The sequence below is a fragment of the Aeromonas sp. EU05-FHT14A05 genome (assembly GCF_058791175.1).
On the sequence record NZ_JBYTDH010000002.1, the window covers coordinates 401,698 to 447,808 of the forward strand.

A 46,111-nucleotide genomic window follows, 5' to 3' on the forward strand; every position below is an offset into this window, starting at 1 on the left:
GAGCCAGCGGGTGCATCTGTTTGCCGATACCCTGCGCGGCAACCTCAAGCTGGCCGCCCCCGACGCCAGCGACGAGCGGCTGATCGAAGTCCTCACCCAGGTGGGTCTCGCCACCCTGCTGGCAGGGGAAGATGAAGAGGCCGAGAGCGGACTGGACGCCTGGCTCGGGGATGGCGGCCGCCCCCTCTCCGGCGGCGAGCGCCGCCGCATCGGCATCGCCCGCGCCCTGCTGCACGACGCCCCGCTCTGGCTGCTCGATGAGCCGACCGAAGGCCTCGACAGCCAGACCGAGCGGGAGATCATGGCCCTGCTGCTCAAGCTGGGGGCAAGGCGCTCCCTGCTGCTCATCTCCCACCGCCTGCTGGGGCTGGAGCAGATGGACAGGGTGGCCCTGATGGAAGAGGGCAAGATCCGCCTCTGCGCCCCGCACCACGAGTTGCTGGCAGATGACTACTACCGCAGCCTGCACCAGCGGCTGGCTCCCGCCTGATGAAAGCCAATGAACAAGGGGCAGGGATCTGCCCCTTGTCTTGTGGAGAGTGCCAGGATCCCCGTCACACCTCGCCTCCCGGGCGAAAAATGGGGCTGGTCGCAGGCAGCGACTGACCCCTATAATGGCCCCCTCACTGTTCAACAAGACCTCGACATGAAACGCCTGATCCTGATGATGCCCCTGATTGCCTCCGGTTGTGCCGACTTCGCCTTCAACAGCAATCTGGACAAGGAAAACTTCGACGAGTATTTCAAGCCGGGCGGCGTCCGGATCTATGAGCAGAACCAGCTCGCCGACCTCAACTACCTCTACCTCGGCACAGTCGAGGGTGAGTCCTGCCAGGCCGACGCCAATCAGGCGGTGCCCAATGCCGGCGAGGCCCGCACCCTGGCCCGCCGCCGCGTGGCCGACATGGGCGGCAACGGCGTCAGCTTCGACAAGTGCGCCGAGTTCAGCGACGTGCCGGGCTGCCTGAAGCAGGTGATCTGCTACGGCCAGGCGCTGAAAGTGGCCGAAGAGAAGTAAGGTCTCGACATGGCCCTCGCCATCGTCCGCCTTGGCAGCCCCCGCCTCCCCGATGAGGGGCTGCGCATCGGCACTGTGCGCCGCCCGCCTCGCGGCGTGCCCAAGAGCGATTTTGCCAGCCAGGATTGGTACGACGTCTGGTTCCCCAACCTGGCCCCCAGCGCCGAGACCATGAAGCTCGGTCAGGCCGCCGAGACCCCGGCCCAGTGGGCCGCCTTCTGCAAGCAGTACAAGGCCGAGATGGCGAGCCCCGCTGCCCGCCACGATCTGGCGCTGCTGGCGGCCCTCTCCCACACCACCAACCTGTCAGTGGGCTGCTACTGCGAGCAGGAGTCCCGCTGCCATCGCGCCATCCTGCGCGAGTTGCTGATCGCCGCTGGCGCCGCCATGCGCACCGAGTAGCGGCGCTCACACCAGACAGAAAAGGGCATCTCTCGATGCCCTTTTGCTTTGCTGCGGCACTTGCCGGCCACGCTACCGGACAAGCTGACGCAGCCGCGTCTCCTGCTTGGCTGTGATGCCGGCGGCCACCGCAGCGTCCGGCGCGCCGGCCAGCCACTCGGCCACATCCGCCACCGTCTCCTCCAGCGGCCGGAAGTTCAGGCCCTGCACGATGGCGGCCTCGGCGCTGATGCTGCCATAGCCGGCATACTCGGCCTGGGTGTTGGGCAACAGGGTCGGATAGCTCTGCCAGGGCTCCACCCCGGCGGCCAGCAGAGCGGGCCAGGGCGCCCATTCGGGCACGATGGGAGTGACGGGGGCCAGCCTGGCAGCTAGGCGATCTACCCAGTCGTTCAGCGCGATACCGGGCTTGACCAGATTGAAGATACCGCCCAATTGCTGCTCGGCGGCCCGCAGCACGAACTCGGCGCAGTCGCGCACGTCCAGGTATTGCAGCCTGTCCTGCCCCTCCCCCGGCAGCAGCCAGGGTCCTCCTTGCTGCACCCGTTGCACCCACCAGGCCAGGCGACCGGTCGGGTCGAAGGGGCCGCACAGCACGCCGGGGCGCAGTATGCAGAGCCGCTCCCCCCAGCGGGCCCGATACTCGGCCTCGCACAAGACCTTGAGCGGACCGTAGCCGCTGGCTGACTCGCCGGGGGCCACCTGGTGCAGCGGCGCCGACTCGTCCATCTCGGGCCGGGCGAAGTCCCGATAGACGCTGATGGTGGAGATGAAGATGAGCCGCTCGCAGCGCCCGAGCAGGGCTGTCGAGAGGCTGGCCGCCTGCGCTGGGTCATAGCAACAGGTGTCGATGGCCAGATCCCAGTGCAGTCCCTCCCCCAGCAAGGGCTCCAGGCTCTGATCCCTGTCTCCCTGCAGCTGGGTCAGCTCGCGCCAGTCAGGGTGCTGGCGGTGACCCCGATTGAACAGCGTCACCTCATGACCCCAATCCAGGGCCAGCGAGCTGAGGTGGCGGCCCAAAAAGCCGGTGCCGCCGATAATAAGCAGTTTCATCCCTGTCTCTCCTGTGCGCCGCGGTGCCATGACCCCGGCCAATCCCTGTTCTTCCCCCACCCTACGCAAGTTGACGCCAGGGCACAGCCTCGGATGCCGCGCTCTGCGACCGGGATCACAGGGGCCCACGACTGTGGCTACGCCTGCGTTTTCGGTCCGCCTGTGCTACATTGCCGGGGTTTTCAGCCAGGATCCGCCATGAAGTTCGACATCGACACCCTAGGGATCATCCGCTCTCCCTACAAGGAGAAGTTCGCCATCCCCCGCCAGCCCGGCCTGGTCAAATCGGCCCGTGCCCGCCTGGAGCTGCTGCCTCCCTACGATCAGCCGGACGTGCTGCGCGGCATAGAGCAGTTTTCCCACCTCTGGCTCAGCTTCGTGTTTCACCAGACCATGGCCCAGGGCTGGCACCCGACGGTGCGTCCGCCGCGCCTCGGCGGCAACGAGCGGGTCGGGGTCTTTGCCACCCGCTCCACCTTCCGCCCCAATCCCCTCGGCCTCTCCGTGGTCGAGCTGCACGGGGTGGGCCGCGAGCGGGGCAAGCTGTGGCTCGACCTCGGCGCCGTGGATCTGCTGGACGGCACCCCTGTGGTCGACATCAAACCCTACATTCCCTATGCCGACAGCCTGCCCCAGGCCCGGGGTGGCTTCGCCCCCGAGGCCCCCACTCCGCCGCTGGCGGTGAGCTTCAGCCCAGAGGCGGAGCAGCAGCTCATGCCCTGGCTCAAGACCCACCCCGAGCTGCGCCAGCTGGTGAGCGAGGTGCTGGCCCAGGATCCCCGTCCCGCCTACAAGAAGGGCAAGCCGGACGACAAGGAGTACGGGGTCAGGCTGTTCGAGCTCAATGTGCGTTTTCGCATCCGCGAGCCAGACTGCCTGGTGTCGGCCATAGAGCCCGCCTGATCCTCTCCTCGCCAGCCCAGGCCCATAAAAAAACCACCCGCTCGGGTGGTTTTTTGCTGCCGCCGCCGGATGGCGGCACTCAGCGACGCTGCAACAGCAGGCTGCCGATGGAGTAACCGGCGCCGAAGGAGCAGAGCACCCCGCGGGCCCCGCTCGGCAAGTCCTGGTTGAACAGGTGGAAGGCGATGACGGAGCCCGCCGAGCTGGTGTTGCCGTAGCTGTCCAGGATCACCGGTGCCTCCTGCTGGCTGGCGTCGTGGCCCAGCAGCTTGCGGCCGATGAACTGGTTCATGGTGAGGTTGGCCTGATGGAGCCAGAGGCGGTTCAGCTCCCCCGCCTGCCAGCCCTGCTCCCCCAGCTGTTCCTCTATCTGTGTGCACACCAGGGGCAACACCTCCTTGAACACCTTGCGCCCCTGCTGGCGGAACAGCTTGTCATCCCCATAGCGGGTGCGCGGGCTGAAGCGGTTCAGGAAGCCGAAGTTGTTGCGGATGTTGTTGGAGTACTGGGTCACCAGCTTGCTGGCCACCAGTTGCCAGGGGTTGGCCACCTTGCAATCTTCTTCCCGCTCCAGCAGCACGGCGGTGCAGGCGTCGCCGAAGATAAAGTGGCTGTCCCTGTCGCGGAAATTGAGATGCCCAGAGCAGATCTCGGGATTCACCACCAGGGCCAGTCTGGCGGTGCCGACCGCCAGCAGATCCGCCGCCGTCTTGATGCCGAAGGTGGCGGAGGAGCAGGCCACGTTCATGTCGAACGCCATGCCGCTCGCTCCCAGATAGTGCTGCAGCTCGATGGCCAGCGCCGGGTAGGGGCGCGGCATGTTGGAGGCCGCCACTATGACCAGATCTATCTCCCCCGGCTCGCGGCCAGCGGCGATCAGCGCCTGCTCGGCAGCGGCCACCGCCATCTCCACCATGATGGAGGGCTGGTCATCGGGGCGCTCCGCCAGCAGGGGCTGCATGATGTCCGGATCCAGCACCCCCTCCCTGCTCACCAGATAGCGGCTCTTGATGCCGGACGCCTTCTCGATGAACTCGCAGCTCGAATGCTGCTTGGCGGGCAGTTGGCCCGCATCGATGGCGGAGGCATTCTCCTCGTTGTAGAGATCCACATACTGGTTGAAGGCCGCCACCAGCTCTTCATTGCTGACGGCAAAGGGCGGGGTATAGAGGCCTGAGCCACTGATTACGATAGAGGTCATCTTTGCTCCTGGCCGGGTGCAATCCCGGCTTGTCTGTTTTTTAGGGTTCAGAGGGTCACAGCTGATCGATCGCTCTGGCGAGACCAGCCAGGGTCAGCGGGTGCATGCGCCCGCCAATCACGTCATTCATCAGCCTGATGGAGGGGTGCCAGAGCCACTCCTGCCTGGGGACAGGGTTGATCCACACCAGCCGGGGGAAGTGGTGCTGCAGTCGCTCCAGCCACACCTGGCCGGGCTCCTCGTTCCACTGCTCCACGCTGCCACCGGGCCAGGTGATCTCGTAGGGACCCATCTTGGCGTCCCCCACCAGGATCACCCGATAGTCGCTGCCGTAGGTGCGCAGCAAGCTCAGGGTGTCGACACGCTCCTGGGCGCGGCGGTTGTTGTCCTGCCAGACGATGTCATAGAGGCAGTTGTGAAAATAGAAGAACACCAGGTGCTTGAACTCGTGGCGCAGGGCACTGAAGAGACGCTGCACCTCGGCCACGTGGGCATCCATGGAGCCCCCCACATCGAAGAACACCAGCAGTTTGACCCCGTTGTGGCGCTCGGGTCTGAGCTTCACATCGAGCCAGCCCTGGCGGGCCGTGCTCTGGATGGTGTCGTCGAGATCCAGCTCCGAGGGATTGCCCTTGCGCACCCAGCGCCTGAGCTTGCGCAGGGCCAGCTGGATGGCCCGCTGGCCGAGCGGCGAGTCGTCGCTGAAGTTGCGATAGTGGCGCGCCTCCCACACCTTGGTTGCCTTGCCATGCCGGCCCTCGCCTCCCATGCGGATCCCCTCGGGGTGGAAGCCGCCATGGCCGAACGGACTGCTGCCCCCGGTGCCCACCCACTTGTTGCCGCCGGCGTGGCGCGCCTTCTGTTCGCGCAGGCGCTGGTTGAGTGTCTCCAGCAGCTTGTCGAGCCCGCCAAGGGATCCGAGCAAGGCTTCCTCCTCAGAGCTCAGCAGCCGCTCGAACTCCTGGCGCAGCCAGTCGTCCGGCAGCGTCTCGGGCAGCAAGGGGATGGCCTCCAGCCCCTGGTAGTACTCGGCGAAGGCGCGATCGAAGCGATCATAGTGAGCCTCGTCCTTCACCAGCAGGCTACGGGACAAGCGATAGAAGTCGTCCATGTCCACGCTGGCGAGTCCGGCCGCCAGGGCCCCGTGGAGATCCAGCAGCTCGCGCAGGCTGCAGGGCAGCTTGTGACGGCGTAGGTGAAGGAAGAAGTCGATCAGCATTCAGCCGCCGCGACGCGCCAGGAAGGCGAGCTTCTCGAAGAGGTGCAAGTCCTGCTCCGTCTTGAGCAGGGCGCCGTAGAGAGCGGGAACCAGCTTGCCAGGCTCCCGGCTGCGCAGCGCCTCGGGGGCGATGTCATCGGCCAGCAGCAGGCGGATCCAGTCCAGCAGCTCGGAGGTGGAGGGCTTCTTGCGCAGCCCCTCCACGTTACGCAGCTCGAAGAAGAGATCCATCGCCTCGCCGAGCAGGCTCTCCTTGAGGTCGGGATGGTGCAGCTGGACTATGGCCTGCATCTCGGCCTTGTCGGGGAAGCGGATGTAATGGAAGAAGCAGCGGCGCAGGAAGGCGTCCGGCAACTCTTTCTCGTTGTTGGAGGTGATGATGACCACGGGACGCTGGCGTGCCTTGACGCGCTCCCCTGTCTCATAGACGTCGAACTCCATTCGATCCAGCTCCAGCAACAGATCGTTGGGAAACTCGATGTCCGCCTTGTCGATTTCGTCGATGAGCAGCACCGGCCTCTGCGAGGCAGCGAAGGCCTGCCACAGCTTGCCACGGCGGATGTAGTGATTGATGTCCCCGACCCGCGGATCCCCGAGCTGGGAGTCCCGCAGCCGGGCCACCGCATCATACTCATAGAGCCCCTGCTGGGCCCTGGTGGTGGACTTGATATGCCAGCTGATGAGGTCGGCACCGAGCGACTCGGCCACCGCCTCCGCCAGCACCGTCTTGCCGGTGCCCGGCTCACCTTTTATCAGCAGCGGCTTCTCCAGCACGATGGCGGCATTGACGGCCATACTCAGTGACATTGATGCGAGATAGCGATCGCTTCCTGCAAATCCCATGAGATCCATTCCTTTGGTCGCAGGAGAACCCCGGGGTCCTTCAGCGAGAGAGAATAAGTTCTATATGTTGTAATAACATATTGTTATAACGATTCGTCACTTCTCATTCAGAAACCACAGGGTAATCTTGTTTCATCGCCTTAACAAACACAGGGATAGCACCATGAGCAAAATTTTTGAGGACAACAGCCAGACCATAGGCAACACCCCGCTGGTTCGTCTCAACCGTGTTACCAAGGGCCGCGTGCTGGCCAAGATCGAGAGCCGCAACCCGAGCTTCAGCGTCAAGTGCCGGATCGGCGCCAATCTCATCTGGGATGCCGAGAAACGCGGCGTGCTGACCAAGGGCAAGGAGATCATCGAGCCTACCAGCGGTAACACGGGCATTGCCCTGGCGTTCGTGGCTGCGGCCCGTGGCTATCCCATCACCCTGACCATGCCTGCCACCATGAGCCTGGAGCGCCGCAAGCTGCTCAAGGCGCTCGGTGCCAACCTGGTGCTGACCGAAGGGCCGCTGGGCATGAAGGGCGCCATCGCCAAGGCCAACGAGATCCTGGAATCCGAGCCGGGCAAGTATGTGCTGCTGCAGCAGTTCGAAAACCCCGCCAACCCCGAGATCCATGAGCAGACCACTGGCCCCGAGATCTGGGACGCCACCGACGGCGAGGTGGATGTGTTTGTGGCAGGCGTCGGCACCGGCGGCACCATCACAGGGGTCTCCCGCTACATCAAGCAGACCAAGGGCAAGGCCATCGTCTCCGTGGCGGTCGAACCCTCCGAGTCCCCCGTCATCAGCCAGAAACTGGCGGGTGAAGAGATCAAGCCCGGTCCCCACAAGATCCAGGGCATAGGCGCCGGTTTCATTCCGGGCAACCTGGACCTGACCCTGCTGGATCGCGTCGAACAGGTGAGCAGCGAGGAGTCCATCGAGATGGCTCGCCGCCTGATGGAAGAGGAAGGCATTCTGGCTGGGATCAGCTCAGGCGCCGCCGTGGTGGCTGCCGCCCGTCTGGCCGAGCTGCCGGAGTTCGAGGGCAAGACCATAGTCGTCGTGCTGCCGAGCGCCGCCGAGCGCTATCTCTCCAGCGCCCTCTTCGCCGGCGTGTTCAGCGAGCAGGAACTGCAGCAGTAATTGATCGTCTTACATCAAAACAACGGCGCCCCTGGGGCGCCGTTTTCATTATGCGCTAAACTCAGTAGCCATCAGTGTCAGTCGACCCCTTATTTTTTGGGGTAAAATAACAAACTTGGGTCTGACAAAAAAAGCAGACATTCTGTGATAAATCTCATATCCTGTGCCGCGTCACGAGGTGTTTACCGGCTAGGTATCACAAGGTAACAAAGTGTTATTTTTCGTTATAAATTAATTTCAGGCCAGTCCTGACGCGGCTTGCAGCCCGATAACAAAAAAGACTTAGCCTGGACGCCGAATACTGCACAGAAAATTGACCTGGATTAAACCATTGCAGGTCTGATTTCGTTACTTTACAACATATCCATACTGACACGGTGAGACAGGAAGCCTCATTAGCGACCATCTCTCCACACAATATCAATAATATGGGGTGAAACCATGTACGAGAAGTCTGTTGTTATTACTGCTGAAAACGGCCTGCACACCCGTCCCGCAGCTCAGTTCGTGAAAGAAGCCAAAGAATTCCAAAGCGAGATCACTGTGGTCTCCGGTGGCAAATCCGCCAGCGCCAAGAGCCTGTTCAAGCTGCAGACCCTGGGCCTGACCAAAGGCACCAACGTGACCATCCAGGCCGACGGCCCGGACGCTCAGAAAGCCGTTGAGAAGCTGGTTGCCCTGATGGACGAGCTGGAGTAATCCAGCTTTACTCCTCCCCCACAGTCGTTTTAATAGGAAGGATTATGATATCTGGCATTCTTGCGTCCCCCGGTATCGCATTCGGTAAGGCGCTTCTTCTGAAAGAAGATGAAATCGTTATCAATCAGGGCAAGATTTCTGCTGACCAGATTGACGTCGAGATCAACCGCTTCCTCGAAGCCCGCACCAAGTCAGCAGCACAGCTGGAAGCCATCAAAGAGATGGCCGGTCGTACCTTCGGTGAAGAAAAAGAGGCCATCTTCGAAGGCCACATCATGCTGCTCGAAGATGAGGAGCTGGAAGGGGATATCAGATCCTTCATCAAAGACAACAAGGCGTCCGCCGACAAAGCCATCTATGAGGTGATCGAACAGTACGCCAAGATGATGGCCGAGCTGGACGACCCTTACTTGCGCGAGCGCGCCACCGACTTCCGTGACATCGGTACCCGTCTGGTGAAGAACGTGCTGGGCATCGCCGTTGTCAACCTGAGCACCATAGACGAAGAGGTCATCCTGGTCGCCAAAGACCTGACACCGTCCGAAACCGCTCAGATCAACCTGAAATACGTGCTGGGTTTTGTTACCGACATCGGTGGCCGTACCTCTCACACCTCCATCATGGCCCGCTCCCTGGAGCTGCCGGCCATCGTGGGCACCAACGACATCACTGCGCGCGTCAACAACGGTGACATGCTGGTACTGGATGGCATCAACAACCAGATCATCATCAACCCGACCGCCGAGCAGCTGGCTGAAGCCAAGAAATTCCAGGCCCAGTTCCAGGCCGAGAAGGACGAACTGGCCAAGCTGAAAGACCTGCCCGCCATCACCCTGGATGGTCATCAGGTCGAAGTCTGCGCCAACATAGGTACCGTCAAGGATACCGAGGGTGCCATCCGCAATGGCGCCGAAGGCGTGGGTCTGTACCGCACCGAGTTCCTGTTCATGGATCGTGATGCGCTGCCGACCGAAGAGGAGCAGTTCAAGGCCTACAAAGAAGTGGCAGAGGCCATGCCGGATCAGCCGATCATCGTCCGCACCATGGACATCGGCGGCGACAAAGAACTGCCCTACATGAATTTCCCGAAAGAGATGAACCCCTTCCTGGGCTGGCGTGCAGTGCGTATTTTCTTCGATCGCGAAGACATCATGCACGCCCAGCTGAAGGCCATACTGCGCGCCTCTGCCTTCGGCAAACTGCGCATCATGTTCCCGATGATCATCTCCGTCGAAGAGTTCCGCAGCCTCAAGGCAACCGTGGAACAGCTGAAGGCCGAACTGCGTGCCGACGGCAAAGCCTTTGATGAATCCATCGAAGTGGGTATCATGATCGAGACCCCGGCTGCTGCCGTGATGGCTCATCATCTGGCCAAGGAAGTGGATTTCTTCAGTATCGGTACCAATGACCTGACCCAGTACACCCTGGCCGTCGATCGTGGTAACGAGATGATTTCCGCCATGTACAACCCGCTGTCACCCTCCGTCCTGACCCTGATCAAGATGGTAATCGACGCTTCCCATGACAATGGCAAGTGGACCGGTATGTGCGGTGAACTGGCTGGTGACGAACGCGCCACCCTGCTGCTGCTGGGTATGGGTCTGGATGAGTTCTCCATGAGCGCCATCTCTGTACCGCGTATCAAGAAGCTTATCCGCAACACCAACTTCGAAGATGTGAAGGCAATGGCAGACCAGGCACTGAGCTATGCGACCGCCGCCGAAATCGAAGCCTGTGTAGATAACTTTATTAAGCAGAAGGCAGTCTGCTAAGATCGGCTGCAAACAGCGACAATCATCTCTAGGAGCTTTTACTATGGGTCTGTTTGATAAACTGAAGAAACTGGTCTCCGATGACAGTTCTGACACCGGCGGCATCGAAATCTTTGCTCCGCTGTCTGGCGAAATCGTGCCGATCGAAGATGTGCCTGACGTTGTCTTCGCCGAGAAGATCGTTGGTGACGGCATCGCCATCAAGCCGGCTGGCAACAAGATGGTTGCACCGTGCGACGGCACCATCGGCAAGATCTTCGAGACCAACCACGCGTTCTCTCTGGAATCCGACTCTGGTATCGAGCTGTTCGTTCACTTCGGTATCGACACCGTCGAACTGAAAGGCGAAGGCTTCACCCGCATCGCCCAGGAAGGTCAGAAGGTCAAGCGCGGTGATACCATCATCGAGTTCGATCTGGCCGTACTGGAAGCCAAGGCGAAGTCCACCCTGACTCCGGTCGTCATCTCCAACATGGACGAGATCAAAGAGCTGATCAAGATGACTGGCGCCGTGACCGTGGGCGAGACCCCGGTTATCCGCATCAAGAAATAATGCGCCGCTGGCTGGTGCCAGCTGCCGCAACAAAAAACCGAAGCCCCGGGCTTCGGTTTTTTTATGGGCGGCGCTCACCCCTCTCCCAACAAAAGGCCCCGGTGACAGGGGCCTTTTGTTATGGACGCACATCATCCTCAGGGCAATACCACCCGGCTCTCCCCCCCGCCGAGGGCCTCGACCCTTATTTGCACGCCGATCCGCTCCACCAGAGTCTGAACATGGGAGATGACCCCGATCTGGCGGCCCGCCGCCTGCAGGGAGTCCAGGCTGGAGAGCGCCAGATCCAGGCTGTCCGGATCCAGGGTGCCAAACCCCTCGTCGATGAACAGCGACTCGACCTGGGTCTGGCGGGAGGAGAGGCTGGAGAGTGCCAGCGCCAGGGCCAGCGACACCAGGAAGCTCTCGCCGCCGGAGAGGGAGTCCACAGACCGCACCTCGTCCCCCATGTCCAGATCCACCACCTGCAGCGCCAGATCCGTGCCGGGCACCCGTTCCAGCCGATAGCGCGGCGACAGCTCGCCAAGCTGGGCGTTGGCCTCCAACAATAGACGTTCGAGCGTGAGGCTCTGGGCGAAGGTGCGTAGCTTGGCGCCGCTGGCGGAGCCGATAAGCTCGGACAACTGCAGCCAGTGATCCGCCACCGCCTGCTGAGCGGCCAAGGCCTCCTGCAGGCTGCCCGCCTTCAGTGCCGCTGCCTCGGCCTGGGCCAGGGTGCTCTTGCATTGGAACAGCTGCTCTTCCAGCTCGCGGCAATGGGCCTCGCAGGCCCCCAGACGCTCGGCAAGGGCCTCGGCCGTGAGGGCGGTCAGATCCCCATGATGCTCCCGATAGCGCGCCAGCTTGGCCTCCTCCTGGGCCAGCGCCCGCTGACGCTCGGTCAACCGGGTGCGAGCCTCTGCCAGGGCATCGTCCAGGCGCTGCAAGGCGCTGCGGCGAGCCCTGAGCTCATCCGGCGTGATCGCCAGCAGTCGACGCAGATCATATTCGGCGATGCCGAGGGTGCCGGCATGGGCCGCCCAGCGCCCCAGCGCCTCGCGACGACGACGGCTGCTCACCTGCTTGTCCTGCTCGAGATGGGCCAGCCTGGCCTTGAGCTCGGTCTGCTTCTCCCGGGCGACCCGCAGCGCCGTCACCGCCTCCTCGAGCTGGCTGGCCGCCAGTTGCAGCCGCTGCTGCCACTCCTGCTCGACCAGGGCGATGGATCGGCCTTCGAGGCAGGCCTCCCGGCTGGCGAGCAGCCCCTGACGCTGCTGCTCATGCTCCTTGTAGTCGCGCTCCAGCTTGTGCAGCAGCTCGTTCTGGCTCTGCACCCGCGCCTCCTGGGCGCTCAGGGCCGGGGTCAGAGTGGCCAGCTCACCGCCCAGCTGCTCCCACTCACTCTGTCCGTGCAGATACGCCTCGCAGGTCTGCTGCCACTCCTGCCATTGCCGGCTGCCAAGCCACTGGCGCCAGGGCTCGGCCCCCATCTGTTCATCGAGGCGGGCCTCACCCTGTGCCAGGCGCTGACGCAAGGATGCCTCCTGTTCGGCCAGTGCCTTCAGCTCGGCCTCCCACTCAACCTTCTGCCGCTCCGCCTCCTGCCATTGCTGCTCAAACTGCTGATGGCGGGCGGTCAGCTGGCTCAGCTGCTGGCGCACGGCCTGCAACTGCTGCTGGCCGAACTGGGCCTCACGCAGTTGCTGCTGGCTCTGGGCCAGCCCATGCTCCAGAGTCTGGCCACGGCCAAGCAGGGTACTCATCAGCTCGCTCCACTTGGTCAGGGAATCGGCTTGATTCTGATTCAGTGGCAACGGATGGCCCAGCAACTTGGCACCGCCGAGCTGCTGCCAACGCAAGGTCAGTTGTTCGGCGCGGGCATCCAGCTCCGGCAGATGCTGGCGGCGCGCCGCCAGCTGGCGTGCCAGCTCCTGGCGTTCGCTCTCGCACTGGATGTATTGATGATTGAGTCGCTCCCACTCGAGCTCGAGGCTGCGGGATCGATCCGCCAGCTGACCCAGAATGCCCGCCACCTGCGGCTGGCTCTGACTGTAGGGGTGCTCCTCGGCGCCGCAGAGGGGACAAGGTTCACCATCGTTCAGGATGTGGCGATACTGCTCGAAACTGGCGATGGCACGAGACTGCTCCAGCGCGTGGCGCGCCTCGTCTCGCTGCAGGGCGAGCCGCTCTCGGGCCGGCGCCAGCTCGCCGCCGAGCGTGGTCAGCCGGCTCAGGGCCTGCTCCAGCTGGGCGATCTCCTGCTGCAAACGGCCATGCTGCTCGCCGTGATTGCGACCATAATCAGCCAGCTCCAACAACTGATGCAGCTGGCCCAGCTGTTCGGTCTGCTGCTGCCACTGCTCCTGCGCCTTGGCAAGGCGGATCTCCCACTGCTGCTCCTGCAACTCGTGCTGCTGTTGCTGCAATCGCGCCTGCTCCTGCTGCCAGTCGTCGCGCTCCTGCTGTCCCTGCGCCAGCCGGCTGACAAGATCCCGCAGGGCATGGCCCTTGTGCTCGCGGCTTTGCAGCACGCGCTGCAACTGCTCTCTGTCCGCCGCCCAGTCCTGGATCGCCGCGAGCAAAGGCTGCCACTGACGTGCCAGCGGGGCCAGGGCCTTGCGCTCCTCGAGCCAGAGAGCCCACTGCTGACGGCGCACCGTCAGGGCCTCGACCCGGCTCGCCTGCTGCTGCCACTCCTGCTGCAGCGCCTGTTGCAGGGCGCGTGCCTGGGTCCCCTGCTGCCGGGTCTCCTGCAACTGCTGGCTCTTCTCCTTGAGCCGGGTATCGAGCTCCTGCGCCCGCTTGAGCTCGGGTTGCAGGGCGCCCCACTCCCGCTCTGCGGCAATCTTGTCGGCCAGCAGCTGCTGCTCGCGCAGCGCGGCCTGCTGCAACACGGGTTCAACCTGCTCCAGCTGGGACGCAAGCTGGCCTATCTGCTGCTCCTGCTGCTGCACCTCCAGGGTGAGGCGGGCAAGTTCGTCGTGATCGGCGCGGGCCACCTGGGCCTGCTCGGCGCGGGCAAACTCTTCCCGCCCGGGCGCCGCCTCGCCGTGGGCCGCCTCGGCGGCGGCCAGCGCCTCCTGCCCCTCCCGGCAGGCCTGCAACTGGGCGGCAATCCGTCCGTTGAGATCCCGCAAGTCCTGCAACAGCTGACGCTGCTGCTGCTCATGCTTGAGGCTGGTAGAGAGACTCAGCTGCTGGGCGACCCAGTGCTCGCGTGTCTCGTCATCCATCAGGGCCACGTCGCCGAGCCGCTGCTGTATGGTCGCCAGCGCCTGCTGCTCGGCCCGCGCCCGCTCATGGGTCTGGATGGAGATGGCGGAGTAGAGCTCGGTGCCCGTCATCCGCTCGAGCAGGGCGGAGCGCTCATCGGCGCTCGACTTGAGGAAGGCGGCGAACTCCCCTTGGGGCAGGATGACGGCGCGGCGGAACTGCTCCCAGGAGAGGCCCACCAGCTCGTCGATGCGATCCTGCAGCTCCCGCTTGCTGCCACTGAACACCTGCCCCGACTCGACGTCGGTCAGGCTGCGCTCCTGGGCCTGGAAGCGTCCCTCCGAGCGATTGCGGGCACGGCGCACCGCCCAGCGCGCCAGCCAGATGCGGCCGTCGCAGCCGCGAAACTGCACCTCGGCATAGCCACTGGCGTGGCCACGGCTCAAGATGCCGCGCACGTCGTTGGCCTTGAGCTTCTCTTCGTCATCCGCCCTGCCCACTTCGGCCACATGCTTGCGATTGGCGATAAAGCGCGGCATCTCGTCATAGAGGGCGAGGCAGATGGCGTCGAGCAAGGTGCTCTTGCCCGCACCTGTATTGCCGGTGATGGCAAAGAGCCCGGCGGCGCCCAGCGCCCCCTTGGTGAAGTCGATGGTGAAAGCCCCGGTCAGGCTGGCCAGGTTCTCCCCTGCCAGAGACAAGATTTTCATGAATGGCACTCCTTCATCCGCATCTCTTTATGCTCAGGGTGGCTTGTTCCCGCCTGGCTCTCACCGGAGCGCAACAAGATTTTCATGGGTTGGACTCCTTCACCTGCTCCAGGATCTCTTCAAACGACGCCACCAACTCGGCCGCTGGCTCCCCCTCGAACTGCCGCTGATAGCAGAGGCGGAACACCTCCGTGGGAGCGAGCTCATCCAGCCTGCGCCGCTCGCGTCCATCGGCCAGCCCCGCCCCCGAGCCCTGATACTGGGTGCTGATGCGGGCCAGACGCACCGGCTTGCCCGCCATGGCCGCCAGAATGCGCTCGCGGATGCGCGCTTCGGGTTTGGGCAGCAGCAGCCGTACCTCGAGGAAGGGCTGCGCCTCCTGGGGACACTCGGGCAGGGAGAGCGCCTCTATGGCGTTCAGCGCCTCCTCGAGTGTGCCCTGGGGCAGGCGGATCATCTCCACCGCACGGGGCACGGGGATCCGCTCCAGCCCCGCCAGCTTGCCCCCCTCAAACGTCACCTCCAGCACCTGATGGTTGTAGTTGGCCTCGGCCAGCGACAGCGGCAGCGGCGAGCCGCTATAGTGCACCCCCTCGGCCGGGCTCTGGGCCAGATGGAGGTGGCCAAGGGCCGTGTAGTCGGCGGCGGCGAAGATGTCGGCAGGCAGGGCGTGCTGGTTGCCCCCCAGCACCCGCCGCTCGGAGAGCTCCGAGAGTTGGCCCGCCGCCAGGTAGGCGTGGCCCATGGCGATAAGGGCCTGGCCGGGCTCGCAGCGCGCGCGGCCTTGCGTCAGCACGTCCTGATAGATCTGGCGAACCCCCTCGATCAGCCGATCCTGCCCCTCCTCGAGCGGCTCCACCCGCAGATCGCTGCTGCGAAGAAAAGGCACGGCGGCGCACCAGGCGGCCACCTTGCCCTCCCTGTCTTGCAGCGGCACCAGCAGGCGATCGGTGTCGAGCCTGCCCTCCCCGTCCCGGCTGATGCTGCCCACCAGATGCAGGTCGAAGGCCCGCAACAGTTCGTGGGGGGCGTCCAGCTTGGAGGGGGAGTCGTGGTTGCCACCGATCAGCACCATGTTGAGGCGGGGCATCTCGGCGCGCAGCCTGGCCAGGAAGCGATAGAGCTGCTGCCAGGCGCTGGCGGGAGGATTGGCGGTATCGAACAGATCCCCTGCAACCAGCAGGGCGTCGATCTGCCGCGTCTTGATGGTGTCGGTCAGCCAGTCGAGAAAGGCATCGTGTTCGAAGCGGCGCTCATGGCCATGGAGTTGATGGCCAAGGTGCCAGTCGGCTGTGTGCAGGATCTTCATGAAAAACGGCTCGAAAGATAAGAGGGGAGGTGCCAGTGGTACCCGATGAGGACAAGATGAGGATACGCCCCTCTTTTTTCAAGCAAAACAGGCCGCTGACGTCAGATTCAGACGGGCTGGCAATGCATCTCATACTGGGGATGGCCGGTCAGGGGATCCGAGACTTCATTCCCGATCCTGAATCCGTGGCGGCGATAGAAACGCACCGCCGGCTCGTTTTCCACGAAGACCCGGGTATGGAGCGCGCCCCCCTGCTGCTTGGCCTCCTGCAGCAAGGCATGGCCGACCCCGCGCCCCTGGCGGTCGGGTCGCACGAAGAGGGCGGCCAGGTAGTCATCCACCAGGGCCATGAAGCCGAGCAGCTCGCCGCGCTCCTCGAACACCCAGATGCGGGCATGGTCGAGGTAGCGGGTACGCAGCTCCTCCTGTGCCTGCCACCAGCAGGAAGCGTCAACGAAATCGTGGGCCTGCAAGGATGCCAGCAGCCAGATCTCGACGATCTCTTCCATGTCTTCCGGCCGGCTCGCTCTCAACATATTCGCATCCTTGTTAACAATTTGAACACTCGCAGTCTAGGGGAGTTCGATGACGAGACGGGCAGTCAAGATGAGGCCATGTGAAGTCGATCGCCCTTTATTTAGCGAGAATGATTGGCTGATCACAAAGCGCCTCTCTAGTACAATGCCCGCCGGACAATCTATGAGACCGAGGACGCCATGTGGTTTAAAAACCTGCAGATTTATCGCTTTACCCGCCCCTTTGACCTGACCGTGGATCAGCTGGAAACCCAGCTCGAGGCCTGTGCCTTCACCCCGTGCGGCAGTCAGGACATCTCCCGGTTCGGGTGGGTCAAGCCCCTCGGTAAATTCGGCTCCACCCTGACCCATTCAGCCTCCGGTCACATCCTGCTCTGCGCCCGCAAGGAAGAGAAGATGCTGCCGGGTACAGTAGTCAAGGAGATGCTGGCGGAGAAGGTGGAAGCGATCGAATTCGAGCAGGGCCGCGCCCTCAAGAAGAAGGAGAAGGAGGCGCTGAAGGAGGAGATCATGCATACCCTGCTGCCCCGCGCCTTCAGCCGCACCAGCCAGACCTTCGCCTGGATCAATCCGGCCGACAACCTGATGGTGGTGGACGCAGGCTCCGCCAAGAAGGCGGACGATCTGCTGGCGCTGCTGCGCAAGAGCATAGGCACCCTGCCGGTGGTGCCGGTGGCCCTCAAGAACCCGCCCGAGATCACCATGACCGAGTGGCTCAACGAGGGTAATCTGCCCGCCAGCTTCACCCTGGAAGACGAGGCCGAGCTGCGCAGTGCCATGGAGCACGGCGGCATCATCCGCTGCAAGCAGCAGGATCTGATGAGCGAGGAGATCAAGAATCACCTGGCCAACGACAAGCTGGTGACCAAGCTGGCCCTGAACTGGGGCGAGACCCTGAGCTTCGTGCTGGGGGACGATCTCTCCATCAAGCGCCTCAAGTTCAGCGAGGAGCTGCGCGAGCAGAACGACGACGTCACCAGCGAGGATCCCGCCGCCCGTCTGGATGCGGACTTCGCCCTGGTGACCGCCGAGCTGGCCCAGTTCATCCCGGCGCTGTTTGCCGCCCTGGGTGGCGAAGAGCAGTCCCTCTGAGTTGTCCCCTGCCTGTAAAAAAACCGCCTGATGGCGGTTTTTTTATTCCGGGCGGCCCCGCCGACGCGCAGGAACACCGCCCTCATAGCGCGCCGCGGGCCTGCAACAGCCGGTGCAGCCGCTCGGCCAGGGCGCCATATCCCTGCGAGTTCAAGTGCACGGCGTCGGACTTGAGCCCGGGAGTGCGCAGCAGCTCGCCAAGGCTGTCGTTGTCCAGCACCAGCCCGTACTGCTCTGCCAGCTCCCCGTACAGGGGGGCGCCGTCGGCAAACAGGGACTTGCGAGGCACGGCCACCAGCAGCACCTGGGCACCGCTGCCCTGCACCGCCTCTATCATGGCGGCGAGATTGGCCTTGAGCGCCCCCTCCCCGCTGCCGTGCAGTATGTCGTTGCCTCCCTCCAGCAGTATGACCAGAGCGGGCCTGTGCTCGGCCAGCAACCCGGGCAGGCGGGCCCGCCCGGCACGGCTCAACTCCCCCGAGACCCCGCCATTGATGACGGGGTGACCGCTCAGGCTCGCCAGTACGCTGGGGTAGCTCTGGGCCGGGTTGACCCCGCGCCCCTCGGTCAGGCTGTCTCCAAATGCCAATATGGTCTCCCCCGCTGCCAGGGGTCTGAACCCTGGCTCCCCGCAGGCGGCCAGCAGCAGGCAGAGCAGCCCCGTCACGCAACGTCTCACCAGACTCTCCTTATGCATCCTGGGCTCCTCCTTGATATTTTTGTAACCATATGAGTATAAAGACAATCTTTCAATCGGGCTCCAACTGTGCCACATTTCGACGGGTGTACAAGAAACCGACAAGGAGCCTGTCATGTCCCTCAAACCCCTCGCCCTGCTGGTCGCCTTCGGCCTGCTCACCGGCTGCGCCCCCCAGAGTGCCTTTCATTATGTCCCCCCTCCCCAGACACTGATCGCCCCGGAGGCGGCCAGCGGCTGGACCGACAAGCCGGGCTGGCAGGGGCGCGACTTCATGGTGGCCGCGGCCAACCCGCTGGCGGTGGATGCGGGCTACCAGATCGTCAAGGCGGGAGGCAGCGCCGTCGATGCGGCCATCGCCGTCCAGCTGGTACTGACCCTGGTGGAGCCGCAATCCTCCGGGATCGGCGGCGGCTCCCTCATGCTGGTGTGGGATGGCAAGCAGGTGGCGGCCGTGGATGGCCGTGAGACGGCACCGGCGGCGGCCACGGATCAGCTGTTCATGAAGGATGGCAAGCCGATGGCGTTCTACGACGGCGTGGTGGGCGGTCGCTCGGTCGGCGCCCCCGGCACGGTGCGCGCCCTGGCCCTGGCCCACGAGCGCTATGGCAAGCTGCCCTGGGCCAGCCTGTTCGAGCCCGCCATAACCCTGGCAGAGCAGGGCTTTGTGATAAGCCCACGCCTGGCCACCCTGCTCGCCAAGGATCCCTATCTGGCCAAAGACCCCGAGGCCAGGGCCTACTTCTATCAGGCGGACGGAAGCCCCAAGGCGGCGGGCACCCGCCTCACCAACCCGGCACTGGCCGGGGTACTCAGGACGCTGGCACGGGACGGTGCCGATGCCTTCTATCGAGGGCCCATCGCCGAGGCCATGGTGGCCAAGGTGCACGCCCATCCCACCAACCCCGGGGTGCTGAGCGCCGCGGATCTCGCCAGCTACAGCGCCAGGCTGCGGGACGGCCTCTGCTTTGACTATCGCCAGAGCGAGGTGTGCGGCTTCCCGACCCCCTCCTCTGGCACCCTGGCCCTCGGCCAGATCTTCGGCATGCTGGAGAGCCGGGACATGGCAGCGCTCAAACCCGTGCCCGGGCCGGACGGCCGGCTGGCCGCCTCGAGCGAGGCAATCCACCTTTACAGCGAGGCGGCGCGGCTCGCCTTCGCCGATCGCAACCAGTACGTGGCCGACGGCGACTTCGTCGTCGTGCCGGTGCGCGGCATGCTGGACAAGGGCTATCTCGCCGAGCGGGGTCGACTCATCGGCGCCAGGTCCATGGGCGTCGCCCAACCGGGCACCCCGCCGCGGGCGCTGGCCCGTGGCCAGGATGCCACTCCCGAGCTGCCCTCCACCAGCCACGTCTCCATCGTGGATGGAGACGGCATGGCGGTCTCCATGACCAGCTCCATCGAGGACGGCTTCGGCTCCCGGCTGATGGTCAACGGCTACCTGCTCAACAACCAGCTCACCGACTTCTCCTTCACCTCGGTGGATGCCGCCGGCCTGCCGGTGGCCAACCGGGTGGAGCCGGGCAAGCGCCCGCGATCCTCCATGTCGCCCCTGCTGGTGTTCGACAAGCAGAGCAAGCAGCTGGAGATGAGCCTGGGCTCCCCGGGTGGCTCGGCCATCATCAACTACGTGGGCAAGACGCTGCTCGGCACCCAGGACTGGGGGCTGAACCTGCAGCAGGCCATCAACCTGCCCAACTTCGGCAGCCGAAACGGCCCCACCGAGCTGGAGCAAGGGCGCACGCCCGAGGCCGTTATCCAGGGGCTCAAGGCCAGGGGTCACGAAATCGTGCTCAGCGAGCAGACCTCGGGCTTGCAGGGGGTGGAGCGCAATGCCGGCGGCTGGTTTGGCGCCGCAGACCCGAGGCGGGAGGGGGTTGCCAGGGGCGAGTGATCCCCTGGCGCGCATCAACGGAGGCGGCCCGGAGGCCGCCTCAATCATCTGGGCTCCCCGGCGAGCCAAAAACCCATCAAGGATTGATTACTCCTGCCAATATTTACCGGGAAAGACTTTTTAATCACCCATAAAACAATGTTTTATATGAGCTTGAAGTCAAATTAGATCTGAAACTTGGATAAGTGTTGCTCGAGCAGTAAAAATACATTATTTTTCAATGGAAACGGCATCTGTTGTCCCCAAGATATTGTGCTTGATGCGGCCAACTTCTGTCTCTTTCGCCCCCTGCTCATTGACAGCTGCCCTCTTCGCCTCCTGGTGATCTGGTAGCCCCTGACTGCCATTAGCGAGGTGACGACATGGACCATTCACTCCCCCTGATAACAACCCTGGTTGGCGGCTTCGTGCTCGCCTATCTCTTTGGCATGCTGGCTCAACGCCTGCGCATCTCCCCCATGGTGGGTTATCTGGCGGCCGGGGTCGTGTGCGGCCCATTCACCCCCGGCTATGTAGCCGATTTGAGACTCGCCCCCGAATTGGCGGAGATCGGCGTCATTCTGTTGATGTTTGGCGTCGGCCTGCACTTCTCCCTGAAAGATCTACTCTCGGTCAAACACATCGCCATCCCGGGCGCCATAGTGCAGATCACCCTGGCGACCCTGCTCGGGCTCGGCCTCTCTCAGTTGCTCGGCTGGAGCATCACCGCCGGCCTGGTGTTCGGGCTGGCACTCTCCACCGCCAGCACAGTGGTGCTGCTGCGGACGCTGGAGAGCCGGGGGCAGCTGGATACCAAAGAAGGGCGCATCGCCATCGGCTGGCTTATCGTCGAGGATCTGGTGATGGTGCTGGCCCTGGTGCTGCTCCCCATACTGGCGAACCTGCAGACCGGAGGCGAGACCCTGACCCTGGCCCATGTGCTCCGGGATCTGGGCTTCACCCTGGCCAAGGTGGCCGCCTTCATCGCACTGATGACCATAGGGGGCCGCCGCCTCATCCCCTGGATGCTGGCCCGCACCGCCGCCACCGGCTCCCGCGAACTCTTTACCCTGGCCGTGCTCTCCTGCTCCCTGGGTATCGCCTTCGGGGCGGTCAAGCTGTTCGGTGTCTCCTTCGCCCTCGGCGCCTTCTTCGCCGGGGTAGTGATGAACAGCTCCCACCTCAGCCACAAGGCCGCCAACGATACCCTGCCGCTGCAGGATGCCTTCGCCGTGCTCTTCTTCGTCTCTGTGGGCATGCTGTTTGACCCCACCATCTTGCTGCGCGAGCCGCTGGCGGTGCTGGCAACCATCTTTGTCATCGTCATCGGCAAGTCGGTGGCAGCCTTCGCCATAGTGCGCCTGTTTGGCCACAGCCTGCGCACGGCACTGACCATCTCGGCCAGCCTGGCCCAGGTGGGGGAGTTCTCCTTCATCCTGATGGGGCTGGGTGCCATGCTCGGCTTGGTACCCGATGTGGCGCGCGATCTGGTGCTGGTAGGCGCCTGCTTCTCCATCATGCTCAATCCACTGGTGTTCAACCAGGTCGAGCGCTGGCTAAGAAGCAAGCCTGAGCCCCGGGTCGAGACCGGTACTTCCCTCTGTCCCCTGCACGGTCATGTGGTGGTGGTCGGGGCCGACGCCATCGGCAGCCATTTGATTCGGCAGTTGCATGAGCAAGGAAGGGAGATGGTAGTGATAGATCCGGATGAGCAGTTGCTGGAACCCTGGCGTGCTCAGGGGATCACCTGCCTCGCAGGCCACCCCATCCAGAACGACCTGCTCTCGGTGGCGCTCCCCGATGCCAGCTGGTTGCTCATCACCCTGGATGACAGCCTGCTGGCCGGAGAAATTGCTGCGAGAGCCCGTGAACAGGGAGACCTGCTGCGCATTGCCGCCTGTGGTCACCAGGCGGAAGAGGTGCATCACCTGCTGATCCGCGGCGCCCATCAGGTGGTCCAAAGTGAAGAGGAGGCGGCGCGCCGTCTGTGCCAGCTGGCAACGCACGCCTCCTGACTACCCCCTCGAGCGCATCCATCGCCCGACCGGTTTGCGCATATTGGCACAAATAAAACCCGGGCCTGTTGCCCGGGGTTTGGCACTGAACGGCATGGGCAAGGACCGCCATGCACGCAATGACGGGGACTACAGCAGATCGTGCTTGTCCAGCAGCCGGTAGAGGGTGGCGCGCGAGATGTCGAGGGTGCGCGCCACTTCCTCCAGCTGGTCCGGGAAGCGGGCCAGCGTCCGTTGCAGCGCCTGGCGCTCTGCCCCCTCACGCACGGCCTTGAGCGAGCCACAGATCAACAGGGTGTCCATGTTGGTCAGCTCCATGTCATCGGCCTCGATGAAGGGGCCCGAACACAGGGCGGCTGCCCGCTGCACCCGGTTGCGCAGCTCCCTGACATTGCCGGGCCAGCAATAGGACTGCATGGCCTGACGCGCCTTGTGGGTAAAGCTCAGCACCCGCCCTCCCCGCACTTCTGCCAAGATGTCATCGGCAAGCAGCTGGATGTCCTCGGCCCGTTCGCACAAGGCAGGGGTGCGCAGCCGCACCACATTGAGCCGATAGTAGAGGTCCATGCGAAATCCGCCGTTGGCCACCGCCTGCTCCACGTCGATATTGGTGGCGGCAATGACCCTCACATCCACACTCCGAGTCAGATGACTGCCCACGGCCTCTATGCTCTGCTCCTGCAAGAAGCGCAGCAGGGTCGCCTGATCCTCCAGTGGCAACTCCCCGATCTCGTCGAGGAACAGGGTGCCGCCATCGGCCGCCTCAATCTTGCCTATCTTGCGGCTCTGGGCACCGGTGAAGGCGCCCTTGACGTGGCCGAACAGCTCGGACTGGATCAGCTGATGGGGCATGGCACCACAGTTGACGGCCACAAAGGGGCCGTCTTCACCGAAGGTGCTGTAGTGCAGCTCACGGGCCACCAGCTCCTTGCCGGTGCCGCTGGGCCCGGTCACCAGCACGGGCAGGCGACAATGTTGCAGCCGCATGATCTGCTCGCGCAACTGGCGAATGGCGCTGCTCTCCCCCTGGATGAAGCGCAGCTGAGCCGGCGCCTTGGGGCGATGGCGCCGGATCAGCCGCGCCATTCCCAGCGCATGACCCAAGCTGTGGGAGAGTCTTTCCTGATCGAGCGGGAAGGTGTGGAAATCATGAAAACAGGCTGCAAGCAGGTTGCGCAGGGCCTCGCTGGCCAGGCAATCACGCTCGATCAGGCCAATCCACAGGCTGCTGGAGTGTTGGCCAATCAGGGAATACAAGGCGTCATGCTGCTCCGGCTCGATGGCCACCAGCACCAGGGGATACGCCTTTTCCTGTAATTTCTGTTCTGCCACCGCCAGGGAGCTCGCCTGCTCCACTTGCCATTCGCCTTTTATCAGCAGGCTTTCCAGCACGGCACATGAATTGATGAGTAATAATGCCGTTTCTGTCATAGGGAAACTCCTTGTTATCGCCTCTGCACGAGAGAGTCAGACCATTTCTCTTTGAGACCCATTATTTCATCTGGAAAGAGCATGGTTATTATCAAGTGACGCCAACCCAAGGCAACCAAACGATGATAACTATAAACCATCCCGCATTTTGACTAGTGGCAACACAATCATGAGACAGCAGAATTAACGATGAGAAACAATAAAATCATTAATAAACAATACGTTGATGAATCATATAAAAGTTCATTATCAAAATTGAGACTTAAAGACAAATAACTCAAATACAAAAACAATACATATCAATAAATTACCAAGTGGCACACTCATTGCTCTCTCTAATAAGCCCTCCTGGCATATGGAGACAGAGCATGAAAACATATATTGCATTGGCAATTATTTCCCTTTCCGCATTCGCACCTCAGTCACAAGCAGAGAATCGGGTTGATCTCGGCTCGCAAGCACTCAGCAACATTCGTGGCGCCCTGGGTGTCAATATGGTTGCCGGTGATAACAACCAGCAGGGCAACCTCGCCGCCATCGCCCTATCAGGGCCGGCCATCATTCAGTTTAGCCAGCAGAATCAATCCACTACCAATCTCAATGGCAACCAGAGCGTGGCCATTCTGGACTCGGCGCTGAGCCAGAGCCAGGGGCTGGTCGGGATCAATCAGGGCGCCGGTGAAGCCAACCAGCAGCTGAATGCCTTCGCCTTGTCGCTGGATGACAGCGGCATCGGCGTGGTGACCGACATCAACCTCAGCACCAGTGTGGCAAAGACACCTTCAGGCAAGGTGCCCCCCAACACCACCACCAGTATCTATCTGGATGACAACGCCCTGACGGGCAGCAAAGGCGTCATCCAGGTGAACCAGGTCACGGGACAGGGAAACCAGGCAGTCAACATGGTCTCCCTGCCTCTGGCTGGCGCAGTAACGACATCCCCATGATGTCGCAGGGATCGGAAGCCGAGTCCGGGGGCTTAGATTCAGCCGATGGGCAAATCTTCCACAGAAAGTTCAATGGAGAGACTCATTATGCGTGGACTTATTTATAGCTCATTAGCCGCTGCGGTTGTCATGGCCATGTCAGGCACCGCCTCCGCCGATTACCGCGGTGACAGGGATGAGACAGGGGCAACCTTGACCAAGAAGGTCAAGGCAGAAGTCGATGTGGAGTACGAAGGCAGAGTCAATGTCGGCGGCTACATCAATGTCAACAAACTCGGCATGGCGGTGGTGGACAACCAGCAATCCAGCTCCATGATCGGCACTGCTAACTCAAGAACAGAAAACACGAGCAAGATTGACGGCTCGTTCAAGGGTGCATCCGGTAACGTCGGCGCCAACGTGGCAGCCGGTGACTCCAACGTACAAGGCAACAGTGGCGCCCTGGCCGCCTATGACGAAGTCGATGCCGAGTTCATCATGGGTCGTGGCCAGCAACATGGCATGGCCGGTGGATCTTCGGATGCCGAGATCTTCTCCACCCAAAGCGCCAGCCAGAACTGGACTACCAACCACGGTCATCAGAACAAGGCCGGGGTAGGCGATGGGGCATTCAAGGATGCCGCAGGCAACATAGGTGCCAACGTGACGTCTGGCTCGGGTAACGTTCAGGCCAACAACATGGCGGCCTCGGTGTCCACCGGCAACATGGCCGTGGCCACGGTGGCAAACAGCCAGAGCGTGTCCAAGAACATGACCGAAAACAAGAGCCTGAGCGCCACCAAGACCGTGGACTACAACCCCATCTTCCTCAAGCTCAAAGCCGAGGGTGAGTACGAAGGGACGAGCAAGCAGACCAACAACGTCTATCCGGAAATCTGGAAGGATGGTGATCATCCCAATGGCGGCAGTCTCTGGGGCCACATCGACTATGACAATCAGGACGATGATGGCAGCAAGGACTCCAAGTTCAAGTTCGAGGAAGAGGGTGATATCAAGCTGAGCGGTTATGCCACCGGCTTCATTCCCGTGGTCAACACCTACACCAGCCGCGAAACCTTCAACCGGGCAACCATCGATGGCGGTGCCTTCAACGGTGCCGTGGGCAACATCGGGGTGAACGTGTCGTCGGGCACCAACAACCTGCAAGCGAACAACCTCTCGCTGGCCGCAGGTTTTGCCAAGTAATGCACTTCAGAGGGGGCCTTTGCGCCCCCTTTTTTCAGGACATGGAGGTCTCAATGCGCTGGCTACTGCTGTTGTTATTCTGCCCTGCTGCCTGGTCGGCCAATATGCCATTGGGAGAACATCTCCCGGCACTGGGGGATCTCAACAAACCGGTACAGAGCATTCTGGAGCGCCGTTATGCCAATATCGAGCGCCAACAGACAGATTTCAGCTGTGGGGCCGCCGCAGTCGCCACCATACTGCGCTACTCCTACGGCCACGTCACGAATGAACGCTGGGTGATGGATGGCATGCTGGCCATGGCTGACCCTGAACAGGTCAAGAATTACGGCTTTTCCATGCTCGACATGAAGCAATATTTGCAGATGCTCGGCATGCGTGTCAGAGGCTATCGCCTGGGAGATGAAAAATTGCGGCAGGTGAGAGTCCCCACCATAGTGCTGCTCAATATTCGCGGCTACCAGCACTTTGCCGTGCTGCGCGCCATCGATCGCCACGACCGTGTCTATCTGGCAGACCCCGCCCTCGGCAATCGAGTGATCACCTTCAAGGAGTTCAAGGAGAGCTGGAACGGCATACTGCTCGCCGTGATCGGCGCTGGCTATCGGCCTGATGCGCCTCTTGCCAACCCTTCTCCTCCCCTGTCTGCCAGAGGAAAAGATGGGCTGTTCGCCCCCCTCAATGAAACATCCCTGCTGGAATTTGGTTTTCAGCACAAAGAGTTAATGTGAGGTCATCATGAATACCCGACCCGCCATATGCCTCATCTGCAGTCTGGGTGGCTTTGCCTCTCCGCTGCTGGCCGCCCCGGATCCTCTGGCACTGCTGTCAGACAGCTTTGCCCCCGAACTGGCCGATGGGGAACTGGCCCATCTGCGTGGCCGCTACGTCAGCAGCCACGGGATCAGCTACTTCGGCATCGAGTTCATCTCATCCCTGACCACGGCCCAGGCTCAACAAACGGCCGCCATGAACCTGGCGCTGAGCGTGGTGCAAAACAAGCCCAAGCTGGATGTCCGCATCAAGGACGAGGTCAAGACTGTCACAACGACGCCCCAGAGTGCCCCCGTACAAGGCGCAGGCCTGGTGCAGGTCGTGCAACTGGAGGGAAGCGGCAACAGCTCGGTGAACCAGGCGGGTATAACACTGACGCCCCCCGACATGACGGGACAGATCGTCTCCGCAGGCAACTACGAGCACCAGGGGAACCTTGGTACTGCCAGTTACCGCGTGTCAGGCAATTATGCGGGGCTGCAACTAAACTCCTCCGACGGACGCGTTCGATTGGAACAGAGTCTGAGAGGCACCGACTTCAGTCGAGGTCTGCTGCAACTCAATAGAGTCAAGGGTGACGGTTTGCAGACCCTCAATCAGACCCGGATCTGGTTCTCTCGCTGAGAACAGATGAGCCCCATTGGCTGAACAATAAAAAGGATAATAAACAACAAGGACGTATCTCGATGAAACAGTCGACCATGCTGTTGATTGCACTGACCCCCTTCACCTGCTGGGGCGCAACTGCAGAAGAAGAGGCCCTGCAACAACAGCTGGATCAGCTGCGTCAGCAATTGATCCAGCAGAATCAGGCCCTCCATCAGTTACAGGCTCGCCTGGAGGCCGTCAAGGCCTCGGGGGCCACGCCGGCCACCACAGCAGGAACAAGCGGGGCCGCCGTCGCAGCCTCCTCCCAACCCGATACGGCACGGCGCACGCCGGAAGTCGGTCGCAGTACCGAAGACCTGATGATCGAGCAACACAACGTGTTCGATCGCGCGCTGACCCTCGACTTCGGCCTCTCTTATCAGCACTACAACCGCAAGGATCTCGCCCTGCGCGGTTTCCTGGCGCTGGACGCCATCTTCCTGGGCGAAATCAACCTGGACAGGGTCCGCTCGGATCAATGGACGGCCGATCTGGTGACCCGTTACACCCTCAATGATCGTTGGCAGCTGGAACTTGCGGTGCCCTACATGTATCGCAACACCAACTATCAGAGCACCGGCAAGGAGAACTCCAGCCGCGACTTTGAGGAGCAGAGCGTCAGCGATGGCGGGCTCGGCGATCTCAGTCTCGCCATCTACTACAGGGTCCTGGCCGAGGATGAAGATTGGCCGGATCTGGTCTGGAACCTGCGGGCCAAGGCGCCGACCGGCAAGGATCCCTACGGGATAGAGCTCATGACCTCAGAATCTGGCAACCTGATGGTCCCCAAGGAGCTCGCCACCGGCAACGGGCTCTGGCAGCTGTCCACCGGCTTCTCCCTGGTCAAGACCCTGGATCCCGCCATCCTGTTCGCCAACCTCAACTATGGCCACAGCCTCAAGCAAGACTTTGACGATGTCTCCTACCAGCCCGGCGATCAGCCTGGCAGCATCCAGCTCGGTGACTGGTATGAATATGGATTGGGGGTCGCGTTTGCACTGAACGAGCGCTTCAGCCTCTCCTTCAACATCAACCAGCGCATCACCCTCGAATCCAGCCAGGGGGCCGAAGGCTTTGACATGGAGAAGGTGACCGGCTCCGATGCCAATGCGGCCAGTTTCGGTATGGGGTCCACCTGGGCCATCACGGACAAGCTCTCCATGGCGGTCAACTGGTCGGCAGGGCTCACCACGGATGCGCCTGACTACAGCCTAGGGTTGCGCTTCCCCTATAGATTCTGAGAGCGGCGAGTCGATGCAACCTGAGCGGGCAGATGAGGGTCCCATACCATTGAAGCGGATCCAGGTTGTTCACCCAGAACAGAGGGAGGCATGATGCCTCCCTCTGTCGTTCTACCTCCTGGCTGCCAGCGACCACCTGAGGGCAGCCGCTTCCCCTGAGAGAAGTGCCTGGGGTGCCCTCGCTGCGATACAGGGAATGGCTTGCCACTCCCCTTATGCGACAGCCTAATCACCAGAGACTCACGTCCTTCACCATTCAACAGTCATGGCGCCATAGCGCGACGCCTTTTATGGGCATCACACCCCCAGCCTGTCTCGCAGGGTATACCAGGCGGCTCCCGCGGCGGTGAAGGGGATACGCAGCAGGCGGCCGCCCGGGAAGGGGTAGTGCGGCAGCCTGGCGAAGGCGTCGAAGCGCTCCGCCTGACCGCTCAGCACCTCGGAGAGCAGCTTGCCCGCCAGATGGGTACAGGTAACGCCGTGGCCGCTGTAACCCTGCATGTAGTAGATGTTGGGGCCGATACGACCAAACTGCGGCAGGCGCGACAGGGTGAGCAGGAAGTTGCCGGTCCAGGTGTACTCCACCTTGACGTCTTTGAGCTGGGGGAAGGTCTTGAGCATCTTGGGGATGATCAGCCGCTCTATGTCCGCCGGATCCCGCGCGCCGTAGACAACGCCGCCGCCGTAGATCAGCCGGTGATCCCCTGTGGTTCTGTAGTAGTCGAGCAGGTAGTTGCAATCTTCCAGGCAGTAGTTCTGCGGCAGCAGGGCGCGGGCCCGCTCCTCCCCCAGCACCTCGGTGGCGATGACCTGGGTGCCGCACGGCATGCTCTTGCTCGCCAGCTCGGGCACCAGGTTGCCGAGGTAGGCGTTGCCGGCCACCACCACGAAGCGCGCCTTCACCGCCCCCTTGGCGGTCTTGACCAGAGCCGGTTGACCGGGAGTGATGCTGGTGACGGCGGACTGCTCGAAGATGCGACCACCCAGGGTGCGGATGGCTTCCGCCTCCCCGAGCGCCAGGTTGAGGGGATGGATATGACCGCCGCGCTTGTCCAGCAGGGCGCCGACGTAGCGATCGCTTGCCACCACCTCCCGCACCCCGTCGGCATCGAGCAACTCCAGCTGATCGTTGCCCCACTTCTGCCAGCGAGCATGTTGTGCCTTGAGCTCGTGGAGCTGCTTCTCGGTCTCGGCGGCAAAGACGCCCCCCTGCTGCAGATCGCACTGGATGTTGTAGCGCTGGATCCGCTCGCGGATGATCTCTCCCCCCTCAAACAACATGGAGCCGAGCAGCCTGGCCTGATCCGGCGGGCAGTTCGCTTCTATGGTGTCGATGTCGCGGCTGTAGGAGTTGACGATCTGGCCGCCGTTGCGACCGCTGGCGCCAAAGCCGACTCGCGCGGCTTCCAGCACCACCACCTTGTAGCCCTTCTCCACCAGATGCAGGGCACTGGAGAGGCCGGTATACCCGGCCCCGATGACGCAGACGTCGCACTCAAGCTGCTCGGTGAGCGTGGGATAGGGGGCGTGTTTGTTGGCACTGGCTGCGTAGTAACTCTTTACATGTTCGGTCATGATCCCTGTTTCCTTACCGGTTCGTTTCCAATATTCGCGCTGTTCAATGTCAAAAGCTGGCGGGGGTGTGGGCGCTGACGATGCGGCAGACCTGCCCCGACGGATTGCTGAAGCTGTGGGGCTCGCCGGTGTCGATCACATAGCTGTCCCCGGCACTGAGCTGATAGGTCTGCCCCGCCAGGCTCAGCACGACAGAACCTTCCAGCACAGTGCCCACCTCCTCCCCCAGGTGCTTGACCTGGCCCCCGGTGTCCGTGCCGGGGGCATAGGTCTCCAGCATGAAGCCGAGCTGGCGACGATTGTTGCCGTTGTGCACCAGCTTCATGGAGACCCCCTGGCTGCCCAGCTCGATGAGCTGCTCCGCCTTGATCACCACGCTCGGCGCCCGCGCCTCCTCCTCGGCGAAGAAGCGGGAGAGCGGCAGCTCGTAGACGCAGAGCAATTTTTGCAACGAGGCGACCGAGGGGCTCACCTTGTTCTGCTCTATCATGCAGATGGCGCCGTGGGTCAGGCCGCTCAGCTCGGCGGCCCGGCGCTGGGAGAGCCCGAGACTACGGCGAAGGAGGGCGAGCCGCTCCCCCATGGTTTTATCCATCCCTTTGTCAGACAAGGGGTTATCCGTCATGGTCTGCCACTGGACCTCACCTTGTGGTTGCTGCATCCCCACCTCCTTGTATGGCCATTCGAATACCTTGTGGCGGCTGGTTAAAATAATGCGTCAATCCCGGCACCCTGTTCGCTATCCTGCACAGCCGAGAGCGTTCATTATTTTGCACACCCAACACAATGAGAAACGCTAGAATCGTCCTGAGAGCCCCATTTCTAGCATGCAGCGCCCCGTTCACTCAAATATATTTAACACTTGAAAAACATTTCGGCTCACTTTATCGTCGTTAGGTGCTTATTATTCTATACGGTGGCACCACGGGATGAGTCGGCCACCCAGACCCACAATCGAGGCTTCCTATCTATGTCAGCATCACAACCCGCTCTCTCCCTGATCAAGTCCCTTGCCTATATAGATGGCCGCTGGTGCGAGGCCCATGGCGGACAAAGGTTCGAGGTCCTGAACCCGGCGACCGGCCAACTCATCACCCAGGTACCCGACATGGACGAGACGGACACCCGGCTCGCCATCGCGGCGGCTCACAAAGCCCAGCCCGCCTGGGCTGCCCTCACCGCCAAGGAGCGCGGCAGCCGGCTCCACGCCTGGTTCGAGCTCATCATGGCCAGTCAGGATGAACTGGCCCGCATCATGACCTGCGAGCAGGGCAAGCCGCTGGCGGAGGCCAAGGGGGAAGTGGCCTACGGCGCCAGCTTCATCCAGTGGTTCGCGGAAGAGGGCAAGCGCGCCTATGGCCGCACCATCCCGGGTTTCAGCGGTGACCGGCGTCTGGCCACCATCAAGCAGCCGGTGGGCGTGGTGGCCGCCATCACCCCCTGGAACTTCCCCATCGCCATGATCACCCGCAAGGCGGGCCCGGCACTCGCCGCCGGTTGCACCATCGTCATCAAGCCCGCCGCCGAGACCCCCCTGTGCGCGCTGGCGCTGGCGTCCCTGGCCGAGCAGGCGGGCATCCCCGCCGGGGTCATCAACATAGTCACCTCCCATCAGGCGGCGGCCGTGGGCAATGAGCTGTGCAGCAACAAGACGGTGCGCAAGCTCTCCTTCACCGGCTCCACCCGCATCGGCAAGCTCCTGATGCGCCAGTGCGCCGATACCATGAAACGGCTCTCCCTGGAGCTGGGTGGCAACGCCCCCTTCATCGTGTTCGACGATGCGGATCTCGACGCCGCCGTGGCCGGGGCTCTCGCCTCCAAATACCGCAACGCCGGCCAGACCTGCGTCTGCGCCAACCGCATCCTGGTGCAGGCCAGCGTCCATGACGCCTTTGCCGAGAAGCTGGCCGCCGCGGTGCGCGCCTTCAAGGTGGGAGATGGCATGGGGGAAGGCACCCAGATAGGCCCCCTCATCAATGCCGCCGCCGCCGACAAGGTCGCCTCCCTGGTCAGCCAGGCCGAGGCCGCAGGGGCTCGCGTGCTGGTGGGGGGGCAAGCCCACCCCGCCGGCCCGCTCTTCTACCACCCCACCATCCTGACCGGCGTGACCCCGGACAACCCCATACTGCAGGAGGAGATCTTCGGGCCGGTGGCGCCCCTGGTGCGCTTCGAGACCGAGGCCGAGGCCATCGCCATCGCCAACGACACCCCCTATGGCCTGGCCGCCTACTTCTATGGCCGCGACATCGCCCGGGTGTGGCGGGTGGCCGAGCAGCTGGAATACGGCATGGTGGGCATCAACGAGGGGATCATCTCGACCGAGCTGGCCCCCTTTGGCGGCATCAAGGAGTCGGGGCTGGGTCGGGAAGGGGCGGCAGAGGGGCTGGAGGAGTACCTCGAGACCAAATACCTCTGCTTCGGCGGCATCCGCTGATGCCCATGACCCGCAGAGGCATCGCCGAAAAAGATGCCTCTACACCCGTCCATCGTTTTTATAGATAGACATGGGCGCCCGCTCGGCCTCACGAGAGCGTCGACGGCGCCCTGCCAGATGGCATCGCGGTTCAATCGATGAGCAGATTGCACAGGAATATCAGGGGCCCATGCCCCTCAGGGAGGAAAGATGAGTCAGTCAGAACAGCATTCAAACCAAGCGTGGCAAGCGCGCCGCGAAGCGGCCGTGGTACAGGGGGTCGGCACCCTGCTGCCGGTCTTCATCGACCGGGCGCAAAACGCCGAGCTGTGGGACGTGGAGGGCAACCGTTACATCGATTTTGCCTCCGGCATCGCCGTGCTCAACACAGGTCACAACCACCCCAGGGTGGTCGCCGCCGTGCGCGAGCAGCTCGAGAAGTTCAGCCACACTTGCTTCCAGGTCACCCCCTACCCGGGCTATATCAAGCTGGCCGAGAAGCTCAACGCCCTGGTGCCGGGGCCGACCCCCAAGCGCACCCTCTTCCTCTCCACCGGCGCCGAGGCGGTGGAGAACGCCATCAAGATAGCCCGCGCCCACACAGGTCGCAGCGGCACCATCGCCTTCAAGGGGGGCTTCCACGGCCGCACCATGATGGGCATGGCGCTCACCGGCAAGGTGGTGCCCTACAAGACCGGCTTCGGTCCCTTCCCGGGGGAGGTCTATCACCTGCCCTTCCCGGCCGACTACCTGGGGGTGAGCGAGGCCGATGCCCTGGCTGCGCTGGATCTCTGCTTCAGCGCCGACATCGAGCCGGCCCGGGTGGCCGCCATCATCATAGAGCCGGTGCAGGGTGAGGGGGGCTTCTATGTCGCCTCCCCGAGCTTCCTGCAAGCCCTGCGCAAGATCTGCGATCAGCACGGCATCCTGCTCATCTGCGACGAGATCCAGACAGGTTTCTGTCGCACCGGCAAGACCTTCGCCACCGAATACAGCGGCGTCGAGCCGGACATCATGACGCTGGCCAAGAGCCTGGCGGGCGGCTTCCCGCTCTCCGCCGTGGTGGGCAAGAGCGAGGTGATGAACGCCGCCAAGCCCGGTGGCCTAGGGGGCACCTATGCGGGATCCCCCATCGCCTGCGCCGCCGCCCTGGCGGTGCTGGAGGTCATCGAGGAGGAGCGCCTGAACCAGCAGGCCCTGGTGCAAGGAGAGCAGATCAAGGGACGCCTGCACCAGCTGGCGGAGCGGTTTGACAGCATTGGCAACATCCGCGGCCCCGGCGCCATGGTGGCCATGGAGCTGGTCAAGGGGCGCGATGCCACCAAACCGGACCCGGATCTCACCAGGCGGCTGGTGGCAGAGGCAGGCAAGCGCGGCCTGGTGCTGCTGGCCTGCGGCGTGCGGGCCAACGTCATCCGCTTCCTCGCCCCCCTCACCGCCTCCCCGGCGCTGATCGACGAGGGACTCGACCTGCTGGAGCAAGCGCTGGCCGCCGCCAGTCAGGGTTAGTGCCCGCGGTTCTCGCTGGCACGAACAATATCGTCAGATAACGACAGGCCGTCCATCGCGGATGGCCTGCTTATACGGTATCATCTCGCCCCCAAAAAATGATGGCAGGAGCACTTGGCTCCCTCTGTGACCAGTCACCCTGTCATGGGGCCCTGTCCCTGCTCGGCAGGCGGGCCCTTCACCACTGCATTCTTAGGAGACAGGCCCCATGGCCCCACGCCCTGCGCGACTGAAACAAACCCTGACCCTGTGGCAAGTGGTCGTGATGGGCCTGGCCTACATGACCCCCATGGTGGTGTTCGATACCTTCGGCATCGTCACCGACATCACCCAGGGTCATGTCACCACCGCCTACCTGCTGGCCCTGGTCGGGGTGCTGTTCACCGCCTCCAGCTACAGCAAGATGGTGCGTCACTACCCGATCGCGGGCTCAGCCTACACCTATGCCCAGCGGGAGTTCTCCCCCGTGGTGGGCTTCATGGTGGGCTGGTCCTCCCTGCTCGACTACATCTTCCTGCCGATGATCAACATGCTGCTGGCCAAGATCTATCTGAGCGCCCTCTTCCCCGGCGTCGAGCCATGGATCTTCATCCTCGGCATGACGGTGCTGATGACCGCCATCAACCTGCGCGGCATCGATCTGGTGGCTAACCTCAACGGCCTCATCATCTTCATCCAGGTGGCCATCATGCTGGTCTTCCTCGGCCTGATCGCGCATGGGGTCTACCAGGGGGAAGGGCTCGGCACCCTCAGCCTGCAGCCCATCTACAGCGGCAGCACAGAGATCTTGCCGCTGCTGACCGGGGCCACCATCCTCTGCTTCTCCTTCCTCGGCTTCGACAGCCTGAGCGCCCTCTCCGAGGAGACCCCGGAGGCCGGCAAGGTGATCCCCAGAGCCATCATCCTGACCGCCCTGCTTGGCGGCCTCATCTTCGTGGTGGTGGCCTATGCCTTGCAGCTCTACTTCCCGGACGCCTCCCGCTTCAAGGCGCCGGACGCCGTGCTGCCGGAGATCGCCCTCTACGTCGGCGGCAAGCTGTTCCAGAGCGTGGTGCTGGTCTGTGCCTGCGTGGCGGTGCTGGCCTCGGGGCTCTCCTCCCACGCCGGGGTCTCCCGCATCCTCTACGTGATGGGGCGGGACAAGGTGCTGCCCCAGCGCACCTTCGGCTATATCCATCCCAAGTGGCGCACCCCGGTGTTCAACATACTGCTGGTGGGCCTGCTGGCCCTGTCGGCCGTCAGCTTCGATCTAGAGATCGCCCTGGCGCTGATCAACTTCGGCGCCCTGGTGGCCTTCACCGTGGTCAATCTGTCGGTGATCTCCTGCTACTACGTGCGCCTAGGGCGCAACAGGACCTGGCAGGATCGCCTGCAATACCTGGTGCTGCCCCTGCTCGGGGCCGGGACCGTGGCCATACTCTGGCTCAACCTGGAGCGGACCTCCCTGGTGCTGGGGCTGATCTGGGCCGCCATCGGCGGGATTTATCTGTTTTTGCGCACCACGGTCTGGCGGGTCTCGCTGCCGAGCCAGCAGGCGGCAAGCCTTGCCAGCAGCGGGCTGGCGCCCCTGTCGTCGACACCTGAATAGGCGCGGTTTATTGATGTAAACCCTGTCCTTGTGCATTCTCTTGCCGGGAATGCCGATCCTGGCTTGTCATCCCCCCCCATCTGGGGCAAAATGCGCGCCGATTTGAATAACCGATGTGATCCTCACATCGGTTATTTTTCATTTTGAAAACAAGTGTCTACTTCGAGGCCGGAACCATTCCGGAAATGATATCTAGGTTCAGATGAACCTAATGCCGCAATGAGGAAAAACATGGGGCTCTTATTGGCTTTGTCTCCGGTTGCCACCGGAACCTGCTTTGGTCGCCGCGCGACCAACGTCTGTGGTTTGCATACCGCTTCGCTGCGGATGCGAGAAACCAGTCCCATGGCCTCACGCCATTCCACCTCCTGCCAGCCGTGCAAGGAGGGAGCCTGAGTGAGCCAGCAACCCGTTCGTCTGATAAAAACCCTCAGCATGTGGCAAGTGGTGGTAATGGGCCTGGCCTATCTGACCCCCATGGCCGTATTCGACACCTTCGCCATCGTCGGTGACATCACCGAGGGCCGGGTCGCCACCGCCTACCTGCTGGCGCTCGGCGGCATTCTGCTGACCGCCTTCAGCTACGGCCACCTGGTGCGCCGCTTCCCCTCGGCGGGCTCCGCCTACACCTATGCCCAGAAGGTGTTCCACCCCTATGTCGGCTTCATGGTGGGCTGGTCCTCCCTGCTCGACTACATGTTCATGCCGATGATCAACATCCTCCTGGCCAAGATCTATCTGACCGCCATGTTCCCGAACGTCGATCCCTGGATCTTCATCTTCGGCCTGGTCACTGTGATGACCTTCCTGAACCTGCGCGGCATCAAGCTGGTGGCGAACCTCAACGGCTTCATCGTCTTCATCCAGGTCGCCATCATCCTCACCTTCCTCGGCCTCATCGCCTGGGGACTGCTGCACGGCGAAGGAACGGGCACCCTGCTGAGCAGCCGCCCCTTCCACCTGGAGTCCGCCGGCATGCTGCCGCTGTTCACCGGCGCCACCATTCTCTGCTTCTCCTTCCTCGGCTTCGACGGCCTGAGCTCCCTGTCGGAAGAGACCCCGAACGCCGGCAAGGTGATCCCCCGCGCCATCGTGCTGACGGCCCTCATCGGCGGCATCATCTTCGTCACCGTCTCCTACAGCCTGCAGCTCTTCTTCCCGGATCTGGCCCGCTTCAAGGAGCCGGACGCCGTGCTGCCTGAGATCGCCCTCTACGTCGGCGGCACCCTGTTCCAGAGCGTGGTGCTGGTGTGCACCACGGCGGCCGTGCTCGCCTCCGGCATGGCGGCCCACGCCGGCGTGTCCCGCATCCTCTACGTGATGGGGCGCGATCGCATGATCCCGGAGCGGGTGTTCGGCTACATCCACCCCACCTGGCGCACCCCGGCCATCAACGTGCTGCTGGTGGGGGCCCTGGCGCTCTCCGCGGTGTCGTTCGATCTGGACATGGCGCTGGCCCTGGTGAACTTCGGCGCCCTGGTGGCCTTCACCTTCGTCAACCTGTCGGTCATCGGCCAGTTCTGGGTGCGCGAGAAGCGCAACAAGAGCCTCAAGGAGCACCTGCTGTTCCTGGTGCTGCCGCTGCTGGGGGCCGCCACCATAGGGGCGCTCTGGATCAACCTGGAGCAGAGCTCCCTGGAGCTTGGTCTCATCTGGGCGGGGATCGGGGTCACCTACCTCTTCCTGCGCCTCGCCGTGTTCCGCATCCCCTTCCGTCAGTACGAGGAGACGGCCGACGGCCAGTAAGGCCGGCCGGACGACAGCCAAACAGAAGGGGAGCCTATGGCTCCCCTTCTTGCATGCAGACCTGCGCCTGACTCTTCCTCACCCCTGGTTGATCACCGCGGTGGCGGCCGCCTTGACCGGATCCCTGGCCACGGCGTTGACGTCCTTGCGGGTCTGCTTGACCTTGTCCTGCGCCTGCTTCAGATCGGCACTCTGCTTGTCCATGGCCGCTTTGGTGTTCTGCTTCGCCTCTTTCAGCCCCGCCGTCTTCTTGTCCAGCGCGTCCGTGGTGGTGTTCTTCACCTCGGCCTTGGCCTTCTCCTTCTGCTGACGCACCAGCTTGTCGGCATCGCAGTTGCCCTTGACCCCCAGGGTCGCATTCATCGCCTCGTTTCTGGCCGCCTTGTCGAGGTTGCACTCGGACTTGAACACGCTGGCCTGCGCACCGGCAGACAGCAGACCCAGGGAGAGACACAAAACCCATGCACGCATCATCACTTCCTCAGTTTGAAGACAGGAAAGCCTGGCAGCATATAACCCAGGGGCCTCAGTGCAAGGGCGGAGACCGGCGCTGAGCCGGATGGCGCCATATCGGCGTTTGCTCCGACACTTTTTGTCTGCGGCTTGTCTGCGACGCCCCTGCCGCCCTGTCACCAAAACATCATAAAAGTGTCACTTTGTCATATTTCTGTCATGGAGCGCTGCTGTAATGCGCCCGTCCATTTCAACGCAGAACGACCCCAAGAGGCCATATGCACAGCACCGCATCTTCCGCACCCCAGCAGACCCGCCGTCCCGGCCCCCTGTTCAACTGGCTCGCGGTGATCACGCTGATTTACCTGATCCTGGTCGCTGTTGGCGCCGTCTCCCACGGCTTCAAGGGCTTCTCCGGCGGCGCAGAGGGCGCGGCCCAGATCTTCGCTTTTGCCAACAACCCCTTCGTCGCCCTGCTGCTCGGCATCCTGGCCACCGCCCTGGTGCAATCCTCCAGCACTGTCACCTCGGTGATCGTCGGTCTGGTGGCCGGTGGCCTGCCCATGGAGATGGCCATCCCCATGGTGATGGGGGCCAACCTCGGCACCACCATCACCAACACCATCGTCTCCCTCGGTCACATCCGGGACAGAGGCGAGTTTCGCCGCGCCTTCGCCGCCGCCACGGTACACGACTTCTTCAATCTGCTGGCGGTCTTCATCTTCCTGCCCCTGGAGCTGATGTTCGGCCTGCTGCAACAGAGCGCTGAGTGGATCTCAGGCCTGCTGATGGGTTCCGCCGACATGTCGATGAAGGGGATGGACTTCATGAAGCCCCTCATCTCGCCGTCACTGGATCTCATCGACGCTGCCGTCGCCTTCCTGCCGGGCAAGGGCCCCGCCATCGCCACCATAGTCATCGGCATACTGCTGATCCTGGGTTGCGTCACCAGCCTCGGCAAGGTGCTGCAACGGGTCATGGTGGGCCGCGCCAAGGAGCTGCTGCACAAGGCGCTGGGCCGTGGCCCGCTGACCGGCATCGCCTCCGGCACCCTGATGACGGTGATGGTGCAGTCCTCCTCCACCACCACCAGCCTGATGATCCCCCTGGCCGGCGGCGGCGTCTTCACCACCCGTCAGCTCTACCCCTTCACCCTGGGGGCCAACATAGGCACCACCATCACGGCCCTGCTGGCCGCCACCGCCATCAGCGGTGCCGGTGCCCAGCTGGCGCTGACCATCGCCCTGGTCCACGTACTGTTCAACCTGTTTGCCGTGGTGCTCATCTACGGGGTTCCCTTCCTGCGGGAGCTGCCCATCAAGGCCGCCGAGACCCTGGCCCGGGTCGGCAGCGAGAACAAGCTGCTGGCGCTGGGTTACGTGGCCGGGCTCTTCTTCGCCCTGCCCGCCCTGATGATGGTGGCCGCCAAGTAAATCCGAACCGGGGGCATTATGCCCCCGGTGCCTTGCCCGTCCGGTCACATCCTCCGGCTTCCCCCCTCGCCCTCCCTCCCCGGCTGGGATAAGATGCCCCTTCATTGCACTCTGATTTCAAGGAACAGGAAAACCCGATGAAATTCATTCTGATCGCCCTGCTGATCGCCGGCGCCGCCTACTACTTCTACTCCAGCAGCAACAACAAAAAACTGGCCGAAGAGAACGTGCGCAAGGGGGCCGAGTTCCTCGCCAGCAACAAGGAGAAGCCCCTGGTCACCACCACGGCCTCCGGGTTGCAGTACGAGGTGCTGACACCGGGCAGCGGCACGGTTCACCCCACCGCCACCAGCAAGGTGAAGGTGCACTACGAGGGCAAGCTGCTGGACGGCACCGTATTCGACAGCTCGGTCGCCCGCGGCGAGCCCATCGAGTTCGGCCTCAACCAGGTGATCAAGGGCTGGACCGAAGGGGTGCAACTGATGGTGGAAGGGGAGAAGGCCCGCTTCTACATTCCCGCCAACCTGGCCTACGGCGACCGCGCCGCCGGCAAGATACCGCCAGGTTCGGTGCTGATCTTCGATGTGGAACTGCTGGGTATTCAATAAACCCGACAGGGCCCGTGCTGATCTTGGAGGTGGCGCTGCGGGGCATCCCGTCAGGGGCTACTTCCGACGGACCTTGATCACAACGCCGGCGCAATGCGCCGGCGTTGTCGTTTCTGCGCCATTTCGTTCGTCCTTTCCGCTCAGACTATCAACCAAAAGTGAACGGTGCTTATCCATAAAGCCTGATTGTTAACCCAGTCATTGGGGCAGATAATGACCACATCGTCAGCGGCATGTCGCCCTGACCTCGGGTTTTCGGTGCGCAGCACGCATCGGCATAACGCATATGGAGTCTGTCATGGCTATCGCCCCCGTCTGGTTTATCTCCCACGGCGCCCCGGATCTGGTCCTGCGGGATCAGCCTGCCACCCGGTTCCTGAAACAGCTGCGCCTCGAGGGCGTCAGGGGGCTGGTGGTGATCTCGGCCCACTGGTTCAGCCGCGGCGAGCCGCAGCTCAACGTCGAGCCGAACCCGGCCCTGATGTACGACTTCTACGGCTTCCCCGAGCCCCTCTATCGGATCCGCTGGCCGGCCAGGAGCCCCCAGTGGCTGCAGGAGGCGGTGAGCGATCAGCTGCTGCTGGCGGGCCTGCCCGCCACGCCGGTCAAGCGCGAGCTGGATCACGGGGTCTGGTCGCCCCTCTCCCTGATGGATCCCCAGAGCGAGCTCCCCCTGGTGCAACTCTCCATTCCGGCCGGCTTCACCCCGGCCCAGCTGTGGCAACTGGGGGAGGCGCTGCAGGGCCTGCGCGCGCAGGGCATCGCCATAGTCGCCTCCGGCGCCATCACCCACAACCTGAGGGCGCTCGGGCCGGACGACAGCCCGGTGCCCCGCTGGGCGAGCGCCTTCGTTCACTGGCTGGAGCAGGCCATGGATGAGGGTGACAGGGCGGCGCTGGAAGATTATCGGGCCCGGGCTCCGGGTGCCGTGGAATCCCATCCCCATGACGATCACCTGCGCCCGCTGTTCGTGGCGCTCGGGGCGGCGGGAAGCGACAGACCGACCAGGCTGCACCAGAGCTGGGACTATGGCAGCCTCTACATGGGCGCCTACCGGTTCGGCTGATCCCGGCAACTCTGGACAAGCATGGCGGCGCACGCCGCCATGCTTGTGCCTTTCATGCTGGCTGCGACCAAATAGGGGACTCGTTATAGCCATTTTCCGGTAGAATGGCCGTCTTTGGCCCAGACCCGGCAAGGATGGCTGTCCCGTTCCAGGTGGCATGATGAACCTCTATCGATCACTGATCCTGCTCTGTCTGCTGTTCGGCCAGCCTGCGCTGGCCTTGACCCTGCACAGCCGTCACCATCCCGAGATAGTCCCTCCCCGCTGGTCCAAGGCCGAGCAGGGCTGGTTGCGGCAGGCCGGGCAGTTGCGGGTCGGCCTCCTCGCACAGGATTACCGCCCCTTCAGCATGATCGTCTCCCGGCACAGGTTCGAGGGGATCTCCGCCGATTACCTCGGCATCCTCGCCCATATGCTGCAAAAGCCCCTGTCACTGCAGCTCTTCGCCGACAAGGAGAGCGCCCTGCTCGCCCTGCGCCGGGGAGAACTCGATCTGGTCAACCTCGGCAACCTGACCCTGGCGGACACCGAGGCCTCCGGGATCCGGCTCAGCCAACCCTACTTCAGCAGCGCCCTGGTCTTCTCGGCCCCCAAAGCCTATCAGGGCCCCCTGCTCACCCCGGGCCAGCGCGTCGCCGCCGTAAAGGGCCAGATAGACGCGCAGCGGTTCAGGCTCTACTACCCCACCCTCACCCTGGTGACCCATGACTCCAACATGGAGGCCTTCGACGCCGTCTTCTTCGGCCGCCAGGAGATACTGCTCAGCGACGCCCACGCCATGCACTACCTCAACAGCGAGCGCTTCGACCACCTCAGGCAGCGCGGCGAGGCGCAGCCCAGCCTGGCTCCGGCCGACTTTCGCTTCGCAGTCTCCGCCCGCGTGCCGGCCCTGCTCGGCCTCATCAATCGCGGCCTGGACGCCATCGACGACGGGACCCGCAATGCCATCTTCAGCCAGTGGAACGGGCCCATACGTGACATGAATGACGGCGCGAGCGAGCGCTATGACGCCGCCGAGCAGGCCTGGCTGCGCCAGTCTCCCCCCATCAAGGTGTGGCTGATGGACAACCTCTACCCCTATGGCGCCCTGGATCACGACGGCCAGCTCACCGGCATGACGGTCGACATGCTGGCCAAGGTGAGCAAGCGCACCGGCCTCTCCTTCGAGTTCATCCGCTTCGACTCCGACCGGCAGCGGGACAAGGCCATCCGCTCGGGGCGCCTCGATCTCATCGGTGCCATCTCCCGGCCCGTGGCCGAGCGCTATGGCCTGCGCCCCTCGGTCCCCTATGCCACGGACGACATCTACGTGATCCTCACCCATCAGGGGGAGGAGAGCATGGGCTCGCTGCAGGGTCTGGCGGGCAAGCGCGTGGGGATGACCCGCTACAACCCGCTCGCCGATCAGCTCAAGGGCAGCCGGCTCACCACCATGGAGAGCGCCGAGGAGGCGATGCAGGCCGTCGAGGGGGGCAGGCTGGATGCCGCCATAGTGCCGCTCTATTTTGCCCGCCACGCCCTGGACAACGATCCGCAAACCCGGTTGCGTATCGCGGGGCCCGCCGATGACGAGCCCATACGGATGGGCTTTGCCAGCCAGCCCGGCAACGCGATGCTGATGGATATTCTCGACAAGACCCTGCTCGCCATCCCGCCCAACGAGCTGGCCATGACGAGCTACGAGTGGCGCAACCGCAAACTGCCGATGCCCGGCTTCATGGAGCGCCACGCCCACGCCTTCTACCTGCTGTTTGCTGTGCTCTTCGCCCTGGCCCTGGTGCTGCTCTATCGCAACCTCATGCTCAAGGGGCTGGCCCGCGCCGAGCAGGCCTCCCGCCAGCAGCTGGAGGCCCACGTGAGGTTCATCAAGGCGCTCGGGGAGAGCCAGCCTCACCCCATAGTGGTGCGGGACAAGAGCGGCAAGGTCTTGCTGTGCAACAGCAAATACCTGGCCCAGCTCGGTGCCCGCCCGGAAGACGTCATGGGGCACCCCTTCGTCCAGGGACTGGAGGGGCTCATCGAGCCCCGGAGCATCGCCGCCCTGGAGCAGGACTTTACAAAGGTGCTGCAGCATGGCCAGCCCGTCTTCGCCGATCGTATTTTCAACCGCGAAGGGAGGCAGACCCACATCTATCACTGGATGGTGCCCTACTTCGATGCAGAAGGGGCCATCAGCGGGGTGATCGACGGCTGGATCGACATCACGGACCGCAAGCGGCTGGAGGAGGCCCTGCGCCAGGCCAAGCTGCAGGCCGACAGCGCCAGCCGGGCCAAGAGCGACTTTCTCGCCACCATGAGTCACGAGATCCGCACCCCCATGAACGCCATCCTCGGCATGCTGGAGCTGGCCACCGAGGATCCCGCCCTCAGTCGTCACAGTGCCGAGCTGCTGCGCATCGCCGCGGACTCGGCCCACGGTCTGCTGGATCTGCTCGGGGATACCCTGGATATCGCCAGCATAGAGGCGGGCCAGATGACCCTGACCCCGACCCCCTGCGAGCTGACGCCGCTGCTGCTGTCGGTCACCCGGGTGTTCGATGGCATGGCCGGGCAAAAGGGGGTGGCCTATCGCGTCGAGCTGCCCGGCGCCCCCCTGCCGACCGTGCTGATCGATTCCCTTCGGCTGCGCCAGATCCTCTTCAACCTGATCGGCAACGCCATCAAGTTCACGGAGCAGGGGGAGGTGAGCATCAGCGCCGCCCTGACGGGAGACCCCCAGCAGGCCCCCGTGCTGCACCTGGTCATCGCAGACACCGGGGTCGGCATACCGGCGGACAAGCTGCCCCGGCTGTTCACCCCCTTCTACCGTGCGCACTCCCTCGAGCAGTACCCGGGCAGCGGCCTCGGCCTGAACCTGGCCCGCATCCTGTGCCAGCTGATGGGGGGAGAGATAGGCGTCGACAGCGCGCCAGGACGGGGGACCCGCCTCGAGATAAGGCTGCCCCTGACCCTGGCCACCCCGGATCGCCCCCAGGTGATAGCCCCCCTCCCCCCGCGAGAGCCTGGGCCCCGGCTGCGGATACTGGTGGTGGATGACAACCATGCCAACCAGATCCTGCTGCGCCAGCAGCTCAAGCACCTGGGACACGAGGTGAGCGTGCGCAGCAACGGGCTGGAGGCGCTGCGGGCCGTCGGCAGCCACTCCTTCGATCTCGTCATCACCGACTGCCAGATGCCGGTGATGGACGGCTTCGAACTGACCCGCAACCTGCGTGCCCGTGGCCATGAGCTGCCGGTCTGGGGCTTTACCGCCCACGCCTTGCCCCGGGAGCGGGAGCTCTGCCTCGCCGCCGGCATGAACGACTGCCTGTTCAAACCCATAGGTCTCGCCCGCCTGCGCGCGGCGCTGGCCGAACTAGGCCGGGAGGCATAACGGGGCACCATTTCGCAAGAGAAGCCGTTGTCCGGCGGGGGCAAGGAGCACGACCCGCCCTGAAGACAGGGCTGCGCCTTGAGCTGTGCATGAACCAGAGCTGGCTCAGGCACGACTGACGGTGCAGCTGAAACAACCCGGGCTGGCATTGTGTACCTGCATGTACGCGACCTCCCCATTCGACAGCTGCTGACGAATGGCTCGCTCGAATTCACTGCCTTGAATGGTCTGGGCGTGGATCATCATGTGCGCCCTGTCATAGGACCTGACCGAGAGCAGGCGCCCAAGCAGGATCTCCGGTATCTCATTGACACCCAGCACCGCAGTGTCGGCGTGTTCGCGCACAAAGATGGGCCCCCCTGCCCGATAGGGAGAGTCGACGTCATGGTGCAGGAAGTGGATCAGCAGTACCCTCTCCCCCGGCATGGCATCCTGCAGGGAAACCCGGCACGGGTAACCGGGTCTGGCATCGGCCGTCACCCATCTTGCGTCGATGCCCTGCAGCTCCTCCTCGCTCATCGCCATGAAGCGTGCAAACAGACCCTTCTCTAACCCCTGAATCCTGAAATCGGTGTTCATCGCGGCACTCCCTCTGATCAAAGGCACCATGTTAGCCATGGCGTGGCCCTATGCTGGCCATTTCCGGTCAGGCAATCCTATTTCTGCCACCGGGCTCTGCTGTGCGGTGCTTGGCGGCCCCTTCTGAGGGGTGGAGTGAGGAGAGCGAAGATGGGATGGAATGAGATGGGAGCCAGCGCCGGGCCTGCCACCAGCCGCAAGGCGTGCTGTGGCTGTTCGATACCCATAAAAAAACCGACACCCGTGGTGTCGGTTTTTTGTATCGGGAGGTGCGCCCTGCCTTCCTTTTGCGCCGAACTCGGGCCGGGCGAGGCAGGTCACGCGACGGGGATCAGTAGAAGATCCGCTCACCCCGTTCGCTCATCTTGAGCCACACCGGCTTGGTGCTGGTCTTGTTCCAGATCCGGTGCAGGTAGCTGTAGAAGCGGGCGCGATCGCGGCGAAACAGCATCACAGGGAAGGCGAGCAGACCCACCATCAGTACGAAGATGCGGCGAAGGATTATCTGAGTCAGGGAGAAGGGATGAAACATGATTTAACGCCTCACTGGTAAGACCACTGAGCAAAGATTACTCCACAATCTGTAGGATTACTACACCAACAAGCCCACTTTTTTATAAAAAAACCGCCTAAAAACCAGAAAGTGAAACTGGGTTACATTATTTAACCAAAGAGTAACAAGGCTGGCAAAAACCACGCCTTGGGCAAGAGTTAGAACATGGAGAGGTAAATGGGGGGAGAAGCGCATGAAACTGGCAGACATTGCTGTCCTGAGCGTACTGGGTCTGCTCGCCTGGTCACAGTGGCAGGAGTGGCGGCTCAACCAGAACGACGCCATCACGCTGGCGTACCAGGGGGTGCCTGTCGTCAGCCTGTGGCAATGCGGTCAACTGAAGCAGAAGATGGCCGATCTGACCGACCACGCCGCCGAGCTGCAGCTTCAGTATCGGGGGCAATCCCTCGACGAGATAAGTCACTATCTGCAAAGAGAGTGGCGCCATCAGGGCTGCGAGCTGTTATTGACCCAGCAAGGATATTGAACGCAAAGGGATATGCCGAAAGAGGTTCTTGGGATGAAACCTGGCATGGAACAAGAATGAAACCTAGGAAGAAGATGGAGGCACGTTCCGGAGTCGAACCGGACTAAACGGATTTGCAATCCGCTGCATAACCGCTTTGCTAACGCGCCATGCTGACAAGACTGATGTCTTGAAAGTGAGTTCCATCGTTGGTGCGATGGAAAATTGGAGCGGGAAACGAGACTCGAACTCGCGACCCCGACCTTGGCAAGGTCGTGCTCTACCAACTGAGCTATTCCCG

Annotated in this window: 39 protein-coding genes and 1 tRNA gene (1 of these 40 cut by a window edge); 25 read left to right on the forward strand and 15 right to left on the reverse strand. The window is 63.0% G+C overall.

All coding sequences use genetic code 11. The annotated features are described in order from the left end of the window. The 3 genes from cydC to AC3WR3_RS05050 all read left to right on the forward strand — a co-directional run. On the forward strand, positions 1–490 hold the 3' portion of the coding sequence (gene cydC / locus AC3WR3_RS05040) for a heme ABC transporter ATP-binding protein/permease CydC (RefSeq protein ID WP_492291343.1). It extends 1,256 nt beyond the left edge of the window; 490 of the gene's 1,746 nt are visible here — the last part of the coding sequence; its start codon lies off the left edge, out of view; it ends in the stop codon at positions 488–490. A gap of 156 nt (positions 491–646) precedes the next feature. Then, the gene (gene rcsF, locus AC3WR3_RS05045) at positions 647–1,018 is read left to right on the forward strand and encodes an Rcs stress response system protein RcsF (protein WP_005325859.1); all 372 of its coding nucleotides are present in this window, start codon (positions 647–649) and stop codon (positions 1,016–1,018) included. Between the two features lie 9 nt (positions 1,019–1,027). Further along, a complete protein-coding gene (locus tag AC3WR3_RS05050) occupies positions 1,028–1,420 on the forward strand; it encodes a DUF488 domain-containing protein (RefSeq protein ID WP_202046825.1) in 393 nt (130 codons plus the stop codon). Positions 1,421–1,492: 72 nt separating this feature from the next. Here AC3WR3_RS05050 and AC3WR3_RS05055 read toward each other — a convergent pair whose 3' ends face one another. After that, positions 1,493–2,473: an NAD-dependent epimerase/dehydratase family protein gene (locus tag AC3WR3_RS05055; protein WP_492291344.1), complete on the reverse strand. Its 981-nt coding sequence runs from the start codon at positions 2,471–2,473 to the stop codon at positions 1,493–1,495. Positions 2,474–2,671: 198 nt separating this feature from the next. Here AC3WR3_RS05055 and tsaA point away from each other — a divergent pair, with 198 nt between their 5' ends. Then, positions 2,672–3,376 carry a tRNA (N6-threonylcarbamoyladenosine(37)-N6)-methyltransferase TrmO gene (gene tsaA, locus AC3WR3_RS05060; protein ID WP_139437552.1) on the forward strand — a complete coding sequence of 235 codons (705 nt, stop codon included), beginning with the start codon at positions 2,672–2,674 and terminating at the stop codon, positions 3,374–3,376. Positions 3,377–3,455: 79 nt separating this feature from the next. On the opposite strand, the gene AC3WR3_RS05065 is transcribed toward tsaA, so the two are convergent. From AC3WR3_RS05065 to AC3WR3_RS05075, 3 genes are read right to left on the reverse strand one after another with little or no spacing between them, the layout of a single operon-like run. Continuing rightward, positions 3,456–4,577 (reverse strand): beta-ketoacyl-ACP synthase III, encoded by a 1,122-nt coding sequence (locus tag AC3WR3_RS05065; protein WP_492291345.1) that lies wholly within the window; start codon positions 4,575–4,577, stop codon positions 3,456–3,458. A 55-nt stretch (positions 4,578–4,632) separates the two neighbouring features. Further along, positions 4,633–5,796, reverse strand: coding sequence for a vWA domain-containing protein (locus AC3WR3_RS05070; RefSeq protein WP_492291346.1), 1,164 nt, complete (start codon positions 5,794–5,796; stop codon positions 4,633–4,635). Beyond that, positions 5,797–6,639, reverse strand: a complete 843-nt coding sequence (locus tag AC3WR3_RS05075; RefSeq protein ID WP_492291347.1) for an AAA family ATPase — start codon at positions 6,637–6,639, stop codon at positions 5,797–5,799. A 163-nt stretch (positions 6,640–6,802) separates the two neighbouring features. Between AC3WR3_RS05075 and cysK the strand changes: the two genes are divergently transcribed. The 4 genes from cysK (at position 6,803) to crr (ending at position 10,795) form a co-directional block, all read left to right on the forward strand. Continuing rightward, a complete protein-coding gene (gene cysK, locus AC3WR3_RS05080; protein ID WP_202046831.1) occupies positions 6,803–7,771 on the forward strand; it encodes a cysteine synthase A in 969 nt (322 codons plus the stop codon). A 441-nt stretch (positions 7,772–8,212) separates the two neighbouring features. Continuing rightward, positions 8,213–8,470 (forward strand): HPr family phosphocarrier protein, encoded by a 258-nt coding sequence (locus tag AC3WR3_RS05085; RefSeq protein ID WP_005303128.1) that lies wholly within the window; start codon positions 8,213–8,215, stop codon positions 8,468–8,470. A 44-nt stretch (positions 8,471–8,514) separates the two neighbouring features. Further along, positions 8,515–10,242, forward strand: coding sequence for a phosphoenolpyruvate-protein phosphotransferase PtsI (gene ptsI, locus AC3WR3_RS05090; protein WP_139437541.1), 1,728 nt, complete (start codon positions 8,515–8,517; stop codon positions 10,240–10,242). Positions 10,243–10,285: 43 nt separating this feature from the next. Then, on the forward strand, positions 10,286–10,795 hold the full coding sequence (crr, locus tag AC3WR3_RS05095; RefSeq protein WP_005325875.1) for a PTS glucose transporter subunit IIA: 510 nt from the start codon (positions 10,286–10,288) through the stop codon (positions 10,793–10,795). Between the two features lie 137 nt (positions 10,796–10,932). On the opposite strand, the gene AC3WR3_RS05100 is transcribed toward crr, so the two are convergent. The 3 genes from AC3WR3_RS05100 to AC3WR3_RS05110 all read right to left on the reverse strand — a co-directional run bounded on the left by AC3WR3_RS05100 (position 10,933) and on the right by AC3WR3_RS05110 (position 16,542). Further along, the gene (locus AC3WR3_RS05100; protein ID WP_492291348.1) at positions 10,933–14,697 is read right to left on the reverse strand and encodes an AAA family ATPase; all 3,765 of its coding nucleotides are present in this window, start codon (positions 14,695–14,697) and stop codon (positions 10,933–10,935) included. Between the two features lie 82 nt (positions 14,698–14,779). Further along, the gene (locus tag AC3WR3_RS05105; protein ID WP_492291349.1) at positions 14,780–16,006 is read right to left on the reverse strand and encodes an exonuclease SbcCD subunit D C-terminal domain-containing protein; all 1,227 of its coding nucleotides are present in this window, start codon (positions 16,004–16,006) and stop codon (positions 14,780–14,782) included. A gap of 107 nt (positions 16,007–16,113) precedes the next feature. After that, positions 16,114–16,542, reverse strand: a complete 429-nt coding sequence (locus AC3WR3_RS05110; RefSeq protein ID WP_005331882.1) for a GNAT family N-acetyltransferase — start codon at positions 16,540–16,542, stop codon at positions 16,114–16,116. A gap of 180 nt (positions 16,543–16,722) precedes the next feature. Between AC3WR3_RS05110 and rdgC the strand changes: the two genes are divergently transcribed. Continuing rightward, positions 16,723–17,634 carry a recombination-associated protein RdgC gene (gene rdgC, locus AC3WR3_RS05115; protein ID WP_404836891.1) on the forward strand — a complete coding sequence of 304 codons (912 nt, stop codon included), beginning with the start codon at positions 16,723–16,725 and terminating at the stop codon, positions 17,632–17,634. Positions 17,635–17,716: 82 nt separating this feature from the next. Here rdgC and AC3WR3_RS05120 read toward each other — a convergent pair whose 3' ends face one another. Next, positions 17,717–18,331 carry a GDSL-type esterase/lipase family protein gene (locus AC3WR3_RS05120; RefSeq protein WP_492291350.1) on the reverse strand — a complete coding sequence of 205 codons (615 nt, stop codon included), beginning with the start codon at positions 18,329–18,331 and terminating at the stop codon, positions 17,717–17,719. A 115-nt stretch (positions 18,332–18,446) separates the two neighbouring features. Between AC3WR3_RS05120 and ggt the strand changes: the two genes are divergently transcribed. Together ggt and ybaL are read left to right on the forward strand one after the other, a co-directional pair. Continuing rightward, positions 18,447–20,228, forward strand: coding sequence for a gamma-glutamyltransferase (gene ggt, locus AC3WR3_RS05125; RefSeq protein ID WP_492291351.1), 1,782 nt, complete (start codon positions 18,447–18,449; stop codon positions 20,226–20,228). A 362-nt stretch (positions 20,229–20,590) separates the two neighbouring features. Continuing rightward, the gene (gene ybaL / locus AC3WR3_RS05130) at positions 20,591–22,222 is read left to right on the forward strand and encodes a YbaL family putative K(+) efflux transporter (protein WP_492291352.1); all 1,632 of its coding nucleotides are present in this window, start codon (positions 20,591–20,593) and stop codon (positions 22,220–22,222) included. 129 nt (positions 22,223–22,351) lie between these two features. On the opposite strand, the gene AC3WR3_RS05135 is transcribed toward ybaL, so the two are convergent. After that, on the reverse strand, positions 22,352–23,653 hold the full coding sequence (locus AC3WR3_RS05135) for a sigma-54-dependent transcriptional regulator (protein ID WP_202046838.1): 1,302 nt from the start codon (positions 23,651–23,653) through the stop codon (positions 22,352–22,354). A gap of 368 nt (positions 23,654–24,021) precedes the next feature. Between AC3WR3_RS05135 and AC3WR3_RS05140 the strand changes: the two genes are divergently transcribed. The 5 genes from AC3WR3_RS05140 to AC3WR3_RS05160 all read left to right on the forward strand — a co-directional run bounded on the left by AC3WR3_RS05140 (position 24,022) and on the right by AC3WR3_RS05160 (position 28,448). Further along, the gene (locus tag AC3WR3_RS05140) at positions 24,022–24,600 is read left to right on the forward strand and encodes a FapB/FapC family functional amyloid domain-containing protein (RefSeq protein WP_488167905.1); all 579 of its coding nucleotides are present in this window, start codon (positions 24,022–24,024) and stop codon (positions 24,598–24,600) included. A 192-nt stretch (positions 24,601–24,792) separates the two neighbouring features. Next, a complete protein-coding gene (locus tag AC3WR3_RS05145; protein WP_342058161.1) occupies positions 24,793–25,785 on the forward strand; it encodes a FapB/FapC family functional amyloid domain-containing protein in 993 nt (330 codons plus the stop codon). 53 nt (positions 25,786–25,838) lie between these two features. Next, positions 25,839–26,516 (forward strand): C39 family peptidase, encoded by a 678-nt coding sequence (locus AC3WR3_RS05150; RefSeq protein WP_492291353.1) that lies wholly within the window; start codon positions 25,839–25,841, stop codon positions 26,514–26,516. 7 nt (positions 26,517–26,523) lie between these two features. Beyond that, positions 26,524–27,183 (forward strand): hypothetical protein, encoded by a 660-nt coding sequence (locus AC3WR3_RS05155; RefSeq protein ID WP_202046842.1) that lies wholly within the window; start codon positions 26,524–26,526, stop codon positions 27,181–27,183. 62 nt (positions 27,184–27,245) lie between these two features. Continuing rightward, positions 27,246–28,448 carry a transporter gene (locus AC3WR3_RS05160; protein WP_492291354.1) on the forward strand — a complete coding sequence of 401 codons (1,203 nt, stop codon included), beginning with the start codon at positions 27,246–27,248 and terminating at the stop codon, positions 28,446–28,448. A 297-nt stretch (positions 28,449–28,745) separates the two neighbouring features. On the opposite strand, the gene AC3WR3_RS05165 is transcribed toward AC3WR3_RS05160, so the two are convergent. Together AC3WR3_RS05165 and puuR are read right to left on the reverse strand one after the other, a co-directional pair. Then, the gene (locus AC3WR3_RS05165) at positions 28,746–30,023 is read right to left on the reverse strand and encodes an NAD(P)/FAD-dependent oxidoreductase (RefSeq protein WP_139437525.1); all 1,278 of its coding nucleotides are present in this window, start codon (positions 30,021–30,023) and stop codon (positions 28,746–28,748) included. A 49-nt stretch (positions 30,024–30,072) separates the two neighbouring features. Further along, positions 30,073–30,684 carry an HTH-type transcriptional regulator PuuR gene (gene puuR, locus AC3WR3_RS05170; RefSeq protein ID WP_005331862.1) on the reverse strand — a complete coding sequence of 204 codons (612 nt, stop codon included), beginning with the start codon at positions 30,682–30,684 and terminating at the stop codon, positions 30,073–30,075. A 309-nt stretch (positions 30,685–30,993) separates the two neighbouring features. On the opposite strand from puuR, the gene AC3WR3_RS05175 reads away from it, so the two are divergent. The 4 genes from AC3WR3_RS05175 (at position 30,994) to AC3WR3_RS05190 (ending at position 37,279) form a co-directional block, all read left to right on the forward strand. After that, positions 30,994–32,457 carry an NAD-dependent succinate-semialdehyde dehydrogenase gene (locus tag AC3WR3_RS05175; protein WP_454008846.1) on the forward strand — a complete coding sequence of 488 codons (1,464 nt, stop codon included), beginning with the start codon at positions 30,994–30,996 and terminating at the stop codon, positions 32,455–32,457. Positions 32,458–32,646: 189 nt separating this feature from the next. Continuing rightward, positions 32,647–33,945, forward strand: a complete 1,299-nt coding sequence (gene gabT, locus AC3WR3_RS05180; protein ID WP_492291355.1) for a 4-aminobutyrate--2-oxoglutarate transaminase — start codon at positions 32,647–32,649, stop codon at positions 33,943–33,945. 208 nt (positions 33,946–34,153) lie between these two features. Then, positions 34,154–35,533 carry an APC family permease gene (locus AC3WR3_RS05185; protein WP_492291356.1) on the forward strand — a complete coding sequence of 460 codons (1,380 nt, stop codon included), beginning with the start codon at positions 34,154–34,156 and terminating at the stop codon, positions 35,531–35,533. Positions 35,534–35,968: 435 nt separating this feature from the next. Then, complete coding sequence (locus tag AC3WR3_RS05190; protein WP_202047141.1) at positions 35,969–37,279, forward strand: APC family permease; 1,311 nt, start codon at positions 35,969–35,971, stop codon at positions 37,277–37,279. A gap of 78 nt (positions 37,280–37,357) precedes the next feature. Here the strand turns inward: AC3WR3_RS05190 and AC3WR3_RS05195 are convergent, their stop codons facing one another. Continuing rightward, the gene (locus tag AC3WR3_RS05195; RefSeq protein ID WP_319913241.1) at positions 37,358–37,750 is read right to left on the reverse strand and encodes a hypothetical protein; all 393 of its coding nucleotides are present in this window, start codon (positions 37,748–37,750) and stop codon (positions 37,358–37,360) included. 260 nt (positions 37,751–38,010) lie between these two features. Here AC3WR3_RS05195 and AC3WR3_RS05200 point away from each other — a divergent pair, with 260 nt between their 5' ends. From AC3WR3_RS05200 to AC3WR3_RS05215, 4 genes are all read left to right on the forward strand, one after another. Then, positions 38,011–39,165 carry a sodium:phosphate symporter gene (locus AC3WR3_RS05200; RefSeq protein WP_025327778.1) on the forward strand — a complete coding sequence of 385 codons (1,155 nt, stop codon included), beginning with the start codon at positions 38,011–38,013 and terminating at the stop codon, positions 39,163–39,165. Between the two features lie 137 nt (positions 39,166–39,302). Beyond that, a complete protein-coding gene (gene bamJ, locus AC3WR3_RS05205) occupies positions 39,303–39,773 on the forward strand; it encodes a BamJ family beta-barrel-assembly machinery protein (RefSeq protein ID WP_492291357.1) in 471 nt (156 codons plus the stop codon). 298 nt (positions 39,774–40,071) lie between these two features. Then, positions 40,072–40,839, forward strand: coding sequence for a DODA-type extradiol aromatic ring-opening family dioxygenase (locus AC3WR3_RS05210; RefSeq protein WP_492291358.1), 768 nt, complete (start codon positions 40,072–40,074; stop codon positions 40,837–40,839). A gap of 160 nt (positions 40,840–40,999) precedes the next feature. Continuing rightward, on the forward strand, positions 41,000–44,212 hold the full coding sequence (locus AC3WR3_RS05215) for an ATP-binding protein (RefSeq protein ID WP_492291359.1): 3,213 nt from the start codon (positions 41,000–41,002) through the stop codon (positions 44,210–44,212). Positions 44,213–44,317: 105 nt separating this feature from the next. On the opposite strand, the gene AC3WR3_RS05220 is transcribed toward AC3WR3_RS05215, so the two are convergent. Together AC3WR3_RS05220 and AC3WR3_RS05225 are read right to left on the reverse strand one after the other, a co-directional pair. Then, a complete protein-coding gene (locus tag AC3WR3_RS05220; RefSeq protein WP_492291360.1) occupies positions 44,318–44,791 on the reverse strand; it encodes a DUF1203 domain-containing protein in 474 nt (157 codons plus the stop codon). A gap of 331 nt (positions 44,792–45,122) precedes the next feature. Beyond that, positions 45,123–45,323 carry a YbfA family protein gene (locus AC3WR3_RS05225; protein WP_025327782.1) on the reverse strand — a complete coding sequence of 67 codons (201 nt, stop codon included), beginning with the start codon at positions 45,321–45,323 and terminating at the stop codon, positions 45,123–45,125. Positions 45,324–45,537: 214 nt separating this feature from the next. On the opposite strand from AC3WR3_RS05225, the gene AC3WR3_RS05230 reads away from it, so the two are divergent. Next, positions 45,538–45,831, forward strand: coding sequence for a hypothetical protein (locus AC3WR3_RS05230; protein WP_202046854.1), 294 nt, complete (start codon positions 45,538–45,540; stop codon positions 45,829–45,831). Between the two features lie 75 nt (positions 45,832–45,906). Here AC3WR3_RS05230 and AC3WR3_RS05235 read toward each other — a convergent pair. Then, positions 45,907–45,980 (reverse strand) — tRNA-Cys (locus tag AC3WR3_RS05235). Between the last annotated feature and the right edge of the window lie 131 nt (positions 45,981–46,111).

Coding starts and splice junctions, on each gene's coding strand:
- cysK (WP_202046831.1), top strand. CDS start 6,803: ATGAGCAAAATTTTTGAGGACAACAGCCAGACCATAGGCAACACCCCG.
- AC3WR3_RS05215 (WP_492291359.1), top strand. CDS start 41,000: ATGAACCTCTATCGATCACTGATCCTGCTCTGTCTGCTGTTCGGCCAG.
- ptsI (WP_139437541.1), top strand. CDS start 8,515: ATGATATCTGGCATTCTTGCGTCCCCCGGTATCGCATTCGGTAAGGCG.
- AC3WR3_RS05195 (WP_319913241.1), bottom strand. CDS start 37,750: ATGCGTGCATGGGTTTTGTGTCTCTCCCTGGGTCTGCTGTCTGCCGGT.
- tsaA (WP_139437552.1), top strand. CDS start 2,672: ATGAAGTTCGACATCGACACCCTAGGGATCATCCGCTCTCCCTACAAG.
- AC3WR3_RS05050 (WP_202046825.1), top strand. CDS start 1,028: ATGGCCCTCGCCATCGTCCGCCTTGGCAGCCCCCGCCTCCCCGATGAG.
- bamJ (WP_492291357.1), top strand. CDS start 39,303: ATGAAATTCATTCTGATCGCCCTGCTGATCGCCGGCGCCGCCTACTAC.
- AC3WR3_RS05200 (WP_025327778.1), top strand. CDS start 38,011: ATGCACAGCACCGCATCTTCCGCACCCCAGCAGACCCGCCGTCCCGGC.
- AC3WR3_RS05155 (WP_202046842.1), top strand. CDS start 26,524: ATGAATACCCGACCCGCCATATGCCTCATCTGCAGTCTGGGTGGCTTT.
- AC3WR3_RS05135 (WP_202046838.1), bottom strand. CDS start 23,653: ATGACAGAAACGGCATTATTACTCATCAATTCATGTGCCGTGCTGGAA.
- AC3WR3_RS05185 (WP_492291356.1), top strand. CDS start 34,154: ATGGCCCCACGCCCTGCGCGACTGAAACAAACCCTGACCCTGTGGCAA.
- AC3WR3_RS05110 (WP_005331882.1), bottom strand. CDS start 16,542: ATGTTGAGAGCGAGCCGGCCGGAAGACATGGAAGAGATCGTCGAGATC.
- AC3WR3_RS05150 (WP_492291353.1), top strand. CDS start 25,839: ATGCGCTGGCTACTGCTGTTGTTATTCTGCCCTGCTGCCTGGTCGGCC.
- AC3WR3_RS05075 (WP_492291347.1), bottom strand. CDS start 6,639: ATGGGATTTGCAGGAAGCGATCGCTATCTCGCATCAATGTCACTGAGT.
- AC3WR3_RS05070 (WP_492291346.1), bottom strand. CDS start 5,796: ATGCTGATCGACTTCTTCCTTCACCTACGCCGTCACAAGCTGCCCTGC.
- AC3WR3_RS05140 (WP_488167905.1), top strand. CDS start 24,022: ATGAAAACATATATTGCATTGGCAATTATTTCCCTTTCCGCATTCGCA.
- AC3WR3_RS05055 (WP_492291344.1), bottom strand. CDS start 2,473: ATGAAACTGCTTATTATCGGCGGCACCGGCTTTTTGGGCCGCCACCTC.
- AC3WR3_RS05120 (WP_492291350.1), bottom strand. CDS start 18,331: ATGCATAAGGAGAGTCTGGTGAGACGTTGCGTGACGGGGCTGCTCTGC.
- AC3WR3_RS05230 (WP_202046854.1), top strand. CDS start 45,538: ATGAAACTGGCAGACATTGCTGTCCTGAGCGTACTGGGTCTGCTCGCC.
- puuR (WP_005331862.1), bottom strand. CDS start 30,684: ATGCAGCAACCACAAGGTGAGGTCCAGTGGCAGACCATGACGGATAAC.
- gabT (WP_492291355.1), top strand. CDS start 32,647: ATGAGTCAGTCAGAACAGCATTCAAACCAAGCGTGGCAAGCGCGCCGC.
- ybaL (WP_492291352.1), top strand. CDS start 20,591: ATGGACCATTCACTCCCCCTGATAACAACCCTGGTTGGCGGCTTCGTG.
- AC3WR3_RS05105 (WP_492291349.1), bottom strand. CDS start 16,006: ATGAAGATCCTGCACACAGCCGACTGGCACCTTGGCCATCAACTCCAT.
- AC3WR3_RS05065 (WP_492291345.1), bottom strand. CDS start 4,577: ATGACCTCTATCGTAATCAGTGGCTCAGGCCTCTATACCCCGCCCTTT.
- AC3WR3_RS05160 (WP_492291354.1), top strand. CDS start 27,246: ATGAAACAGTCGACCATGCTGTTGATTGCACTGACCCCCTTCACCTGC.
- ggt (WP_492291351.1), top strand. CDS start 18,447: ATGTCCCTCAAACCCCTCGCCCTGCTGGTCGCCTTCGGCCTGCTCACC.
- rdgC (WP_404836891.1), top strand. CDS start 16,723: ATGTGGTTTAAAAACCTGCAGATTTATCGCTTTACCCGCCCCTTTGAC.
- AC3WR3_RS05190 (WP_202047141.1), top strand. CDS start 35,969: ATGTGGCAAGTGGTGGTAATGGGCCTGGCCTATCTGACCCCCATGGCC.
- AC3WR3_RS05165 (WP_139437525.1), bottom strand. CDS start 30,023: ATGACCGAACATGTAAAGAGTTACTACGCAGCCAGTGCCAACAAACAC.
- AC3WR3_RS05220 (WP_492291360.1), bottom strand. CDS start 44,791: ATGAACACCGATTTCAGGATTCAGGGGTTAGAGAAGGGTCTGTTTGCA.
- AC3WR3_RS05175 (WP_454008846.1), top strand. CDS start 30,994: ATGTCAGCATCACAACCCGCTCTCTCCCTGATCAAGTCCCTTGCCTAT.
- AC3WR3_RS05085 (WP_005303128.1), top strand. CDS start 8,213: ATGTACGAGAAGTCTGTTGTTATTACTGCTGAAAACGGCCTGCACACC.
- rcsF (WP_005325859.1), top strand. CDS start 647: ATGAAACGCCTGATCCTGATGATGCCCCTGATTGCCTCCGGTTGTGCC.
- AC3WR3_RS05225 (WP_025327782.1), bottom strand. CDS start 45,323: ATGTTTCATCCCTTCTCCCTGACTCAGATAATCCTTCGCCGCATCTTC.
- AC3WR3_RS05100 (WP_492291348.1), bottom strand. CDS start 14,697: ATGAAAATCTTGTCTCTGGCAGGGGAGAACCTGGCCAGCCTGACCGGG.
- crr (WP_005325875.1), top strand. CDS start 10,286: ATGGGTCTGTTTGATAAACTGAAGAAACTGGTCTCCGATGACAGTTCT.
- AC3WR3_RS05210 (WP_492291358.1), top strand. CDS start 40,072: ATGGCTATCGCCCCCGTCTGGTTTATCTCCCACGGCGCCCCGGATCTG.